The sequence below is a fragment of the Pedobacter heparinus DSM 2366 genome (assembly GCF_000023825.1).
Taxonomy (GTDB): Bacteria; Bacteroidota; Bacteroidia; order Sphingobacteriales; family Sphingobacteriaceae; genus Pedobacter; species Pedobacter heparinus.
Map to the genome: position 1 here is coordinate 1095761 of NC_013061.1, position 57671 is coordinate 1153431.

The following is a 57671-nucleotide window of genomic DNA, read 5'->3' on the forward strand; positions in this document are numbered from 1 at the left end:
TCAAAAAAATTATGAAAAAAGTAATTTATGCGCTGATGTTACCACTGGTTGTGCTGAGCGGACTAGTATTGGCTAATCGTGAAATCAAGAATGAAAGTACTGCTGAAAGGAAAACCGAAATGAAAAAATGGGAGGTTACCCCTGATGGTATAAAGTTCAAAAAATGGAAAGCGTCTGCCCGGGGTAAAAAAGTGCTTAACGGTGCTGCTAAAATAAGGAACCATATAAGTGCTTTTACCAATATGGAGGCTGTTGTAACTTCTCTTACTCTCCCGGTGGGATCAAGATTAGGTTTCGGTGTTATGGCCAGGATTAATGGTGATGATTATATTGTAAAATTTGAGCCGGAAAAGTCTCAACTTGAGCAATTGCATAGCCTGAAAGTTAACGACAAAATAATTATAAGAAGCCATGTCGTATCGTATGCGCCTAAGTATTCCTATCCAATAGTGTCCTGCGACTATGTAGAACGAGATCGTAAAGTAATTTTTAAACGTGTCCCCCACAAAGGCGGTTGCTGAGTTTGGTGGCGACTTTCTCCAGGCAGACTGTTGAAAGGTAGATGGTTAAGATTTCCCTTTTTTTCGCCATGCTATTTCTCACTAGATTCCATCAAAACAACCGGCCCCAACAATCCTGAAGGTAAAATTTTCCATGCAGGAGTAACTTTAATATTCGTTTTCGTCAACCTTTGATCGGCTGGTAAACTGTCATCCCCGATCAGGCGGTTCCGCCAGCTATTCACAACTTCAACCTCAAGTTTATTATCACCGGTTTTCAACGCAGCTGTAATCTCCACCCGGAACGGCGGGCTCCACAAAATACCCAGATCTTTCCCATTTAATTTTACTTTAGCAATACCTACATCCTTAACTTCTCCAAGGTCCAGAAAAAGCCTTTTTGATTTTGTTTTCGTTGCCTTAAAATTTTTGGCATATACTGCTGTCCCCGAATAAAAACGGATCCCATCCTCCGGCCGTTCTGTCCAGCTTTGCAAAGTATCAAACTTTACTAAAGCAGGACCACCCCATCTGGGATCAAAACGCACATCCCAGGCACCAGAAAGCTGCTCCAGCTCCTTGTATCCGGGATAATTGTCCGTTTTCTTTCCTTCTTTACTGCCAAGAGGCTTTCTGAAAACCACAAACACTGAACCATTCGGGTCAAAAACCAAGGGTACCGTAATCAGGCCGTCCTTTTGTTGATAAGCCTTTGCATCCCTGATTTCGCCCTTTAAGGGATCCCATAATTCGGGCATTCTGTCAGCAATCCGGAAAGTACAGGAAACGGCTACCTGCTTATTGTTTTGATTGGAAATAAAATAAATGTCTGTTCCATCAGGCAAATAACGGTGGATATAATCAAACTTATCTGTTTTGTTTTCAGCCACAATCTTAACATCATAAGGAAGGCCACTTTCCAGCAATACATTGGCCGCAGTTTTACCCCAGATTACTTTCCCTTTTCCCAGTACTTTTTCGCCAGCTGAGGTATTGCCCTTTCCCCATAGTTCATCTGCCAGCAGATTGAGTTCCGTTTCAGCAGCCGGATAACCCACCAGGCTACTGGTAGATTGGGGCTTTAAACCAATCACCGTTGCCCCGGCATTTACCAGTGCTTTTACTTTTCTGATCACTGCCAATGACAAGATCTTATGGTCTGGTAAAACAAGCACCCGGTAATTTACACCATGGGGCAACTCGATTTTGCCGTCCCTAACCGTCAGATCGAGCAGGCGGTCTTCATTGATCAGGTCGTAATCATATCCCGGCAATGCCCCCGCAGGGTCATCTTCTTTCAGCCTGCCCAGATTGGGCACATGGTCTCCATAATAATACAGTACATCCGAAAGTGCTGTTCCCTTTTGCAGCAGGTAATGGCAGCGGGTCAGGTAACTCAGAAATGCTGTCGAATAATTCCACCAGGTCACATTAGGGTTAAAGTGCGTACCGGCAAAATACTCCTGGCCGGGCATTCCCATTTCTTTAGGAGAAGAAGTGAAGGTATGAAAATATACCAGGTTCAGGCCGGCACAAAACTCATGGTCTACACTCGGCTTCATGTCTGCCCAGATCACATCGTTCCAATGCTTCCCGATCGTGGTAAAGGATTCGGCACCAACCAGCTGCTTATTGAAAATCTTAGCTGCACTGGCAGCTTGTTTAACAAAAAAACGGTCTATCGGCCGCGGACGGTGAGGGCTGGGCGACCAGAATTCACTCATCATCACCTCACTGTGGCTGTAGTTCTTAAGCCCGTCAAAAGGACCTGCGTGTGGTCCTGCAGACTCTGGTAAAATACCTATTCCATGGGCTCTGGATCTTTTTGCGAAAGTACCGTAATGTTTTTCTGAAACCAGGTCTCCTATTGTTTTACGGAAATCGTTCAGAAAACGCACACTTACAGAACGGCTTTCAATTATTTTACCAGTCAGTACCGGTAAAAAGAGGGTCAGGTCATAGCCTCTCCTTTTCTTGAATTCATCGGCAAAGCCATCCGTCCAGTTCATCCCCCCACCTTCAAAACTGTCCGTTTGCAGATAACGCAAGGTTGTACCTGCCATAGGGCCAATCAGGCGCAGCAGCGGCTCCACATGCGTGTCCCAGTACCGGTTAAATGACTTTTCACTCAAAAAATCAAGTACCCTGCCATCCCATTTCCCGCTGGTAGTTGAAGTCCGGGCATCTGTAGTGGTATACCCTATGCGGATCACCTTCCAGTTGCCAGCAGGCGCGTCCCAATTCAATACCCCATCCTTAAAATACTTACTGATATTGAGTACTTGTTTGCTCAGGGCATCTTCCTCACCAGGCACCCCGGCAATGTCTGTTAAAAATGGCCGGGTATCGGGAACAGAGCCTCCGGCTTCTTTGGAAGCAGTTTTGTTCTCCAAATCATGTATAGGTGCATGTGCTTTGTTTTTATCTGGAAAGGCGAGCACCGCAATTTCTTTATAGTAATCGTCCCTTATTGCTGGCAGCACTAATTTTTGGTTAATCTTTGTTCCCCCTTTAATGCCCAGTTCCGAAAATGTAACCTGTTTAGCTGCCTCTTCCGGGCTAACATCAGGGCCGCCAAGATTCCAGCCACTCTGGATGTTCATAGACATCACCAGGCCCAGGCGCTTGGCTTCGCGAATGGCATACAGATAAAGTGCCCGCCAATCCGGGCTGCCAAACATAGGCCCTTCGGGCACCTGTCTGTTCCCAACCTGGTTGGCTCCGCCAGCATCAAAAATACAGGCACCGCTAAAGCCCTTTGCCTTCATCTCCTCCAGGTCGCGGGTAATAGACTGCTGCGTTACATTGCCGTTTAACCACCACCACCAACAACGCGTACCATACGTACTACCGGGTCGCTGAAATTCTGCATCAACTATAACATTCGTTTCTTTTGGCAATACACTTTTCGGGTTCTGCCCGCAAACCGGAAGTGCAAAAAATAAAAGGATAATAGTTTTTACTATAATTCTCATGCTTATTCAACTAGGGTGTCAATTGTTGTGGTATTTATCTTGGTTAAGGTATTGAATCTTCTTGATATGAGATCTAATGTGTTCATTACTTATCTTTTGGACAATATAGTTACTAATTTCTGCTGCATTGGCGTACACCATAAAATGCCCGCCGTTATTTATGATTTTATCTGGTTTATAATACCTGATTGGTAAAATGAGATCGGCGGTACCATGTATATGGGTAAGATTAAGGGGGAGATCTTTATTTCTCCAGGTTAAAATACAGGTCAATGCCCATTTCATAAAGGCAGTATCGCTGTCAACTACAAGTTGTTTCAGTAATATGCGTTCTTCATCGGTTCTGGCACCTAAAAACTTCAGCCCAATCCCATTGCCTTTTTTTAATAAGCGGATTGGTATAAGCTTTTGTAACCTTAAACTACCCGCCAGGCGGTAATACCAGGGCAATTGGCTGTAAACGGGTGAACTGGAGATCAGAAAAGTATGTAAAGGCTTCAGTTTCTTAGCGATTTCAGTAGCCAGCATTCCGCCAAAGGATAATCCGATCAAGTAAAACGGGGTAGAGGTATCTATGTTAAGCGCCAGTCTGGTTGCATAATCATCTAACGACTCGTTCTTTTGGGGAGAAATCCAATCCAGATAAACCAACTCAAAATCCTGAGGGAAAATCAGCTTCCTGAAAGCACGTCTATCGGCCCCCAAGCCACTGATCAGATAGATTTTTTTTGACATTACACGAATATAAAGATAATCGCTAAAATTATAAGAAGCCATAGCGTATGCGCCTAAGTATTCCTATCCAATAGTATCGTGCGACTATGTAGAACGAGATCGTAAAGTAATTTTTAAACGTGTCCGCCACAAGGGTGGTTGCTGAGTTCGGTGGCGACTTTCTCCAGGCAGGCTGTTGAAAGGTAGATGGTTAAGATTTCCCTTTTTGGCATTTAATTAAAAAGAATGGCTGATGCTCATTGATTTCTGTAATCTCAAATAATCCGGCTTTGTCAAATTCTGATTTTATGGAATCCCTGTCATAAAAGAACATTTTAACGCCATCAAATATTTCGTAGCGATCCTTACTAACAAATTTGCCTTGCCTATAAGTATGCGCTGCTTTTGAAATAACCGTAAAGACCATATAGCCATGTACTGACAATTGATTATAACAGTCCAGAATGAGTTTTTCCCTTTCACTGCTATCCAGCAAATGAATTAAAGCATAGCAAAATATCCCATCATACTGACAGGTATCAAATGGCATGTCGTTTACAGAACCATGATAGATAACCATATCGTTTCCGTAATGTTTTTCGGCCATTTCAATGGCAGTTTTTGAAATCTCAATCCCGGTTACAGCCATTCCGTTCTCTTTGAAAATTTGTGCATTCCTCCCGTAACCGATTCCAGGTATCAGGATACTTTTCACTGAGTTTTGGACAAAAAAATCTTTTGTTAATACAGCAGACTTTGCGGGTTCAAAGCCCCACATTTCCTTTTTTTCGCCAAAGGCTGATTCCCAAAATTCTGGTTTTTCGGTTTCCTCTTTCATGATCGTAGCTTTATACCATTGCTTATGCAATTTACCAAGAATAGAGTGTCAGTAACTGATTTTAATACCCTTCATGATGATGTGAATTAAGATGGATAAAGAATGAGAATTTGTAGGTTCGTTGTATAAATAACGTAGAAATTACTGAGATCGTACGTCGGGAAAAATATACTTTGAAATGCTGTTTTTTATGGTTTTTAAGTACTTATTTTAGCGAAAAAAGAAGACTATGAGTACTGAATTCCATCCGGACAACGCGATTGTTAAGCGCTGCATGCAGGGTATGAAATTAGAGGAAGAGGGTAAATTTGAAGAAGCTGGGCTTGTTTTCCTTCAAGCCTGGGATACTGCGGCTGGTGATTTTGAAAAGTTCCTTGCTGCCTGGTTTTTGGCCCGGACACAGCCTGCTGTTTCCGGGAAAATTTTGTGGTATGAAAGGGCTTTGGAACTGGCATCCAGGGTAGATAACGATGCTGTTAAAAGCGCTTTTCCTTCGCTGCACAGAAATTTGTCCGGGAACTATGAGGAGGCTGGTGATTTTGAGAAAGCTGCGGCGCATCGGGAGCTGGCCCAGGCTTGCGTAAGCCAGCCTACCGATAGCGGGCCGTTTTATCATGGGACACGGGCGCAATTGAATACCGGTGATTTACTGACTGCCGGCCGTGTGTCTAATTATCAGTCGGAGCTGGTGATGAACCACATTTATTTTAGCGCGCTGGCTGGCGGGGCGGGGCTGGCTGCTGCGCTGGCGCCAGGGGAGGGCCCGGAAAGGGTTTACATCGTGGAGCCTACCGGCAGTTTCGAAGACGATCCCAATGTGACCAATATGAAATTTCCGGGCAATCCAACGCGTTCGTACCGGAGCAGGGAACCGTTGAAGATTGTTGGGGAATTGGCAGAGTGGCAAAGATCATCGCCGGAACAGATACAGCGGATTCGGGACAGGTTTGCTGGTAAGAAAGATGAAATCATCAATTGAGTATAGTAAACAAAGGAGGGAAGAAATTCCTTTAACTTATGGACTGATGGTTTCAACCCCATGTTCATCCGTTGTGCTTTCACCTCCCTCATTCTCCGATATTTCTGGTTCATGTTTTTCCTCTTCTGTTATTTCCGGTTGGTCCTTTTTCTCTTCCGTTACTTCAGGCTTACCCCCCTGATCGCTATCGTCAGCATTGTCACCAGTATCTGAAGGCTTTTGATTAGGTTCAGCTGCAAGCGGTTTAGCCCTCTCATCGGAGTTTTCAGTCGAAGCCTCTGTTTTTTCCTCATTTGGAATCACTGTCTCAATTTCAGCCCCTGGATCGGCATTCGGTGCAGGATGTGTATGATCTTGTTTCAGCTCTTTATTCTTATCATTTGAGTTTTCCATTGTCGTAGATTTTATCTTATATCAACAGATCAAAGCGCAACATGTTTGAATAATTAAGAATACTGTTACCCCGTGTGGCGACAGATGTTTAAAGGCTTTTATTAGCTTGGTGATTATGTGATTTTATCCATATGATGAACAGGTATCATTAATTTGAAGCAGACTTGATTATCTTATACTAGATATTCACAGGCTTTTTCTTCGTCAATAGTGCAATTCCACCGCCAATGAGTCCCATTATACTGGCAATTATTAGCATTGAAATAGCCATCAATTTTTCGATAGGTATTAATTTATACGAAGCGTCCGTAAAGCACCATATGGAGCTGTCTATTTATTGATCAGGTCCATAAATTTATTCCAAAGGTCAGTTATCAATTTTTTTGTTTGTTCATCGATCAGGTTTCCCTGCCCGTCAAATTTATCGGCAGCTCCTGCCAGGTAAAATTCCGGTTGCTGTACAGGTTGCATATTGAGATATACCAATACCTGGCGTAAGTGCTGCACTGCTCCGAAAGCGCCGAGGTTATAGGGAGTGCATCCTAAAACAACAGCCGGCTTTTTGTCCCATTTATTTTGTCCCTGTGGTCTTGAGCCCCAGTCTAAAGCATTTTTTAGAACAGGCGAGTAAGATCTGTTGTATTCTGGTGTTGCGAGTATGATGGCATCTGCATTTTCAATACTTTGGTGAAGATCTCTAACAGCGGTGGGTAAATCGGCTTCCAGGTCCTGGTTTAATAGAGGCAGCTGGCTGATATCTATAATTTCTACCGTTACCCCGTCTGGAGACAAATGTTTAAAGGCTTTTATCAGCTTGGTGGTATAAGAGTCTTTTCTCAAACTTCCTGAAAATGCAGCTATTTTAATGCTCATGACTATGTGATTTTTATCCATATGATGAACAGATATCATTAATGATTGTTTCATTTTAAATCATCTTTGCAGGCTTTGGTTAACTTTGTGAATTTTATTTACCTTAGTATCGGGGTTTGCAATAATGATGGATTTACGTGGCGTTTCTGACCAGGAACTGTTTGCCTTGCTGAAGGAAGGTGACCAGTCTGCCTATACCGAAATTTTCAGACGTTATGCGCCATTGATGGTTTCGCACGCCTATCGTTTATTGGGTGACCGAGATGAGGCCAATGATGTGGTTCAGGATGTCTTTATGGCACTTTGGCAGCGGCACAAATCACTAGAGCTGATCACTTCGCTTTCCTCATACCTGTATACTGCCATCCGTAACAGGGTATTCACCAGAATGTCCCACGAGAAGGTGGTGTCGAGATATGCCGATTCCATTATGGAGCACATGGGCAAGGCGTTTACGCTATCCGATGATAGTTTTATGGCCAGGGAATTGCAGAAACTGATTGATGAGGAGATTGCCGCACTGCCTGAAAAAATGAGAGAGGTTTTTTTGATGTACCGTAAAGAGGAGCTTTCCTATGGGGAGATTAGTGAGCGTTTGGGTATTTCCGATAAAACGGCGAAGCAGCAGGTCTATAATGCCACAAAGATCCTTCGTTCCAAGTTGCAGGTTTTCCTTGCAATTTTTTTAGTGTAAATTATTCTACTGATTTACAATACCTTACGAATTTTATGAATTTTATTGCTGTTCTGTCTATGACTGGAGGGTGACTTGGCAGTCTTTACTTTAACATCTCCCTAATATTAGTTTAACATGAACGAACAGAAAGCCAAAGAACTCTTAGAGCGCTATAACAGTGGTTTGCTATCCCCTGCCGAAAAGCAGCAGTTGGATCTGTGGTATTTGGAGCAGGCCCGAAAGAGCAAGCTGGAATTGACAGAGGAAGAACTGTTGGATAGTGTGCAGCATTTAAGCAGTAAGTTACCACTTGTTCAGCCAAGGACAAGAAGGTTATGGCCTCGCATTGCTGCGGCTGCTTCGATTGTATTGGTATTGGGTTCTGCTGTTTATTTTTATAACGGCAGGAATGAGAAGGCTGGTAGTGCTGAAGTGCTTGCCAATGATGTGGCGCCTGGAAAAAATGGTGCAACATTAACTTTGGCCAATGGGCAGAAGATTTTGATCAATGATGCATTGGCAGGAAATATCGCCACACAATCGGGCGTAAAAATTTCTAAGACTGCAGATGGCCAGATTGTATACGAAATTACGGATAATGGTGCTAATAATTCAGAATACAACCTACTGTCTACTACACGGGGGCAACAGACACAGGTGCGTTTGCCTGACGGAACCCTCGTGTTTTTAAATGCTGAATCTTCATTAAAATATCCAACAAGCTTTACAGGTTCAGGGAAGCGTCAGGTTTCCTTAACTGGGGAAGGATATTTTGAAGTTGCCAAGGATAAAAAGCATCCATTTATCGTTGAAAGCTCGAACCAAAAGGTTGAGGTGCTTGGAACGCATTTCAATATCAACAGTTATGCCGATGAACCTGAGGTTAAGACGACCCTGCTCGAAGGTTCGGTAAATGTCTTTAATTTAAAAGGTAAATATTCAAAAGTATTAAGCCCAGGTCAACAGGCAATAGTAAAGGGCGAAGATATAAAAGTTGGTGATGCCGATATCGATCAAGCCATGAGCTGGAAAAATGGCGACTTCGTTTTTGTCGGAGAGGACCTGAAAGCGGTGATGCGTCAGGTTGCCAGGTGGTATGATGTAGAGATCGGGTATCAAGGTAATATAAATTCTTCTGGTGTAGTCAGTACAATTTCCCGTGATAAGAAATTATCACAGGTATTAAAAGCCCTACAGATCAATCAGGGAATCCATTTCAAAATTGAGGGAAGGAGGGTTTTGGTTATGCCTTAGAACTTTTTGAGGTTGGCCAGAATAAGAACGGAGGCGTTGGAACCGCCCCCGATCAAAAGTCTAGCTAATCGGATAAATAATGCTACTAAACAGAATTTCAACAAAAAACTAAACAAACAAATGTATAAATTTTACTATACAAATGGGTATGGTGTAACCAGCTATATCCGAAAGTCCATGGCTAGTCTGTGGCAGATTACATGGAATCCCAATATCAGAAAATGGCTTATGAGGATAAACCTGACATGGTTGATGTTATTGATAGCGTTTATGCAGGTTTCTTTGGCCGCTAAAGCTCAAAAAATCTCTTTGTCCAAAAAGAATGCACCACTTACAGAAATCTTTAAAGAACTAAGGAAACAAAGCGGTTATGATTTCGTGATCAACAAGGATCAGATCAAGATTGCAAAACCGGTATCCCTTTCAGTAAATGATGATGATTTGGTAAATGTGTTAACAAAATGCTTTGAAAATCAGCCATTCACTTATTTGATGGAGGATAAGATGATCATAGTGGTTAATAAAAAACCTGAAAAAGTTAAGGTTGGTGTTCTACCGATAGATGTAAAAGGACGATTGGTAGATGAAAACGGGAGTCCGTTGGTTGGGGCATCTATTTCTGTAAAGGGCAGTGAACGCAAAACAATAACTAACGAAAAAGGAGAATTTTCATTAACGAATATAGATGACCGAGCATTTTTGGTAATTTCATTTGTTGGCTACGAGGTGAAGGAAATTTCTGCAAAATCGGAATTAGGAACGATAAAAATGTTTGCAATTGTGAGTGCCTTAGATGAAATTCAAATTGTAAATACTGGATATCAAAAACTACCTAAGGAGCGGATGACAGGTTCATTTGTCTATGTTGATAGAGAGTTAATAGAAAGGTCTGTTAGTACTAACATCCTTACCCGTTTGCAGGATGTGGTTCCAGGCATGATTTTCAACCGTAATCGTTCGGCTTCAAACCTGTCAGGGGAAGGGAATATTTCAATTAGGGGACAAAGTACAATTTTCGGTAATACCCAGCCGCTGATTATTTTAGATAACTTTCCGTATGATGGGGATTTGGCTAATATCAATCCTAATGACATTGAAAATATCAGTGTGCTCAAGGATGCTGCAGCTTCTTCGATCTGGGGAGCCCGTGCAGGTAATGGGGTTATCGTATTGACAAGCAAACGGGCTAAGGCCGGACAGGCTTTAGTCATAGCTGCCAACACGAATCTAAGCTATATCCCTCAGCCAAACCTGTTGAAAAACCAGAACATGAGTTCCGGAGATTTTATTGACCTGGAAAAAATCTTGTTTTCCAGGGGATTTTACAATGGCGCTGAAAACTCTGTTGTAAGAACTCCATTAACCCCGGTAGTTGAGCTTCTGATTTCTGAACGTGACGGGAAGATCAGCACTGCAGATGCGGATAGGATGATTCAGTCTTTGAAAGGCTACGACATCCGTGAGCAGTATATGCGATATATGGGGAATTCTGTGATCAACCAGCAGTATGCAGTAAACGCTTCTGGGGATGGTAATAACAACAGCTATTATCTTTCTATTGGTTACGATCATAACCGCCTATCGGATAAGCTCAACTATGCAAAAAGGCTTAACATGAACTTTAACGACCGGTTGAGGTTCCTGGACAACAAGTTAGAGGTCAGTGTTGGATTGCTTTTGACCAGATCTATCAATGAAAGGCCAAACAATGGATTCAATGCCCTTAGCTGGAACCTAGGGGATAAAGTTTATCCATATGCAAGGCTTGTTGATCAGATGGGAAATCCAGCAGCTATCGTAAAAGATTACCGTATGGCTTTTTCGCAGACAGCTCTGTCATCTGGCTATCTAGACTGGGAGTATCGTCCGGTAGAGGATATGGAGGCAATTGAAAACCGTGCCCAGGCACTCGATTATAGGATCAACACTAATGCTAAATATAGAATCGCAACATTCCTGGAGGCTGAGGCTGCTTTCCAATATGGACGCAATAGCTGGCAGCAAAGGATGGTACAAGGCGCCGGCTCTTATTATACACGCAACCTAATCAATAGGTTTACGCAGATAGTGGCTGGGGGAACCAATGTTTATCCGGTTCCAATTGGCGCGATACTGGACCAGTCGGTCAACAATAGCGAAAGCTTTAATTTTCGTGGACAGCTGAATTATAGGAAAACAATCTCTGGGTTTGAAATTGCTGCACTTGGAGGTTATGAGTGGCGGGACCTTAGCACTAGTGGATATTCGAATAGGTATTATGGCTATAATGATGACATTGCACAAGTTGGTTCAGTAAATTACGTAGGGGTTTATCCGGTATCCTATTATTTGCCCGGATCAAGCGGAACGGGCAGTATACCGGTGATGGACGGGGTATCTGGAACAACTGACAGGTTTTTATCGTTTTACTCCAATGCCTCAGTATCCTTTAAGTCAAAATACGTGTTATCCGGGAGCGCAAGGTTGGACAGAAGTAATATTTTTGGGGTAAACTCGAACCAAAAAGGAGTTCCTTTATGGTCAGCTGGCCTGCTGTGGAATCTTTCCAAGGAAGACTTCTATGGTTCCTCTGGTTCTTCGCTTTTCCCGATGCTGAGCATCAAGGCAAGTTTTGGTTATAATGGGAATATAGATAGGAATACTTCTGCATTTACAACAGCCTCTTATTTCAGCGGCTCTTCTGTACTTACCCGACAGAATTATGCGGCGATCATCAACCCGCCCAATCCAGATTTGCGATGGGAAAGGGTAAAAGTGGCTAACCTTGGTATCGATTTCATCGCTAAGGATCATCGGATTTCGGGAACCTTGGAGTTTTACCGCAAGTCAGGGCTGGATCTGATCGGAGAAATACCATATGCTCCATCTTCTGGCATTACCTCATTTCGCGGCAATGTTGCCAATACGAGGGTTTCCGGGGTGGATTTATCTTTGAATACTGTAAATACCAATGGCAATTTTAAATGGACTACCAGTTTTTGGGCCAGTTATAACGACGAGATCGTTACCAAATACGTACCTGGTCCAAATGCCAATGTCGGCAGTTATACCCTGCAAGGGGATGCTGGGATCATACCGATCAAAGGTTATCCTTTGTATTCTATGTTCAGCTATAAATGGGCCGGGTTAAATCAGCTTGGTGATCCACAAGGCTTTTTAAAGGGAACGCCCAGCGCAGACTATACTTCAATTTTTGCCGCCTCGACTCTAGATAATATTGTCTTCAGCGGATCGGCAAAGCCAAAGGCTTTTGGCTCGTTGATCAACAATCTAAGTTTCAAGGGTTTTAATTTTTCAGCAAACCTGACCTACAGGCTGGGGTATTATTTTAGAAGGAATTCTATTAATTATTCCCAGGCTCTTTCGGGAAAGGGTGGGCACATGGATTTTTCAGCACGCTGGAAACAACCTGGCGATGAATCTTTGACCCAGATCCCGGCCCTGCCGTCATCATCGAATACCAATCGGGATAATATGTACCTGTATAGCGATGTTCTGGTAGAAAAAGGAGATCATATCAGGTTACAGGACCTTAGGATGGGCTATCAATTTCCAAATAAACTGCAGCAAAGGTTTGGGGTCAATCATATGGAGGTATTTACCTATCTCTCAAACTTAGGCCTTATTTGGAGCGCAAATAAAAAGGATATCGATCCTGACTATGTAAATGGGCTTGCTCCGGAAAAATCATTTGCGATAGGCGTAAAATTCAATTTTTAGAAAAACAAATTAGAAAACAAAATGAAAAATCAATCTCTACATATTTTTTTGATAGCGGTAGCTATTTTATTAACTAATATCCACGTAAATGCACAAAGGAATGAAGCATTCGATCTCACTGCTAGGGGAATTATCGTCGGGCAGGACGTGCCCCATATTGAAATCAGCAATCTGCATAATTATTTTGATAAAGATCGAAAACAGCGCTCAACGGTAAATATTTCCTCGTTCAGGGGGAAGCTGGTGATCCTTGATTTCTGGGCAACTTGGTGTTCTCCATGCATCGGCATGATGCCAGTGATGGACAGCTTGCAAAGACGTTTTGAAGGCAAAGTGCAATTTTTGTCGATAACTGCCCAGCCCGATACTATCGTAGTCCCTTTTTTAAAAAAGCTCTTTAGAGGGAAAAAAATGGACATCCCGTTTGCGACGTCGGATGTGCTTGTTTCAAAGGTATTCCCGCATAGGCTGTTGCCACATTATGTATGGATAGATGAAACTGGAAAAGTACTTGCGATCACTTCTCACGAGGAGGTAAATGCCAAAGAAATAGAATCTGTGATCAATAAACAGCCTACTGTCATGCGTCAGAAAAAAGACATGGCAGTAAAATACGACCGTAACAAACCATTGTTTTTAGCTGAAAATGGTGGCAGTGGCAAGGGGCTTATCTATCATAGTATGCTCACTGAGTGGGGCGAAGGGCTATCGATGGGGTCCTGGATAAATCCAGCAATGGGAAAAGCCACGGTGGCGAACCTTGGTATAAAGGAAATGTATGCTGCTGCCTTCAGTGAAAAGCTGATCATAGGGCAGCATCGGGTGATTAATCAAATGAAAGATCCCGGAACGATCCATTATGATGGCCCAAGGGCAGAAGCCGATAGCTGGATGAAGAAAAATATGTTCTGTTATGAACTGGTTTTGCCCGAAGGAAAAAGAGAGACGCTCCGTTCGCATATGATCGGTGACCTCAAGAAGCTTTTCCCAAAAATTTGGGCAGATACAGCCCATGTGGAGACTATGTGTACGGTACTTGTAAGTACGGGTGACAATTCGGCCATGCGGTCCAAAGGAGATAAGCGTGCTATTGAAGTCAATAGTTTAGGGATTTCTGTAACCAATATGGGAATTGTGGCGCTGACAAGTAGGCTTGATATTGTTTATCTGCAGGAGAATCCATATCCCATTGTCGATAATTCAGGTATAAAATTTCCTGTTGACTTTAAGCTGGACTGCGATCTTGGGAGCGTCACTTCGATCAATAAGGCGTTGTCGCAGTATAATTTAAAACTGGTGAACCAGCGATTTACAACCAACATGTTGATTTTTAAGGATGCCCAGGCCAAGGTAGTTACACATAATCAATAACCTTCATAACCTGACAGAAATATGAAAAATCAAATATTTTACCTGGCCCTCTTATTGTGTACATTCAATAGCTGCAAATCCGACTATCTGGAAGTCAAACCAAGGCAGTCTCTACTGGTGCCCACTACCAAAACTGAGCTGCAGGCCTTGCTTGATAATTTAGACGTGATGAATAATGCACCTGGTATCGTTCAAGTAGCTACAGATGATATTTTGATTCCTGACGCTTCACTGCCCTCACTCGCATCCCCATTTGAAAAAAATGCCTACATATGGGAGAAAGATGTTTTTCCAGACCCCAATGTCCCAGAGTGGACTTTAGCCTGGAGGCAGGTCTTTTATGCAAATGTAGTACTGGAGATGATCAGTGGTAAAAGCGAAACCGAAAAGCCCACTTTTGATGAGTTGAAAGGCGCTGCACTATTTTTCAGGGCAATCGGCTATTATCATCTTACCCAAATGTTTACCAATGGTTTTGATCCCGCAACTGCTGCTTCAGAAAAGGGTTTACCTATCCGCACTGTAGCAGATGTCAACCAGTCGCCGCCAAGAGGAAAATTGTTGGATACCTATAATTTCATGACCGGTGATTTGTTAGAGGCCAGCCGCCTGCTTCCAAAATTATCGGCTTATAAAAGTAGGCCAAACCAAGTGGCCTCATTTTCTCTGCTGGCAAGGATATATCTGGTGATGCAGGACTATGATAAGGCTTTTGAGTATGCTGATAAAGCGATACAGTTGAATGGTACCCTTATCAACTTCAATACCTTGAACTCCGCTAGCGCCAGGCCTTTTCCAGCAGTACTACCAAATGGTAATGGTGAGGTAAGTTTTTATGCGGCACAAATATCTTATTCTTTTATGAGCTTTTTGTCTTCATCGGTCAATGTCAACCCTGCGCTTTACCAGCTGTATGATTCGAACGATCTGCGAAAAACTATTTTTTTTAATGCAAGTGGGAAAAATTTTAAGGGTAATTATAACAATGTCAGCAGGTTGTTTGGCGGCATAGCAAATGATGAAATTTATTTAATCCGGTCTGAAGCGCAGATAAGAAGAAATAAGTTACAGGAAGGACTGGACGACTTGAATACATTGTTAATTAATAGATATAAAACTGGAACATTTTTTTCTTATACAGTTTCTAATACCCCTGATCCGCTTTCACTGGTTTTAAATGAACGCAGAAAAGAGCTTCCCTTTAGAGGTCAGAGATGGACAGATCTAAGGAGATTAAATCAGGATGCAAAATATAAAACGATCCTTACAAGACAGGTGAATGGTATAGACTACAATATTTTGCCATTGGATAAAAGGTACACTTATCCAATTCCCCAGTCTGAAATTTTGAATTCCGGCATGGAACAAAATTAAGGTTATTATAATAGTTAATAATAGTATGAGCCGGATGGATTTCCGGCCATATTTTCTCAATGCTTCTAATGAATTAATTTCTTTAAACCCTTAATTCCCCACTTGGGGTATAAACTGTGTCGAACTTGCTTTAAAAAACAGATATGCATGAAAAATATTGATTTTGAAAAATCTATTTATTGATCAGGTTCATAAATGGCTGATATCTACACGATTTTATCCATATAATGAACAGAGACCTGATTATTTTTTATTAAAAATTAATCATGAACTAACGGGAATACCTGTATGAGGTGTCTTATTCTTATATGATCAGGTGGCTTGCTGATATAAACAGATTAAACCCGAATTAACAAATGTATAAGAACCAATTAGCAGGGACAGAATGAAGTTTACATTATCATTGTTGATAACTATAATAGTCAGTTTAAAGCCTGTTTTTGCGCAAAATGATGATGTCATTCTGGTGGATCAAAATGCCCTGACTTGTTTTAAAGGAACGTATGGTAACAACATTAACGGGCAAAGCTTTCAGCAGGATGCACTAACCAGTTATAAGGGATGGCAATACATTGCCTATTACAATGCCGAGCGCCGGATTTGCCTGGGAAGACGGAAGCTGAGGAGTTCTGAATGGGAAATTCTCAGTTTTAATGATTACCGTTTTTCTTATGCTAAAAACCAGGATAACAATACACACAACGTGATCAGTATTGGACTTTGTGCAAAAGACGGGACCATACATCTTTCTTTTGACCAGCATGCAGGGCCACTGCACTATCGTGTTTCAGTGAAGGGGATTCTGGATAATCCCGAACGCTTTAAATGGACCAGTAAACTTTTTAACCCTGTAGCAGACTGGCTGGAAAACGGAAAGCCCATACCTGTAGTTTCGTATCCAACTTTTATCAGTACCCCGGATGGCAATCTTTTGTTTGCATACAGAAACGGGTATAGCAGTAATGGAGATTGTCTGATTGGGCAGTATGATGCTTCATCTGGTACCTGGACTAACCCGCATGTATTTATTTCACGGAGTGGTGTTTACGGCGATCCCTTTAAGGGGGAGAGTCATAATAGAAATGCGTACCTCAATAACCTGAGTTATGACCGGAAAGGCATGCTGCACATCAGCTGGACCTGGCGGGAAAGCGTTGCAACGTTGGGTAACCGCGATATCTGTTATGCCTATAGCAAGGATAATGGCAAATCATGGTTTAATAAAAAAAATGATCAGATAGCGGTTCGTGGTACCGCTGAGCCCGAAGCTATCAATACATTAAGTGCCGGAATTACCGTGCGGCATCTGGATCGGGGCTGGGGAATTATGAACCAGCAATCGCAGGTGATCGACAACAATCTGAACCCGCATATCGTAATGTACCATAAGAAAAATCATGGAAACCCCGGTTGGGCAGTAATGGAAAACGGGGCCTATTTCCATTATTATCTGAAGGATGGTCAATGGCAACAAACCCAATTACCCTTTATGGGTAACAGACCTAAGCTGATAGTTGACCGGAACAATAATTTATACCTCGTTTTTATGCGTAAAGATCATTTTGATGTGAAAGACCAGGGGGCACCACTGGTTGTGGTAAAAGCAACTTACAAATCGGGATGGCAGGACTGGAAGGAAGTGTATGTATCAAAATCGGGTTATTTCAATGAGCCCCAGCTTGACCTGGCAAGATGGCATAAGGCAGGTATTTTGTCTGTAATGGTCCAATTGCCACCTGCCACCGAAGGCCAGGCCTCAGCGCTTCAGGTGCTCGAAATGAGCGTCAAGCATTTGAAGTAGTGTGTGTGCTATAAAGTTTGTTGACTGAGCTTTCCCCATTAACGGAGCATAATGCAAACATAAATGACCACACCCAGCTCTATGAGTTGTCCGAGGGACATTCTGAGTTTACTGATAGCTTTTCTGATGTGTTGTTCTACCGTATTTTCTGAAATATCAAGTTTTGCTGCGATCTCTTTATTGGATAAAAATCCTTTTCTGCTTAAGATGAATACTTCCCGGCATTTTGGGGGCAGCTTTTCAATTTCCATATTGATCAGCGCAGCCAGCTCGCGGCTTTCGATCTGTTCGATGAGTGAATGATCTTCAGCATTCGCATGCTTTGCTATATGCAGCTCATATTTATTTCGTACCAGCTGACTCCGGTAGTGGTTAAGGATCTGGTTTTTAAGGATTACAAATAAATAGGCCTGGATGGAGGTATTGGTTTCAATAGACCTTTTATGCTCATATAATTTTACAAATGAGTTCTGGACTAGTTCTTCAGCTATTTCCCTGCTGTTGGTTTTCGAAACGGCCAGCCTCATCAGTGGCATGACGTACATTTTGTAAAGATTAGAGAATGCCTGTTCATCGCCTTCTTTCCAGGAAAGGATTAAATCAGCATCGCTTAATGTAGTATAATCTTTGATGGCTTAAAGTATATTTGGTTTTCTCTAATATAGGAAAAAATAGCTTTAATTGTGAATTGTTCAATGTTTTTAATAATTTTTTTTCAAAAAAAAATTAAAACAGACTAACGGCAAGACCGGCTTTAGGTGTCTTACTATTTACAATGCCAAATATAACATCGTGTATTTATGGAAAAAGATAGACTGAAATATCTATTAGAAAATTATGTGGATGGGGGGTTATCCGGGCCGGAGCTGACTGAACTGGAAGCGTGGTATCATCAGCTTAATTATGGTGAGCAGAAACTGGACCAGTACATCATGGAAGCTGGCGGGCAGGAAGTGATTATAAACCGGATGGAAGAAAGCTTTAAACAAAGAATCCGTAAACCGGTAAACATTAAATCTATTTCAGTAAGAAAAATGATTGCTGTGGCGGCCGCTATACTTTTGATGCTGTCTGCAGGCTTATATTTTTATCAATCCCGTTCTGCTAATCCGGCAAACAGGATTTTAGTGGATATGGAAGCTGCGGTAATTAAACCAGGAGGTAACAAAGCGGTACTTACACTGGCAAATGGAAAACAAATTAACCTGGAGACTGCTTCGGATGGACAACTGGCAGAAACAGGTGGTGTAGAAATTGAAAAGTCGGCTGACGGACAAGTGTTTTATAAAGCCATTTCCGGCACAAATCACAACGGGGAAAGCAATACCATCAGTACACCTAACGGTGGGCAATACCAGATCATTTTAGCAGATGGCACGAGGGTTTGGTTAAACGCCGCATCAAGTTTAAAATATCCAACTGTATTTTCGGGAAATGAACGCAAAGTTGAGCTTATTGGAGAGGCATATTTTGAAGTTAAAAGTAACCAGGAATCTCCGTTTCTTGTGGTGAGTAATAAGCAAACGGTTAAAGTGCTTGGCACCCATTTTAATATCAAAGCTTATCCTGATGAAAGTTTTGTTAAAACCACCTTACTTGAGGGCCGTATCATGGTGAGTGCTGAGCGCTTCCCTGATGCTAAAATACTTTCGCCAGGACAGCAGGCTGTATTTGACGGGCATCAGATAGATATAAATAAAGGCGATTTAAAGGAAGCTATGGCATGGAAGAATGGATATTTTATGTTTAAAGATGAAGATATTTATTCCATAATGAACCAGGTTTCGCGCTGGTATAATGTTGAAGTGGTTTACATGGGCAGGTTTGAGAACAAACGGTTTGGGGGCTATGTGTCCAGATCGAAAAAGATAACAGATTTACTGGATATTATGGAAAGTACAAAAGGAATCCATTTTAAAATAGAGGGGAGGAGGGTAACCGTGATGAGATAATTTTTCCTCTGCTACACACCAGACAAAAAACAGGAGTGCTGGAACACCCCTGTCCGTTGCCAAAAGGCATTTGTCAGATCTTAAATCTTTGAACCAGTTAAAACCTAACTAACCAAATGTACAAAAAATATTTTGCATATAAGCGTGGTATGCCCTATGGGAACCTACCCAAATTTTTTCTTGCGATGAAATTATTATCAGTTTTAATATTCTTAGGCGCTTTCCAGTTAAATGCAGCTGTGCATGCACAGTATATTAATATAGATGTTAAAAATACCTCCTTAAAGGAAGTATTTTCTATGCTCACAAGGCAAAGTAACTATGAGTTTATGTACGATTCTCAAACGCTGCAGAATGCCAGACCGGTAACCTTGAAGGTGGTGAATGCTACGCTTAAAGAAGTGCTGAACAAGTGTTTTGCGAACCAGGCAATTACTTATCAGATAAAAGAAAATACCATTATTGTTGCAAAGGCCGATGACCAGCCGCAGGTCTGGATGCAGGTTAACGGAATAGTATTGTCGGGAGAGGATGGGCTGCCATTACCCGGTGTAATTGTGAGGGTGAAGGGAACGAATAAATCGATTGTGACCAATAACAGCGGGCAATTTACCATCAATGCGGAGATTGGAGATGTTTTGGTTTTGAGCTTTATTGGCTATAAAACCCAGGAAATTGTAATAAAGGATGACGTTGCGCTAAAGGTAAGATTGATCAGTTCGCCTACCGATCTGGATAACGTGATTGTGACAGGTTATGGGACTACGCAAAAATCAGATGTCATCAGTTCATTGGGGGTTATTAAAGGTGAAGATTTACAAAAGGCCCCTGTTAAATCTTTTGAGGAGGCGCTGGCCGGCCGTGTGTCCGGTGTTCAGGTTACTTCTTCTGAGGGCGGGCCGGGAGCTACCACCAATATTGTAATAAGGGGTAACAATTCCTTGTCTCAGGACAATTCACCACTATGGGTCATTGATGGGTTTCCAATTGAGAATCCAAACAACAATACGATCAATCCTGCTGATGTAGAGACTATTACTGTTTTAAAAGATGCCGCGTCTACTGCCATTTATGGTTCAAGGGGGGCTAACGGGGTTATACTCGTTACTACTAAGACCGGAAAGTCGGGAAACCCGGTGGTATCCTTTGATGGTTCATATGGCTTTCAGCGAAGTTTAAAATTGATGGAACTGTTAAAGCCCTATGAATATGTACAACTTGTAATTGAAAGGAACGGGGTGGTTGCAAAAGAGCGTTACACGCCGGGTGATCCTGAGCTGGATGGAAGGCCCGCTTATGTTCCTGGCGGGAGAACAATTGATTACTATAAAACCCAGCCTTATACCAATTGGCAGGATAAATTGTTCCAGACTGCACCTTTTCAAAATTATTCGTTGTCACTTTCTGGCGGGACAGACAAAAGTAAATATTTAATCTCAGGGTCGACCACAGACCAGGACGGGACCATTTTACAAACTAATTTCAAGCGTTATCAGGGTAGATTTGTTTTCAGCCAGGAGGTGAACAAGAAAACAGACTTTAACCTTAATGTAAATTACGCCCGTACCAGGACAACCGGCACATCGCCTTCAAATATACCAACCAATGGCTCTGCATCATTGAGTTTATTATATGGAATATGGGGTTACCGACCGGCCGTTTCACCTTCATCTTCTGTAGAAGATCAGCTTAACCTGCCCATCGATCCTGATGGACAGAATGCTTATTCGTTTAACCCTATTGTTCAGAACAACAATACTACGATCAATGCGCACCTGAATAATCTGGTGGCTAATGCTGGCATAGACTATAAAATCCTCCCCGAGCTGACGTTCCGGGTAACGGGTGGTATCAATTATACACAAAGACTTAGCAACGCTTTTTATTCTGCACTCACCTATCAGGGTGGGCCTGGCAGTGTACTGGGGCCTAATGGTTTTATTGACAATTATGCCCTCACTAATCTGGTAAATGAAAATACACTGAATTATAAAAAGGTTTTTAATACTGAACATACGCTTAATTTGCTTGGTGGTTTTTCTATACAAGGCACTAAACTGACCACCAGCAGGGCGCTGGCGAGTAAAGTGCCAAATGATGTATTGGGTGTAAGCGGACTAGACGAAGGCACTCCTTATGCCATTTCATCTGGTTCGACACAGAATTTTTTGAGTTCGTACTTTTCCAGGATAAACTACAATTATAAATCTAAGTACTATTTTTCAGGGGTGATCAGGGCTGATGGATCTTCAAAATTTGCCCCGGGTAACCAGTGGGGTTATTTCCCTTCTGCTGCTGTATCCTGGAATATTGGGCGTGAGGATTTTATGAAAAATATCAGTTCAGTTTCGGCACTAAAGTTCAGGGCCAGTTATGGTACTTCAGGTAACAACAGAATTGCTGACTATGCCTATCTGTCGCCCATCAACCAAAGTGATATTTCCAGTACCTATACCTTTGGTAATACTTATATAAAAGGTTCCTATCAATCTGGTCTGGCCAATGAGGCCCTGAAATGGGAAACAACTGCCATCACAGATCTGGGCTTAGATTTTGGATTTTTAAAGAACCGCATTGAACTTACAGTTGATTATTATCGTAAAATAACTTCTGACCTGTTGCTGCAGGCAACGATACCAGGTCATATCGGCTATACTTCAGCGATTCAGAATATAGGCTCGGTAAGAAATTCCGGCTGGGAGTTTTCATTGAATACGGTAAATTCAGATAAGGCTTTGAAATGGTCCTCTAATTTTAACATATCCTTTAACAGGAATGAAGTACTGGCGTTAAGCAGTGGCCAAAGGGGGCTTATTTCCCAGGTTTCCTACAATATTAACCCGGCTTTTCCTTACGTTGCTATTGTAGGAGGCCCGATTTCGCAGATTATAGGTTTTAAATGGTTGGGCAATTACCAATATGAAGATTTTGATCTGCTTCCTAATGGGGCGTATGTGCTAAAGGGCAATCTGCCAGCAAATGGTTCTGCAAGGACAGCGATGCAGCCTGGTGACATTAAATATGAGGATATTAACCAGGATGGTACGATTACAGATGCGGATAAAGTAGTCATAGGGAATCCAAATCCATTATTTACCGGGGGCTTTTCCAATAATTTTAATTTCAAAAATTTTGACTTGAGCATACTACTGACCTTTTCTTATGGAAATGATATCCTGAATGCAAACCGGTTGATCTTCGAAGGTATGCCAGACTCCTATACCAATCAGTTTGCCTCATACGCCAACAGATGGACACCAGAAAATCAGACTAATTTATATCCCAGGGCTGGCGGCGCAACTACTATTCCGGCTGTTTCTTCCAGGGTAATTGAAGATGGCTCTTTCTTGCGTCTGCAAACGGTTTCCCTTGGATACAATCTGCCGCAAAAAATTTCTGAATCCCTTAAAGTAAAAAATGCCAGGATTTATGCTTCGGCACAAAACCTGGCGGTATGGAGTAAATATCAAGGTTCAGATCCCGAAGTTTCTACACGTCCCGGCGCTTTGACACAAGGATTTGATTATGCCGCATATCCGCGCTCTTTTACGATGACTTTTGGTCTTAATTTTTCTTTTTAAATATTGACATATGAAACACAGCGCATATTTGTTGTTGATAATTATCATATTATCTGCTTTTACTTCATGTAAAAAGCAATTGAATAGTTTACCCACAGATTTTATCACTTCGGTAAACTACTACACCAATGAAGAACAGCTTAATGGTGGGTTGGCCGGTGTATACAGTATTTTAGGTTCTTCCTATTTATATCAGGATGCGTTGTTACATAACATGTCCCACAATAATGATGAAGCTGTTTTTGTATTCAACCAGGCACCGCTGGTTGTTCCATCAAATTTTAGTTATTCTTCCAGCGACCCTAACATTACTGGTATGTGGAATGTATTGTACCAGGGCATCAACAATGCCAACATTATCATTGCAGCTGCAGACAATCCAAAGGCTCAGGTAAGCCAGGCAGTAAGGGACAATATCCGCGCACAGGCATTGTTTTTAAGGGCTTATTATCATTTCCTCCTTGTAGATAAATGGGGTAAAGTCCCGATGATGCTGGCTCCGGCGAAAAGTTCATTTGATGTGAATCTGGCAGCTTCTCCAATAGCTGAAATTTACGAACAGATCCTTAAAGATATGACCGCTGCAGAAGCAGTTTTACCTCAGGCCTCGGTACTTGGGGCCAATTCAAGTGGCCGTTTGTCAAAAAACACTGCCCAGGGTATTTTGGCAAGGGTTTGCCTGAGCATGACAGGCTTTCCTTTAAATGATGAGTCTAAATATGCAGCAGCCCTGGCCTGGAGCTCAAAGGTGATCAGCACAGGAGATAATGCATTAAATCCAAGTTATGCTGATCTTTTTGTAAAACAGGCCCGTGATGAATATGATGTGAAAGAAAACATGTGGGAGGTTGAGTTTTATGGCAATGTTTCTGACAACTACCGCGAACAGGGTTATGTTGGTATCCGAAATGGCATTCAGGCCGCAAACGGGAGGACATTTCCAGGTTTTGGGTACAACTTTTTACAGGCATCAGTAATATTGTATAATAAGTATCAGGTGGACCCGCTCACCAGTCTTTCTAAAGATTTGCGGCGCGAAAGGAACATTGCACCTTACCAATGGGTTGGTGGAAGCGCCGCAGTACAGGTTATGACCAAAAGCTACTGGCCTAAAAACGGGAATCTTTATCAGCGCTGGCCTGGTAAATGGAGAAGGGATGAGGAGTTGCGTTTACCCAGGTTTCAAAATGGTAACGGGACCAACTTTCCCTTGTTAAGGTATGCTGATGTTTTGCTGATGTTTGCTGAGGCTGAAAATTATATAAACGGGCCAACTGTTGCCGCTTATAACGCAATGAATAAAGTACGTGAGCGCGCATATGGTACAGGTTACAGGGTAAGCGACATTGTCATCACCAACGGGGGAACAGGTTATACTGCTGCACCGGTTGTGACGATCGGGAGTAGTGGAGATCCAAATGGCGCGAGTACCGCAGAAGCTTATGCTACAGTAACAAATGGTGCAGTAACCCAGCTTACCCTGGTAAATATGGGTGGGTTTTATACGGCTACACCACCAACGGTTACCATCACCAGCGCAAATGGCCTGGGCTCCGGAGCGACTGCCACGGCAACTGTAAGCCCTATAGTAGTTGCTGAGGCGGATTTGCCAACCGGTTTAACCAAAGCCCAGTTTTTTGAGCATATTGTTGATGAAAGGTCAAGGGAATTGGCCTATGAAGCTTTGAGATCGCACGATTTACGAAGATGGGGGAGGTTGATATCTACGATGCAGACTTTGGCAACTATAGGTCCATCGGTACCGGGTGGTGTTATCCGGAATGGATATACTTCGCCTGCTGTTAACATTACAGCCAAACATTTATACCTGCCTATACCTCCGGCAGAAATTGCAACAAACGCTTTGATTGTTCAGAATCCGGGATGGTAGCCATAGCGCGCGGGAAAGGGAAAATTATTTAAATATCAGAAAATGAAAATACAGCAAAGTATAAGGTTAAGGATGCTTTTACTAATAATATTCTTAACGGCATGTGAGAAAAAAGAGATCGAAACGCCCCATTTTGATGTGCAGACTGATGCGCTCAGCTATAAAGTTGGTCAGGAAGTTACATTTAAATTTAGCGGAAATGCAGAAAATGTAGTCTTTTGGAGTGGGGAAAAAGGCCGTAATTACGCTTATAAGGACCGGATAACAGAAAAGGGTGTTTTGCAGACCCTGCAATTTACAAGTGCCGCCGGACAGGGTACGCAGAATGACAATTTATCCATAAAAATTTCCAGGGATTTTAACGGAATATATGACGCTGCCAACATCGCAAAAGCATCCTGGACAGATATCACCTCCAGAGCGGTACTGTCCCCTAATCCTGTTACCGGTGCGGCAGGGGCAGCAACATCTTCAGGGGCAGTGAACATCAGTGACCAGGCAACAGACGGAGATGTACCGGTATATTTTGCATTCAGATATGCTTCGGCGAGTAATACTTTGAAGCCAAGACAATGGACAATCAGCAGTTTTGTGGTAAGCAATACACTTGCTGATGGTACAGTGAATAACGTAGTCGCAAATTTGGGACTGGCAGGGTTTAAAGGTATTGATGTCTCAAACCCGTCTTTTCAATGGGCATTTACACCAAATGCGCAGAGCCCAACATCAGTGACGATGACTGCCGGGAACGTAGGTGAGGCGGCCAACGAGGACTGGCTGGTTTCAGTACCTGTAAAATTGAACCAGGTATCGCTTTCTGATTATGGCATACCAATCATCTCTATCACTACTTTATCACCGCCGAAAGACTATAAGTATGTTTTTACAGCTCCGGGAGTTTATAAAGTAGTTTTTCATGCCTTTAACCAGGATGTGGCGGAAAAGACAGGGATAATTAAGGAAATGACGATTACCATTGTTCCATAGATTTTTGAATATATAAAATGAAAAGATACCTTGTTTTTCTTTCTTTGTTAACCTGGGCGTTTACCACTGTGACGAATGCTCAGTTGCCGCCAGTTTTTAAACAGCCAATTGCCACCGGTTTAAAAAAAGATCCTAGAGTTCGCTATTATTTACCTCCGGAACGGATGATATGGCGGTCTGACGCGACTGGAAAATACATCCAGCATGCAGATAGGTTGCTGAAAGTTGGCAATGGCCAGGCCGAGCTGGTCAATAAAGACCTAACGGTGCTAAAAAATGATAAAAGCTCAAAAACAGGTTTCTTAATTGATTTTGGCAAAGAAATTTTTGGCGGTCTGCAAATTACTACGGGTTTAATGAGAACGAAAACACCGGTGAAAGTAAGGGTTCGTTTTGGAGAATCCGTAACTGAGGCCATGTCTGATGTAGGTGGTACAGACGGTGCAACTAATGATCATGCCATGCGCGACTTTATTATAGAGTTGCCATGGCTGGGTGGTCTGGAAGTAGGTAACACAGGCTTTAGATTTGTTAGAATTGACCTGCTGGAGGCTGATACTGAACTTTTGTTAAAAGAAGTGAGTGCGATATTCATGTACAGGGATATTCCTTACCTGGGGTCTTTTCATTCTGATGATGAACGTTTAAACCAAATTTGGGCAACCGGGGCATATACTGTTCATTTAAATATGCAGCAATATTTATGGGATGGCATTAAACGTGACAAACTGGTATGGATTGGGGATATGCACCCTGAGATGATGGTGATCAACAGTGTATTCGGTTATAATGAAGTTGTTCCAATGAGTCTGGATCTGGCTAAAGCCGCTACACCACTGCCGGCATGGATGAATGGAATCAGTTCTTATTCTATGTGGTGGGTCCTTATTCAGCGCGACTGGTATCTTCATCAGGGGGATATGAAATACCTGCAGTTGCAAAGGCAGTACCTGATTGGGCTTTTGAAGCAGTTGATGACTAAAATAAAAGACGGGAAGGAAGCCCTGGACGGCAATCGTTTCCTGGATTGGCCTTCCTCTGAGAATAAGCCGGCTATACATGCCGGGCTGCAGGCCATGCTGGTAATGACCTTAACAGCGGGATCGGAGCTGTGCCATATTTTAAAGGAAGCGGAAACTGCCCGAGCCTGTGATGAAGCTGTTGCAATTTTAAAGAAAAATGTCCCTGATATAGCTGAAAGCAAACAAGCAGCTGCATTGCTTGCCTTAGCCGGGCTTTTGCCGGCTGAACAGGCTAACACTATCCTGTCAAAAGACAGCACCAGGGGATTCTCTACTTTTTATGGCTACTATATGCTCCAGGCTAAAGCAATGGCTGGTGACTATCAGGGTGCTATCAATAATATCAGGGACTATTGGGGCGGGATGCTGGATTTAGGTGCCACTACTTTCTGGGAGGATTTTGATCTTTCCTGGAAAGAAAATGCCGGAAGGATCGATGAAATTGTTCCTAAAGATAAAGTTGATGTCCATGCAACATACGGGGCTTATTGCTACAAGAACCTCAGGCACAGCTTGGCGCATGGCTGGGCTGCAGGACCCACATCCTGGCTTACTACACATGTACTGGGCATAAAAGTTATGGCCCCGGGTTGTAAAGTTGTTAAGATTGAGCCCCATCTTGGCGATCTGAAATCAGTAAGCGGCAGCTTTCCTACGCCCTTTGGATTAATAAAAGTAAATCATTTAAAAATGCCTGACGGGAAAATCAAAACGACAGTAGACGCTCCAAAGCAGGTTAAAATTATTAAATAAGTATCATCAGATTTTTATGGTAAATAAATTAAATATTGCCTGCTGTTTAGCCTCCTTTTTATGTTTTTTTTTTGCCGCAGACTTACAGGCGCAAAAACGCAAAACACTTAAAGCTGATCCTGAAATTTTAAAGATCACAGATTCGGCCTTATCGCGTTCAGCGGGCCAATACCTGCAGTTGATGGAAACTGTTCCTGATACCTTGTTTCCCAGGACCTTTCAAAACAACAGGCTGTTAACAGCCACTTCTCCCAGTTGGATCAGCGGTTTTTATCCGGGTACGCTATTGCTGTTATACGAATTCAACAATAGCAATAAGTTTAAGGAGGAAGCTTTGAAAAAGCTTAAAGTATTGAAAAAGGAACAGTTCAATACCGGAACACATGACTTGGGGTTCATGATGTATTGTAGTTTTGGAACTGCAAAAAGATTGTTTAAAACCAAAGCATATGATCCTGTTCTGTTGAACAGCGCTGCATCATTATCTCAGCGATTCCATGATGAAGTAGGGTTGATCCGGTCCTGGGACCATAAGCCTGAAAAATGGAAATACCCGGTGATTATTGACAATATGATGAATCTTGAGTTGCTTACCTGGGCCAGTCGTTTGTCAGGTAATCAAAGGTTTTATAACATTGCAAAACAACATGCCGACCTGACCATTAAAAATCATTTCAGGCCAGATTATAGTTCCTATCATGTTATAGATTATGATCCTAAAACTGGTAAAGTATTAAACAAGCTTACAGAGCAGGGCTATAGTGATGAATCGGCATGGGCCAGGGGGCAGGCATGGGCCCTGTATGGTTATACGATGATGTACAGGGAAACCGGAGATGCAAAATATTTGGAAATGGCCATGCACATTGCGGATTATATTTTGAAGCATCCGAACCTGCCTGCAGATAAAATTCCTTACTGGGATTTTAATGCGCCTGACCAATCCGCTGCGCCCAGAGATGCTTCTGCTGCTGCTGTAATGAGTTCTGCATTGATAGAATTGAGCGGATTTAGCAAAGGAGATAAGGGCAAGGTTTACTTAAAAACGGCCGAAGCTATGCTCAGGCAGCTGTCGTCACCAGAATATCTTGCTCAGCCAGGTACAAATGGAGGTTTCATTTTAAAGCATAGTGTCGGTTTTTTACCGGCAGGCAGTGAAGTGGATGTGCCATTAAGCTATGCTGATTATTATTATGTAGAGGCTATGCTAAGGTATCGTACACTTAAAAAATGATAAAGTTGTGAAAATCTATTTGTTCGTTTATTTATTCTTATGGGGTATTTTTACCAGCACTGCCATAGATGCACAAATTGTGCAGCGAAATTTTTTAGAAAAGGAGTATCGCCTGAAGGCTGGGGCTGAAAGCCTGGATGTAAGTTCATGGAAAGCGCTTAAAAAAATAAACGTGGGTAAAGGCTTGGCATCAATTCCGGATGCTGTAAAAGCCCATATCCTATCTGCTGCAAATAAAGTGCTGGGAACACCATGGGAAGTAGCTAAAGCAACTGATTATCTGCTGTTCAATACCGCAGGTAACCGTTCGGTATATGAGGCCCTTTATTTTGCGAGGCGAAAAAAGCTGAACGCATTGGTTATAGCGGAGCTGATAGATGGAAAAGGCAAGTATCTTCCTGAAATTGCGAATGGTTTATGGTTAATCCTGGAAGAGAGTTCCTGGGCCCTGCCTGCGCACATGTATTTACAAAAAGAGGGAGCCGGCTTACCCGACCCTAACGAAAATGTAGTTGACCTGTTTGCCGGAGAAACATCCATGTTATTGTCCTGGATAAAGTTTTTGCTGAAGCCAAAACTGGATGAAATTTCTCCAATCCTGATCAAACGGATAGACTATGAGCTAAACCGACGCATCCTTACTCCTTATTTGCAGCGTAACGATTTATGGTGGATGGGCTTTCAGGATCCTAAACGTAAAATGAACAACTGGAACATATGGATAAATACCAATATTCTGCTAACCGCCTTATTGGCCGTTGAAGATCCGGTAAAACGTCAGGAAGTCATCGATAAGAACATAAGCAGTGCGGATAAGTTTATCAACAGCTATCCTGCTGATGGCGGTTGTGATGAAGGACCGGGGTACTGGGGCGCTGCCGGAGGCAGGTTGGTGGAGTATGTCAACTTATTAACTGAAGTTTCCAAAAACAAGCTCAACTGGGGCAATAATGAGCTGATGCACCATATTGCTGCCTATATTTATAAAGCGCACATTGCTGACCGATGGTTTGTTAATTTTGCTGATGCACCTGCAAAACTTATACCTGATCCCGCAATAGTTTATATGGGTGGTCTTATTTTTAAGGATGAAAAACTGCAACAGTTTGCAAGTTATTTATATGATCTTTCCGGTTCGGAAAAATACGGGTACGCCCAGGACGACCTTAATAAATTTTTAAATAATCTTCAATTGCATAAACAATTGAAAGGAATTCCCGCCAGGGCACCAATGGAGCAGACCAACTGGCTGCCCAATCTGGAAGTGTTATTTACCAGACAAAAAGCCGGCAGTAAAGATGGTTTATTTATGGCTGCAAAGGGTGGCAATAATGGTGAAAGCCACAATCACAATGATCTGGGCAGTTTTATCATATACCTGAACGGATTACCGGCATTGGTTGATCTGGGCGCTGCAAGATATACTAGGGAAACCTTTACCCAAGACCGGTATAAATTATGGGTCTACAATTCAGACTGGCACAATTGCCCGAGTATCAATGGAAGCGTACAAAGTCCGGGAACATCATTTAAAGCCAGAAATGTATCGTTTAAAGCCAACAGACATGGCAATACCTTGGTAATGGACCTGGCACCTGCTTATCCAGAAGCTGCTGCGGTTAACAAATGGGTCAGAAAATTGGATTTTAATTCATCTGCCGGAAGCATTGATTTGACCGAAGAATATGAACTAAAGGAATATAGGCTGCCCTTTGAGCTCAACTTTGTTACAGCAGTTCCTGCGCGCCTGATAAGCCCGGGCGTATTGACACTGGTTCTTTCCGATTCAGCTGCATTGCATATCAGGTTTGATCCTGAAACTTTTGAAGCAGTTATCAAAAAACAGCCGAACACAGACCCCGGTTTGGCGGTTTGGGGCAAAGAAATTTATCATCTGTCTTTGCGCTCAAAAAGAAACGTGTTAAAAGCAAAGCATAATATCCGATTTTATAGATAAGCATATGGAATCTATCGTAACCAATTATAAACCTAAAATATGAAAAAGAAAAAAATCAATTGGTCAGTAGCCGTAATGCTCCTGGCTGCAGCTACAGTAATCTGCTCCTGTAAGCGTGAAATCACAAACCTTAGTGCCGATAGCCCCTTAGCCGAGGGCGGAAGATTGGCTAAACTGCTAACCGGAAGCACTTCAAGCCTGGCTACTGTTGGATCAAGCTATACCATACCTGCGGATACCATCACCGATCATGGAAACGCTGCCACTACAGGGAGTATCGCCTGGTATCTGGCCACCTATTCTGGCGGTTCAGTTGCTCAGCCAAATACTTTTTATTTGCAAAAAGGCGCCACATATATGTGTAAGCAACGTTTGTTTATTCCGGCCAATGCGCGGATATCCCAAACGGGTACGGGTACACAAGCGCTGGTTAAAATTGATGCGGCTAGCTATAACGATGCCGGAAGTAACCATGAGTTTATCCGCATGTCGTCAAATTCCATTTTACTGCATTTTAATATTGATTTGAAATGGATGCCAACCAACGGCATTTTTTTTCCCGCCGGAGCAGATGATGCACAATTGATAAACATCACTGTTCAGAATGGCAAGCGGATAACTGGAGGAACTTCAACGCTGATTTACATTGCAGCCAACAATGTGACGGTAACCAGATGTCAGCTGAGACGTGCCGGCTGTGATGCAACTGAAGAAAACACCGTTCAGGGCGGGCAGATGATATCTGTTTACGGTCAGGATATTGAGATTTCACACAATAATATGGCCGTGTCCGCACAGGCAGGAATAGGTATACAAGCTTCTGCCAAAAACATTACCATAAATAAAGACACGATTTATGATACCGGGCGGGCGGCTGCAACCCAGGATGCCATTACTTCTTATCACGTAGGTACAGGTACAACCAATCGGAATATATCTATTACCAATTGTCTGATCTATAACAACCGTAACCATGGCATACATGTTTCTGGTTATGGTTATACGATAATGTGGAATAAAGTATATAATGCAGGTTATTCCGGCCCGACTGGAGGATACACTGGCAGCCATATGGGAGCAAATATCTGGCTGGGTGATTATAAGACCCCGCTTGATTGTAGCGGTAACAGTACGATTACCAACAATGAAATTGGTTGTACACTGGGGGGCGGTTATGTATTTAAGGTAACAAATTACCATAGTGCTTCAACAACTATCCAAACGACCAATATTTGTAACAACAATAAATTAATAAGCGGGACTTGTAATTAATGAAATATTTAAAGCTCATCCCGGTTTGTTTTTTGATGGTATCAGGATGGATATTTACCGGCCATGCGCAAAATGTTAAGCGCAGGATTTCAGAAATGATCGGTGCAGGAGATGTAATCCGGACAAGTTTTACCGATACGGCCCAGATCAATCTTTACCAGGGAAATGGACGATCCGGGAGTTCATACGGTGCTTTAGGGCTGCACAATAATCCGGCCTGCCAGAAAAACACAAACCGGTTTGGAAAGACCCAATATATGCATATCAGTCATTGGGTGCGGGCCAAATTTAATGCCGATTATCTGATACCTGTACTGAAAATTTACTGGAATGAGGAGCCTCCTGCTGTTGTCAGTTATAAGCAGCATCAATCATTTTACAACGGCTTTATCAAGACAAGTTTTGGAACCGACAGGGGTAAAGTTGCTGTTGAAACCTGGTTCGATCAGGTAGATCGGGAGCTTTCGGGGATTACGATTGATGTTGAAGGACAGGTTTCGGATGTGATTATTGACCCCATGGAGACACTTAACGTGCATTATGGACAGAAAATAATCCAGACAGCCAAGATCATCAAGCATGAGAAGTATTTCGAAATCCAGCTGAATTGTATGGACAGGAAGGCTTCGGTTTTTTTATTGACAAATGTTAGTGTTGAAGAAAGCCGCAATAAACTGGTGTTGAAATTGCATCCCGGACAAAACCAGATACAGCTTTCCTACAACCGACCTGTTTCAGCTGCCGTAGCAGTTTCAAGAAGGAGGACCGTAAACTGGTGGAATGCCAGATGGAAGCAGACAAGTACACTCATGCTGCCGGATACAAATGCACAGCAATTATGGGTGAGGTCAATGGGATTGATACTTTCTACAGTTAATGAAGATAAAAAAGGATTTCCTGCCCCAATGGGTTTTACAGGGAACTTATGGCCTTTTCCTTTTCCGCAGGACCTGTCTTATATCCATTCCCTTTTACTCAGTACCGGTAATATCGGAGTTGCCAAAGCCTGGGTAGAGCAGTTTGCTGCTGAGATTGAGGGCATGAAGGATTATACCAAACGGCTTTATGGTATAGCCGGTGTATTTTGTCCCTGGGTTTTTCCTTATGGTGATTTTAAGGGCTACCACACCCCCGGACCGCCAAATATTTTTAATTACGAGATCCATAACTCTGGATATTTATGCAGGATGGCTTATGAAACCTCAAAATTTGTGAATGACGAAGTCTGGAGCAGGAGGTATGCCTACGACCTGATTGAACAGACTGCATTATTCTACAGGAATATGGCTAAAAAAGGAAAAGAGGGGTACTGGCACTTGTATATAAAACCTGCAATGGGACAGGATGAAATGGGGGGCGCCAATCAGCAAGACTATTTATGTGCCCTTTTTAGTGCAAAATACTGTTTTCAAAAAGCGGTGGAACTTAATTTAGATCCTGAAGGGGTTTACAGGACAATATTGTTGGATGGTCTGGCATTCCCGACGTTAAAATCGGCTAAAGGTGTATATTTTACCAATAAAGCGGGCAGAGATGGAGACCTGGGCAAGCAAAAACATCCTGTTCAGTTGAATGACCTTGCCTATTTGCCTGTTAACAAGCAAGCCAACCCGGCCTCAATAATGGCATATCAAAAAAGATATGAAATTACTCAGGATGCTTGTAAACCTCATTTTTATGGATGGACCCTTGGAGAATTTCTGCTTGCGGGTTCAAGGGCAGGTGATGTGGATGGTTGGAAAAGAGATTGGGCCAATATAAGAAAGGCAGATTATACGGACGACGGATGGATTCAGTTATATGAAACCAGTAGTGCTTATGATGCCACGTTTTATACCACAACCAATGCGCTTATTGTGCAGTCTTTATACTCCAACCTTGTAGACGACTGGTTCAATAAACTAGAGATCGCGAAATGTAACCCCTGGGAAGGGAAAGTCTATTTGGACCGGGTATATTCCATACTTGGGGTTAAACTTACAGGTGAAATTAATGGCAGGGACGCACAGTTAAACCTGTATGCCTGGAAAGACTGCCAGTTTGAGCTATGCGGCAGAAAGTTAAGTTTAAGAAAAGGAAGGACGGTAAAGGTGAAAATCATCAATAGCAAACTCATCCTTAATAAATAATTTATGATAAATCAGATTTTTAAATTCAGCTTTTTTGCATTAAACCTGCTTGCCTGGTACAGTTTTACCGCCAAATCCCAGGATTTAAAGGTGTTTGATAAAGCGACAAGCTGGATTACTTGTGATAAGGCCCAGGACCAAAGTAATTCCTGGATTGCATTCAGGAAGGTGGTGCAATTAGATGAAAAGCCTGTTAAAGCCTTGCTGGACATTAGCGTAGATTCTAAATACTGGTTATATATCAATGAAAAATTAGTTGTATTTGAAGGTGGCTTAAAGCGTGGACCAAATCCGGACGATACCTATTACGATGAGGCAGACCTTACTGAGTACTTGAAAGCGGGCACCAATACCATTGCTGTATTGCTTTGGTATTTTGGCAAGAACGGCTTTTCTCATCATTCGAGCGGGCGGGCCGGGATGTTTTTTCAGCTTGATATGGATAAACAAGGTAAGATTTGTTCTGACCGGTCATGGAAATGTTCTGTCGTACCTGCGTATCTCAATGTGTATAGCGGCGATCAGCCGAACTACCGTCTGGCTGAATCTAATGTAATTTACGATGCAAGGTTGGCACTGGGGGATTGGACCAGTGCATCCTACAACGATAAGACATGGCGAAATCCGTTTGTTGTTGGGCCAGCGGGCTGTATGCCCTGGAATAAGCTGGTCAAACGGCCAATCCCGCAATGGAAAGACTATGGCATCGTAAATTTTAACCTGAATTTTCCATTTAATGCAACCGGGGATACGATAAAAGTTAAGTTACCTTATAATGCGCAATTTACACCTTATTTAAAAGTTGAAGCTACAGCCGGAAAAACAATTGAAATGTTTACCGATAATTATTCTGGAGGTTCTGAAAACAATGTTAGGGCAGAATATATCACAAAAACAGGTATACAGGAGTATGAGTCTTTCGGTTGGATGAACGGGCATGTTATGATGTTTGTGATACCAAAAGGCGCTAAAGTGTTATCGCTGGGGTATCGGGAAACAGGTTATCATACCACATTTGCGGGGAGCTTTAATTGTAATGATGCATTTTACAATAAGCTTTGGGAAAAGTCATCCCGGACGCTTTACGTTAATATGAGGGACAGTTATATGGATTGTCCGGACAGGGAGCGGGCCCAATGGTGGGGTGATGAGGTAACTGAAATGACGCAGTCCTTTTATGCTTTGGATCCTGATGCTAATCTTCTTGCAAAAAAGGGAATTGATGAACTGACAGGTTGGCAAAGATCAGACGGAGTATTGTTTTCTCCTATACCTGCAGGAAATTTTGACCTGGAGCTGCCTGTACAAATGCTGACCAGTGTGGGATATTATGGCTTTTGGACTTATTATTATTATACAGGAGATCTGGAAACCATAAGAGCGGCCTATCCCAGTATAAGAAAGTATTTAAGTTTATGGGAAATGGATAAAAACGGATTGGTTATCTCACGAACGGGCGGCTGGAATTGGGGCGATTGGGGAAAAAACGTTGATATAGATCTGATGTCAAATGCGTGGTATTACCTTGCCTGTAAAGGTTATTTGGAGATGTCAAAAACCTTAAACCATGCAGAAGAAATTAAATGGGCTGAAAATCAAATGAGTGTGATGAAGAAAAGCTTTGACACTCGTTTCTGGACGGGAAAGGCCTATCGCTCTCCCGATTATAAAGGACAAACTGATGATAGGTCAAATGCCCTGGCGGTACTTGCAGGATTGACAGCGCCTGCCAAATATCCGCTGCTGAAGGACGTATTTTTAACCGAAGAGCACTCCAGCCCTTATATGGAAAAATATGTGTTGGAAGCCCTGTTCAAAATGGGCTATGCGGACATCGCGTTGGAGCGGTTAAAGAAACGTTACACAGCAATGGTCGACAGCGAACTAACTACATTATGGGAAGGATGGAAAATAGGGGTGAACGGCTATGGAGGGGGTTCTTACAATCATGCCTGGAGCGGTGGTGGGTTAATATTGTTATCCCGATTTGTGGCTGGAATAGAACCAGCTTCGCCTGGTTATGAAACTGTTAAAATTGCCCCACAGATGGGCAGTTTAATTAATTGCAGTGCAACCGTAAGCAGTGTTGCAGGCTTAATAGCTGTTAAAAATACTTTTACAAATGAAAAGGAGTTTAATCAGCTTATCGAATCCCCCTCGCCATTAAAAATTTACTTTCCGTTTGAGGTTTACCGGATCAAAAAAATCAGGGTCAATAACAAAAAGCTCAGCGAGGCCTTAATGCTGAAGTTTAAAAATGAAGGGAAGCTTGAATTGAGCAAGGGCAAGTATAAGTTAACTGTAAACATAAACTAAACATAAATGAATGGAAAAGATTGCATTTAAGATGAAACTTTTACCTGGTGTTAAAGCAGAATACAGAAAACGGCATGATGAGATCTGGCCGGAGTTGATTGAACTGCTAAAAAGTAAGGGCGTCAGTGATTATTCTATCTTTTTTGACGAAGAATCAGATACGCTTTTTGGGGTTCAAAAGACCGCTGGTACGGGCTCTTCACAGGATTTAGGAACTGCATCGATAATGCAGCAATGGTGGAAATACATGTCTGACATTATGTATACCAATCCCGACTATTCCCCCGTCACCACCCCCCTTGAGAAATTATTTGAAATGGAATAATCAGACGTTAAAATAACTTGTGTCCGGCATGATTTAGTGCAAAGTAAAACTTATCTAACTTAAATAATGAACAATAGTTTAATCATTTTTATCCTTTTCTTCCTTACTTCGTGGAAGCCTGTACATGAATATGATGTAGTGGTATATGGTGCCACGCCTGCAGGTATTACTGCGGCTGTAGCTGCTGCACGGGAAGGGAAATCAGTTGTTTTAATCGAACCATTACACATCGCCGGGGGCATGATGAGTGGCGGGCTTGGATTTAGTGACTCCAATCAAATGTTCAGGGAGACCTTAGGCGGTCTTTTTGAGGAATTTCACAAACGTGTAGAAAAAAAATACAAAGACAAAGGCGTGAAACTTACCTACCAGGTGGAGGAAAAGGATACCAGACACTGGACTTATGAGCCCCATATTGCTGAACTTGTTTTCAATGAGATGTTAAAAGAAACAGGGGTAGTGGTATTACTTGGCGAAACATTAAAATCTGCACGATTAAAAGACAAAGCTATACAAATTCTAAAAATGAGATCTGGAAAGCAGCTTTCAGGCAAAATGTTCATCGATGCCAGCTATGAAGGCGACCTGATGGCCGCAGCAGGTGTAAGTTATAAAGTGGGCCGTGAGGGAAGAGATGAGTTCGGAGAATCTTTTGCCGGTGCTGTTTATCAGAAAAAGCCAGTAGCTGTAATTTCATCAGATGCGGATAAAAGACCCCTTCCTTTAATCACCGGTACAGTCCTTACACCTGAAGGAACCGGTGATCATAGAATTATGACCTACAGTTTTCGGCTGTGCCTGTCTGAAGATCCCGCAAACAGGATCCCGTTTAAAAAGCCTTCGGATTATAATCCCCATCAATTCGAACTGTTCAGACGTTTTTATAAAGCAGCGCCTAAAGCTGGTATTCCTATTGATCTTTACCCGATTCCGGGAAATAAACTGGATGCAAACAATGGCATTGTGGGGCAATTGTCTACAGGACTGGTTGGCGGGAATTGGGATTATCCAGATGCCAATCAAAAACGCAGAAAGGAAATATGGACTAACCACCGTAATTACACAGAAGGGCTTTTATATTTTCTGATGACCGATCCGGATGTACCAGATGAGGTACGAAATCGCATGAAAAAACTGGGTTATGCAAAAGATGAATTTACCAAGTTTGGTCATTTTCCTCCGGTCCTATATGTCAGAGAAGCAAGACGAATGGTGGGTGAATATTTTTTGACACAGAAAGATATCCTGGAGACCAAAGAAAAACCTGATCCCATTGGCATTGGCTCGTTCCCTATCGATTCTCATGATTGCCAGCGAATTTTAACTGCTGACGGAGGCTTTATTAATGAAGGAACGATATTTCCAGCAAAAACACGCATAGAAGGCCGGGGCATCGCTTATCAAATTCCATACAGGAGCATAACACCAAAGGCCGCTGAATGTACAAACTTACTGGTTCCCGTTTGCATATCTTCGTCACATGTCGCTTTTTCATCACTAAGAGTAGAACCTGCCTGGATGGTCATTGGTGAAAGTGCGGGTATTGCTGCAGCCCTGTGTATTGAAACAAGATCAACAGTGCAAAATCTGAACGTGAATAAACTTGCCGGACGTCTGAAAGCCAGACGACAGTTATTGAGCCTTCCTGATCAAATAAACTGATAAACAGGAGCAGCGACATATTTACATGCGTGGCCTGGACCTCCTGTGTGCAGCAGTTATAAAGCCTGGTTTTTTATCATCATGTTTTACTAAAGCTACAAAATTACCTGATCGATTTCCCAAAAGGCGTAAAAGCCAGGTTCATCAATTTAAAATGTTGTCTTCCAAATGGAATTCCAACAATTGTAATACAGAGAAGCAAACCGAAAAACAGATGGGTTAGCACAATCCAGAATCCACCAAATAAAAACCAGATGATGTTCATTAGCGTAGATAAACATCCCGTATTGGATGAAGTATCGGTAATTTTGACGCCAAAAGGAGCAAGCCCGACGATAGCGAATTTAAAACATTGTATGCCAAATGGAATTCCTACAATAGTTAGGCATAGGATTAAACCGCCAAATATATATTCAAAGAAGATAAATATGCCGCCAAAAATAATCCAGATGATATTGCCAATTAAATTCATGCAGTATAGACTTTAATAATGCAATATAGTTACAGTATCGGAAATGTTGAGTTGCACTGGATGGCATTTTTCTTTTTTATCCATAATATTTCGTGAATATAATTTATCTTACAAATTATATGGTTAACCGACCACGTGCCTGTAAAATTTATTAAAAGCGACATGAATACATGAAATTGAAATATTACATTTTGACGCTAATCATTATGGTGTTAACAATAGGCAGTTTGAAAGCTCAAAAACAAGAATTTGAATTGACTATTCCTTATAATAGCAATTGGCAGATTTGCCATAGTCAAATTGCTCAATACTTTAGGAACGGAAAACTGGTAATTGATAAATTTACTTATTTTACAGGTGAAGTTATTGATACTTACAAAAATGGCGCTGTGCAAATGAGGGGTGTATATGATGAAAGTGGCATGAAGCAAGGGCTGTTTACTTATTATTATCCTGATGGCAAAATAGAAAGAGAAGGCCACTTCGAAAATGATGATATGAAAGGACTATGGTCATTTTACAATTCTTCCGGAGAACTCATTTTAAAAGCTAAATGTGAAACAAGCAGGGATTTTACGCCACTTTTTTATAGGAATAAAAAGGGTGCCACACTAATTAGTGAGGGCAATGGCAAATTTGAATTAGATCCGCAAGAATACCCAAAAGTAATTGCCAATACTTCTTTTTTTAAAATAAGAAGTTTAGAAGGTGAGCTTATAAACGGCAAAAGAGAGGGGCAGTGGAAATATTATACGCTGGATGCTCCGCTTAGCAAAAATAGTAAGGTAAAAAAACTATTTTACGATGATACTTTTAAGGACGATAAATTCCTTTATGGGAAAAGCTACGGCATGTATGATAACGGAAGAAAATATGTAAAACCTGAAAATCCATTGAGTTTATATCCACTAAAGGATTTACCAATCAGCAAGTTTTTAGCAGATTATGCATTTGGGGATTATATAGCCTCACAAAAGACATTATCCGATTTCCTGTTTAAGAATGCTGAGCCCTTTAGAACTGCCGAATCATTTTTTTATGGCAATAATATGAAGGAATATGAATCTGCGGTACGAGCTGCTATGAATTTATCCGGTGATTTTCAAATTGAATCGATTCCTGAAAAATACTATAATAAAGATTATTGGGTCTTTTTTAATAATGTAACTTTAATGAACAGTAATGATACCATACCCGTTAGCAGTGAAACAGAGATAGATTTTTTGCTGCTTAAAGATGGAGCTATTAAAGATGTAAGCGTGAAAAGTGAATTGCCTGAAGAAGTAACGAAAGCAATGAAATACTATTTTTCACATTTAAAGAAACTTTCTCCTATGCCTTATGCCGATAGTGTTTCAATCCAACTCAGGCTTTCGGTTGAACATAAAATGGGATTTTTAAATGGGGAGAAAGCGTACACTTCGTATGTAATTCTTAGAGATAGAAAGAATGATCAGTCTTACAGAAATTATCTGGTAAAGGACTCTGTTGTACTTACAAGGAAAGCACCTACCTTTGCAGGTAAGGTAACATGGGATACTTTTCTGCAAACCAGTATAAAAAAGTACGCAAATACCATTTCCAAAGGTTCAGGACAAGGTGGTTCCAAATTTATTTTTATCAACTACGTGATAGATGAGCAGGGGAATGTAGTTGATGTAAAGAATGATATTGAACATATGAAAGGGGCATCTGAGTTTTCTGAAGTGTGTGAAAATATAATTAAGAATAGTCCTAAATGGATTCCAGCTGAATTGAACGGGAAAAAAATCAGATATGAAATGAGGCAGGCTTTTCATTTGGATTAGCAGGCAATATGTGTAAATTATTTAACATGAAAATATCCATCTTAACAGTTCTCCTTGCGTTGGTTACAACGTTTTCTTTTGGTCAGGAAAATAATACTTACAAGTCGACATTAACTAAAATGATGCAGGTATCGGGGTCGGAGGTGACCTTTAAAACTGCGATTGACCAAATGATCTCCATGATTAAGCAACAGCAATCAAATATTCCCAACGAATTCTGGGATGAGTTTGTTACCGAGATAAATAAGGATGCAATCGGTAAGCTTGTTGACCTGATATTACCGGTTTATCAGAAGCATTTAACTGAAGCAGATCTGCGCCAACTCATAGCTTTTTATGAAACGCCTATTGGTAAGAAATTTGCAGAAAAAACTCCGTTGATTACCCGTGAATCTATGGCTGCCGGCCAGGAATGGGGACGACAAATAGGGGAAAAAGTAGAGAATAAGCTTAAGGAAAAAGGTTATCTGAAACAATAGAGTGGTGTTTTTTTCCAGGGGGTAAAAAATGCAAGAAACTTCGTTATAATCCTATTTTTTTGCCTTACTTAATATCACGTAAATTAGTACATGCTGAAGATATTGTCCTATTTAAATATTGCGCTTGCATTGGCCTATTTTTTCGGTTACCTGCTCAACAGCTATTCCTGGCCAATTGTCGCTATTTTAATAGTGATTGTATTTAATGGGATGGTACTGCGCCATCTTGAAAATGAGAAAGCATTTAACCCCGTTCATTATGTGCTTGCATTTTTAAACATGGTGTTTGCTATATTTCTAAGCATTTGGGCATTCCATATCTTGCAATCATCTATTGAACACAATTATTTTGTGGACAGTGGCATCTATCTTGGCTTAACGACACTGTTTGTACTCAGTATCATGCTTCATTTGCTGCTGCTGTTTAGAAAACAATATTGAATTTCATACAAAGACAGGTTTTAAATTTTGAAACTTTTCTGTTTGAACTGTGTCTATTGGGTATGAAAAAGCTGGTTGTTCTGTTTGTTTTACTTATTGGTTGTAAGTTTGTTACAGCGCAGGTTGGGGGTGCTAACCCCATGCGGACAGGGTTGGACTCTGTTGTTGATAAAACAGCACAGGCTTACATGTTAAAAAAAGGCAGGGTAGGACTTTCTATCGGTATTGTAACGGCCCGGGGCATACATAAGTACCATTATGGTGAGGTTGCCCCAGGTACTAAAAAACTACCTGATGACTATTCCATCTATGAGATAGGTTCTATTACCAAAACATTTACAGGTTTGCTGGTAGCACAGGCTATTGTTGAAGGTAAAATGGAAATGAATGCGGATATCCGCAAGTATCTTCCCGGACGCTTTTCAAACCTGCAGTATGCGGGGGGCGAAGCGATAAAGCTAGGCAGTGTACTTACACATACTGCCCAGCTACCCTTTAGCTTTGAGGCCGGTGATGAAGCTTCTTTTTTGAAACAATTGGCGGAACTTAAGGTAGATTCGCTGAAACCCAGATATGCCTATTCGAATGTTGGTTATAAATTGCTGGGCTATGCCCTGGAACAGATGTACCAGCTTCCTTATGATGAACTGCTGGCCCGGAACATAACCAGTGTATTAAAAATGAAGGATACCCGGGTAAGCTATGCCAATAAGGACAGGCTGTTGCAAGGCTTTGATAAGGATGGAAAACCGACCAGCCCTATATCGGCTGTAATGCCTGGTGCCGGGGCTATACATTCGAACCTGGAGGATATGCTGAAATATACGGTTTATCAGCTTGCTGAAAATGATGCAGCTGTGAAGCTAACCCACCGGGTGATGTATGGGAATGTAGACCAGAATGCAAAAGGTTTGCAATGGGATATAGGAAAAACCAGGAACTGGGATTATTATATCCGCGCAGATGGGGGAACTGAAGGTTTCAGGACTTTTTGTGCATTGTATCCCGACGAAAGCATAGGCATTGTGCTGCTGAGCAACCAAACAGATGATATGACCGGAGGTGATTTGTATGGTATAATTGTGGCCGTTTTAGGGGAACTGAAAAGCAAGAAAAATTAAAACTAATCCCATTGAGCAACAGGATAAAATAACTACACTTTAGCAGAAGCTAGGACTTTTGCTAAAATAATTTGTCTAGTTTTGAGCAATTAAACATGTTCATGAAGAAAAAACTCTTATTAGTAGCGCTACTCGGATTATCTAAGTTAACCAACGCACAAGAAGCCAAAGTCGAAAAATCTGTATTCGGTGTTCAAACCGGGTATCTTGGACTTTGGGTAAACAATGAAAGCAGACTTGCCGACAAATTTGTAATAAGAACAGAGGTAGGTTTTGACGCTGGATTCTGGGCAAACAGTTTTTACGATCAGACTGGATTTTTAATGGCTCCGGTACTTATAGTTGAGCCAAAGTATTATTACAACATGGCCAAACGCCTGGAAAAAGGAAGGAATATTTCTGACAATGCCGCCAACTACTTGTCGATAAAAACAAGTTATCATCCGGATTGGTTTGTGGTGTCAAACTACGACAATATCAATGTGATCAGCGACATTTCTATAATACCAAGCTGGGGCATCAGAAGAAACCTGGGTAAAAATTTCAACTATGAATTGGGACTGGGACTTGGAGTTCGCTATATTTTTGCGAAACAAGCTGGCTATGCTGAAAATGAGATTAATTTAGCAGATAACATAAGTTTTAAAATAGGGTATAAGTTTTAGGAAAGAAGATCCAGGTATCTGGCTACTGGTGCTGCTGGTTGATGAAACGTTTTTACCAAACAAATAAGGCTCCGGGGAGGAGCCTTTATTGTTGGTCGTCCGACCAAACAATTATAGGGATAATTAGGAGGGCAACTTAATCCTGTTCAATTGATTCCACACCGGAATTAACTTAACATTTGTAATATATAATAAATTACTAATCTAATGTAAAGATATATTCTCAAATTTTATAATAAAAATCGAAAATTTTTCTATTTGGTAATCTTTTCTACATTGAGTTTACTGTTTTTAAATCCATATAGAAAATAAACTACCAGGCCAACGATGAGCCAGATGCCAAATCCGATCCAGTTAGAGATGCCCAGCTCGCACATCATATACAGGCAGCTGATCAGGCCCAGTACCGGTATAAGTGAAAGGTTTTTGGTGATGCAGAACCAGATAATATACAGGCTGATAAAGAAAAATATCCACATGGGTATTTTGTGCCTGAACAGTGCCCATCCCTGTTCATATTTCTTTTCGGGGCTTATGGCAGATTTATCTATGAAACGCTGGTATTGCTGTGCAGTTAATTTATTCAGATAGGCCTCAGCATCAATATTATGTCCAATCAGGTTTACTTTGGCCTGTTCGGCTTTAATTTCATCCTTAATTGTTAACCTTTCAGCATCATTTAATAAAGTAATGATCTTTACAGGGTCGTTGATAACAGGTTTGTTGAAAATGAAGGCACTGCTTTCATTTTTATATATGGTAAAGCCCAAAACAAGTATCCCAATGAACAATGGTGGAACAATATATTTTGAATTGATGTAAGGGATTTTAAATTTTCCCCTTTTTACATCCGGTTTGTTTTGTAAAACCAATACCCCTGCGCAAACCAGAACAAAGGCAAACAAAGTGCCTATGGAGCACAGATCTGTTACTATGGTGAGGTTCATGAACAATGAAGGTACGGCCACCACAAAGCCCACCACAATGGTAGCAAAAGAGGGTGTTTTGTATTTGGGGTGGATTTTAGAGAATGATTTGGGCAATAGACCGTCCCTGCTCATGCTCATCCAGATTCTTGGCTGCCCCATTTGGAATACCAGTAATACACTGGCCATGGCAAAAACAGCACTTACAGCAATGATGCCGCTCATGAGTTTCAGATCGATCTGATCAAATACAAAAGCTAAAGGGTCTCCAACAGATAAGAGACTGTAGTTTACAATTCCGGTTAGCACCAATGCAATGGCGACGTATAAGATGGTACAGATAATAATTGCCCACATCATCCCCCGGGGCAAATCGCGTTGCGGGTTTTTACATTCTTCGGCAGTGGTAGAGATGGCGTCAAAACCTATGTAAGCAAAAAATACAGCCGATACACCTTTCAGCACGCCCGATACCCCATTGGGTGCAAAAGGGCTCCAGTTTCTGGTGTCTACATAAAATACGCCTACAGCTAGTACCAGCAAAATGACAGCGAGCTTTACGACAACCATGGCGTTGCTGGCATTTCTGGATTCTTTCATTCCTCTGTACACCAGCCAGGTAATGAATATAATGATGCCCAGCGCCGGCAAATCTGCAACAAGATGGAAATTGCCGATTCTTGGTGCCGTGTTCCAGGCACTGCTGGCTATTCTGGTGGCATCGTCAAGGTTGGCAAAGTTTTTCCCCGCATGGATAAGGGCCTCAGCATGTTTATGGCCGTTATAGGCCGTAAGGTAATCCATCGTCATCCAGTCGGGCAAATGGATCCCGTTTATATTCAGGGCCGGGATTCGTATAGAGGAGAGGAGCCCGGTAAAGTAATCGGACCAGGAAATGGCCACGGTAATGTTGCCTATGGCATATTCCATAATGAGCGACCAACCAATGATCCAGGCAACAAGTTCACCAAAAGCTACATAAGAATAGGTATAGGCACTTCCGGATACCGGTACCATTGAGGCAAATTCTGCATAAGCAAAGGCGGCAAAACTGCAGGCAACGGCGGTAAAAATGAATAAAAAGATAACAGCAGGCCCCCCTTCGGCGCTGGCCTTGCCAATGGTGCTAAAAATACCTGCTCCTATAATTGCAGCAATCCCAAAAGCAGTAAGATCTCTTACACCTAAAGTTTTATGCAGGGAAGTTCCATGCTCATTGTACCCTTTCTCAGCATCCGCCAATATTTTGTCAATAGATTTTTTCCTGAACAGTTTCTCCAGCATAAATTTGGTCTTTAGTTTAATTTCTGCAATTCATCTTTTACAAAACTGGCAAGCTGTTCTATATAACTTAAACTAAAATCGAATTTTATCCCTGCAGTTTCATAAATTTCATTAATTGGTTTTGTATAACCTAATGAAAGTGCATTAAGATATTGTTCCAGCGCTTTGGAAGGATTTTCTTTATAATTTTTCCAGATGGCAATGGCCCCTAACTGGGCAATGGCATATTCAATGTAGTAAAAAGGGACCTCAAAAAGATGCAGCTGTTTTTGCCAGATGTTTCCAAATTCCTTTTCCTGGCCATCCCAGTTGGCAAAGCCTGCCCCAAAACGGGTGTAAATTTGTTTAAAGGCCTCCTCACGGTCGGCCGCATTATGACTGGGATTGGTATAGATCCAGTGCTGGAACTGGTCGATAACAGCCACCCAGGGCAAGGTTTTGAGTACATCTACCAGCTGTTCTTTTTTTGCACGGATCAGGTCTTCTTCATTGTCGAAGTAAATGTTCCAGTTGTCCATAGAGATCAGCTCCATACTCATTGAAGCTAACTCTGCAACTTCGGAAGGACAATGTTTAAAGTCGTTCAGCTCCAGGTTTGCAGTGAGGAAGGTATGTACTGCGTGCCCGCCTTCATGTACCATTGTTGTTAAATCGCGCAAAGAATTGGCCGAGTTCATAAAAATAAAGGGGGCTCCGGTTTCTGCCAGTGGGTAGTTATATCCACCTGGTGCTTTGCCTTTCCTGCTTTCCACATCAAAAAGGTTGTTTGCTTTCATGATGGACAACATTTGTCCGAGCTTAGGATCAATAACATTGAAGCAGGCTATGCTTTTATCTATCAGTTCCCCGCCATTTTTGAAGGGCTTAAGCGCAGGTTTTCCGGTGGTGCTCACCTCCATATCCCATGGCTTAAGTGGGGCTATATCCAACAGTTCTGCCCTTTTTTCTGCCTGTTCTTTAAGGATTGGTACAATCTGCTTTTCAATGGCCTCATGAAAATGATAGCAGTCCTGAGGGCTATAGTCAAAGCGACCCAAAGCCTGGAACATATAATCGCGGTAGTTTTCGAAACCGGCATTTAAAGCTACTTCATGACGCATCACGATGAGCTCATCAAACAGCATGTTCAATTCGTCCTTGTCCACCATACGACGTTGTTGTATAGTTTCCCAGGCCTGTTGTCTGACTTGTCTGTCTGTATCTTTAATAAAATTCGCGGCCTGTTCCAGGGTATATTCCTGGCCATTGAGGGTTACACTCATGGCACCTGTAATGCCCTGGTATTTTTGCTGGGTAACCTGCAGCCTGGTCAGCAGCTCCACGTTTTCTTCCCTGTAAATTTCGAGTGCTTTTCTGATTGCCCGGATATAGACAAAAAACTTGTCCTGGTCCAGTTCATCAATAAATGGGCTATCGTTAAATTTCTGGTTCAGCTTGTTGGCAACCGGAGAAATTTTAGGTTCAATTTCGGTAGCAAAATACTGGAAATCCTTAACCAGGCTTTCATTTGCTGTATCACAGCTCATCCTGATGTATCGCCAGGCAAAATCTTCTTCCAGGGCTGCTTCCAGTTCACTTTTGTCTTTAAGCCATTGTTCCAGTTCCTGAACATTCCCGATCGGACGTTCCAATAGCTCATTTAAAATAACTTCCAGGTTTTCCCATTTGATTTGAAGGTCCTGCGGGATATAAACTCTTTTTTTCTTGGGTATGGTAAGGTTGATCATAGGATCTAAAAATTATAATTGGTTCTTAAAAAAGCATCCAGTAAAAAACAAATTGCAAAAATAACAGAGGCCATGCCGTTTGTGGTAGCAAAAGCTTTGTTTACTTTACTAATGTCGTTAGGTTTTACCAGCAGGTGCTGGTAGATGAGCATGAAGCAAAAAAATGCAACACCAACATAATACACCCAGCTAAAAGTAGTAAAACATACCGGCAGTATCACACAAAGCGCCGATAAAACGTGAAGGCCTATAGAAAGGTTTAAGGCATTTTTAATGCCCAGAGCTGCAGGAATGGAGTGTAATTTTTCGTCCCTGTCAAAATCTTCATCCTGCAGGGCATAAATGATGTCGAAACCACTAACCCAAAACAATACGGCAAACGAATACAGTACCGGTACCAGGTTAAACACTCCGGTTACCGCAATGTAAGCACCAATAGGGGCCAATGAAAGCCCCAGGCCTAAAACCAGGTGGCACAGGGCGGTAAATCTTTTGGTATAACTATAAAAAAGTACCACAAACAGGGCTACCGGCGAAAGGTAAAGACACAAATTATTGATAAATGCAGTGGTAAGGATAAAAAGGATACAGTTGATGATGACGAATAGCAGTGCTTCTTTTGCAGATACCTTACCGGCAGGGATGTCGCGCATTTTTGTCCTGGGGTTTTTGGCGTCAATATTCCTGTCCAGATACCGGTTAAAAGCCATGGCTGAATTGCGTGCAAATACCATGCACAACAAAACCAGGACGAGTTTAAGCCAGTTAAATGGATTTTCGGTGGTGGTTACGCCAAGAAAGAAGCCGATCAATGCGAAAGGCAGGGCAAAGACAGAATGGGCAAACAGGACTAGTGAAAAATACTTCTTCATGGCATTACAAAGTCTAGGTTTACCTGTTCAATAAATTCCAGCACTTTTTCCTTTCCGGTTCCTTTTTCGGCTGAGGTGACAAAATAAGGAGGGATCTCTTCAAACCATCCACCCAGGGCTTTTTTAAATAAAGCAACATTCTTATCCGTTTTTACGGTAGATTGTTTGTCGGCCTTTGTAAAGATCAGTGCAAAGGGGATCTGGATTTCTCCCATCCAGCAGCAGAATTCAAGATCTATCTTTTGTGGTTCCAGCCTGCTGTCTATCAAAACGAATACGCATTGCAGGCTTTCCCTTTTTGTGATGTAGTTGCGGATAAATTTTTCCCAGTTTTCCCTGCTGGTTTTGGATACTTTGGCATAGCCATAACCGGGTAAATCGACAATATACCATTTCTCGTTGATCAGAAAATGATTGATGAGCTGGGTTTTACCGGGCCTTTGTGAGGTTTTGGCCAGTCCGTGCTGGTTAACCAGCATGTTGATCAGTGATGATTTTCCTACATTTGACCGTCCGATGAATGCATATTCGGGCATGTTGGCTACAGGTAAAGCGGAAACCTTTGTATTGCTGCAAATAAAAGTTGCTGATTTTATAATCATTTGACAAAGGTAGAAAAATAGAATTCAACAATACTTATCTTTGCACCATACTATGAACGAAAACATTACACCTTATCAATCTCAAACTGCAACAAAGAAGGAGCAGGTAGCCAGTATGTTCAATAATATTTCGGGAACTTATGATTTTTTAAATCATTTTATGTCGCTCGGAATAGACATCCTTTGGCGTAAGAAAGCGATCAGAGAACTTAGATCCATTCGGCCGCGTGTAATGCTGGACGTAGCAACCGGTACCGGGGATTTTGCTTTTGAAGCGATAAAGATCCTGCAACCGGAGAAAATTATAGGTGTCGATATTTCGGAAGGCATGCTGGATGTGGCGCGAAAAAAAATACAGGAAAGGAATTTGCAACACGTTTTTTCTGTGCAACCCGGAGATTCTGAAGGCTTGCAGTTTAACGATGACCATTTTGATGCCATTACTGTGGCCTTTGGGGTAAGGAATTACGAAAACCTGGAGAAAGGGCTTGCTGATATGTACAGGGTTTTAAAACCGGGCGGTAAAATGGTGATCCTGGAATTTTCAAAACCAAGGGCTTTTCCTGTTAAACAGGGATACAATTTTTATTTTAAATACATTACCCCCTTATTTGGAAAGCTGTTTTCGAAAGATCAGCGTGCTTATGAGTACCTGCCGGAATCTGTAGCGGCATTTCCTGATGGTGATGATTTTCTTCGCCTGATGGATAAGATTGGTTTTAAAGAAACCAGGGACATCAGGCTTACTTTTGGAATAAGTGCAATATATACTGGTATTAAATAAGTTCCTAGCTGAACAGAAATGCTGATAAAAAAAATATACCTGCTGCTTTGTTGCTTTTTAGCCTTTTATAGTGCTAAGGCCCAGAACTGGGGTGGGGGCGTAGATGACGCTGGTTTGCATTTCGGTTTTACTTTTCAATACATTGCTTCTGAGTATAAAATATTAAAGAAAGAAAACTGGCGTGACCCTTTTATTGATCCCGATACCGGATTGCCCGTATCAGGATCTTTAAAGTCGATCTCATCCAAATCTTCACCGGGCTTTGGAATTGGCTTTGTGGTAAACCAGCGCATCAATGAAAATGCCGACTTCAGGTTTACGCCGAGCCTGGTTTTTAACGACCGCCTGGCTTATTATGATTTTGAGGGAGAAGAGACGCCGATAGAAAAGAAGGTACAGGCTACAATGGTAGAACTGCCGCTTAGCCTTAAAATAAAATCTGACAGGAGAAATAATTTCCGGGCCTATGTAATTGGGGGAGCGAAATATGCTATAGACATTGCATCAAAGAAAAGGAGCAATGATGCACCGAATGCACCGATGGATAAATTTTTAAAGAACAGAAAAAACTTTTTGTCCTACGAGGCCGGCTTTGGTTTTGACCTGTACTTTGAATATTTCAAAATGTCGCCCGAAATTAAACTGTCCTATTCCTTTAACGATGTGCTGAAAAACGATCCAAGTCCTTATTCGGCACCAATTGATAAGCTCCAGTTGCGTCATGTGACTTTCAGTTTATTTTTTGAGTAAGCTGCCAAATAAAATTTTAATAGCTTTGCTTGTTCAAAAAATATTGGGAAGACACATTGTCATTTTGTTCGGTATTAAAAAAAATACATTGATAATTACAGCATGTTACAATACACTCGTACCTTTTCAGATATTTTTTGATTAAAAACTTATTCAGATGGACCATCATGAGTTTAGTTCGTCAACACATTAAAAAATGATACAGATGAAAACCGCATTAATTACCGGGGCAACTTCGGGTATCGGAGCCGCATGTGCCCATTTATTTGCCGCTCAGGGTTACAATTTAATTTTGGTAGCCCGGCGGGCGCAGCTGCTTGCAGATCATGCAAAGCATCTTGAAGATAAATATGCCATTGAAGTAAAAAAGATTGTGGCCGATGTAAGGGATTTTGAGAATCTGTCGTATCACCTTGAAACTTTACCCGCACAATGGAAAAAGGTAAACGTACTGATCAATAATGCCGGTTTGAGCCAGGGCCTGGAGCCCATCAATAAAGGAAGTGTGGAGGATTGGGATACCATGATTGATACCAATATTAAGGGCTTGCTTTATTCCACAAAGATCGTATCTAACTGGATGGTAGCTGAAAAAAGCGGGCACATTATAAATATTGGTTCTATTGCCGGTAAAGATGTGTATCCTAACGGGAACGTTTATTGTGCAACCAAACATGCCGTAGATGCATTGAATAAGGGGATGCGGATAGATTTATTGCCGCATGGTATCAAAGTTACTGCAATTCATCCGGGTCTGGTAGAAACAGAATTTTCTATTGTACGTTTTAAAGGAGATGAGGGAAGGGCCAAAAAAGTTTATGATGGTTTGGAGCCCTTAATTGCAGATGATATTGCGGAAGCGATATGGTTTGCGGTAAGCAGGCCGGCCCATGTAAACATAAATGATATGCTGATTATGCCAACTGCACAGGCAAATGGTACAATAATAGACAGGAAATAATTTAAAATGATATGATATCGAATACAATAGATCAGGAAATAAAACAAGCCATGCTGGCTAAAGACCAGGCCAAACTGCGGGGCTTAAGAGCGATAAAAGCAGCTTTGTTACTGGCCAGAACAGAAAAAGGGACGGCAGAGGAAATTACTGAGGAAACGGAACTGAAACTTTTACAAAAACTGATCAAACAAAGAAAAGAATCGGCCGATATTTATAAACAACAGGGCCGGGAAGACCTGAGCAGGGTAGAGGAAGAGGAAATAGAAGTGATCAGTGTATTTATGCCAAAGCAGCTTGGAGCGTCGGAAATTGAAGCGATTATTGCAGGGCTTATAAAAGATTCGGGTGCAGTTTCTGTTAAAGATATGGGTAAAGTAATGGGACTTGCCAACAAGGAGCTTGCCGGCAAAGCAGATGGGAAATTAATAGCTGAAATTGTAAAAAAGCAATTGGCATAAATTGTGCTGCTGCTTAGTTGATATAGCTGTTTTCAATAAATTAATATATTATATTACATTAAATTAATTTTACTCTACTAACTTAGTAGCAATAATCATACACAAAATACTTATATGACATACGAAGTAATAGACGAAGGTGGGTTTAAATATATAGAAGCCGGAAAAGGTGAAACCCTGGTATTACTTCATGGTTTAATGGGAGAATTGAGCAACTGGGAGCCGGTAATTGACCGTTTTAAAGAAAATTACCATGTTCTGGTGCCTATTTTGCCTATTTATGAGCTTCCTATCCTGACACTGGGGGTGAGAAGTTTGTCTAAATACATCAACAGATTTTTAAAATATAAGAAAGTTAACCAGGTGGTTCTGATTGGTAATTCCCTTGGTGGCCATGTGGGGCTGGTATTTACCATCGCGCATCAGGAAAATGTAAAGGCCCTGGTACTTACGGGCAGCTCTGGTTTATACGAAAATGCTTTTGGCGGTTCTTTTCCAAGAAGGGAAAGCTACGATTACATCCGTGAAAAGGTAGAGTTTACCTTTTATGATCCGGCAACGGCAACCAAGGAACTGGTAGACGAGGTATATAAAACGGTAAATGAACGTTCCAGGGTAATCCGGATTCTGGCCCTGGCCAAATCGGCCATAAGACACAATATGTCTAAAGATCTTTCGAGGATAACCATACCTGTTTCCTTAATATGGGGAATGCAGGATAAGGTAACCCCACCGGATGTGGCAGAAGAATTTCATGAGCTTTTACCCAATTCGGAACTGAACTGGGTAGATAAATGCGGACATGCCCCTATGATGGAGCGTCCGGAGATCTTTAATGAATACCTTCAAACTTTTTTAAACAGAATTTTACTTAAATAATGCTGGCAACCGAACTCATATCTAATTCAATACCACCGCTTAGGACTTCTGATTCAGCGCAGAAAGCTATGGAACGGATGACTGAGTTCAAACTTTCCCATCTGCCCATTGTAAACGAAAGCCAGTTTTTAGGATTGCTTGCAGAAGATGAACTGATAGAGGTTAGAGATTTGGGGGTGCCCATAGGGAGCCTTTCTTTGTCGCTCTTAAACCCTTTTGTTTATGAGGATGCACATATTTACGACATCATCAGGTTGCTGACCCAGTTGAACCTGTCAGCTGTTCCGGTATTGGACTACAAAAAGAATTACCTGGGCCTGATCACCATCAATACCCTGATTGCCTCTGCAGCCAGTATCTTTGCCGTTGCCGCACCAGGAGGGATTATTGTGTTGGAAATCAGTAACAGGAACAATTCTTTGGCCCATATGGCGCAAATTGTTGAGGCCGATAATGCACAGATCCTTTCTTCTTATGTGCAATCATTCCCCGATTCTACAAAACTTGAAGTTACCCTGAAAATTAATAAAACAGAATTGTCGGGCATTATTGCCTCTTTTGAACGGTATAATTATCAGGTGAAAGCCGTATTTAACAGTACAAAAGCAGATGACGGAACCGAAGACCGCTTCAATTCATTTATGAATTATTTAAACGTATAATGAAAATTGCTATCTACGGTAGAGAGTTCAATAATAGTGTATTGCCTTATGTACAGGAGGTTTTTAATGTTCTGGAACAGTATAAAAGCCCAATTCTTGTCTACAAAAAATACCTCGATTTTATAAAGGATAAGATTAAGCTCCCCGACCATATTAAGGTTTTTTCATCGCATACGGAATTGCCCGGACAGACTGACGTATTGGTCAGTTTAGGCGGGGACGGGACTTTGCTGGATACACTGGCGCTGATCCGTGATTCGGGTATACCTGTTATAGGTATCAATTTTGGCAGGCTTGGTTTCCTGGCCAGCATCAATAAAGATGAAATAAAAAAGGCAATTGATGCCTTAAAGAATAAAGAGTATTCACTTGATAAAAGAACCTTGCTAAGTTTAGCATCTACTTATGACCTTTTCGGAGAAGCGAATTTTGCGCTGAATGACATCACCATACACCGGAGAGATAATTCTGCGATGATGATCATCCATGCCTACATGAACAATGAGTTTGTGAACTCTTACTGGGCTGATGGATTAATTATTGCAACGCCGACAGGGTCGACAGCTTATTCTTTAAGCTGCGGCGGTCCTATTATTTATCCCAGCTCGCAGAACTTTGTGATTACCCCCATAGCCCCGCACAATTTAAATGTACGGCCGGTAATTGTTCCTGATGATGTGTCTTTAACCTTTGAGGTGGAAGCAAGAAGTGCAAAGTTCCTGGTGTCTTGTGATTCGCGCACAGAAACGGTAGACCGGTCTGTGAAAATAACTTTAAATAAGGCTAAATTTCATGTAAACCTGATCAGGCTCAATAATGAGAGCTACCTGACCACATTGCGGAATAAATTACTTTGGGGTATTGATACCCGGAATTATTAATATGCGTTACAGCCCACAACTGACTTGCTTTCTTGTCCTTTTTGGGACGGTGACGGCATTTGCCCAGACTTTCGAGCTTGGGGTAATGGCGGGTGGAGCAGGTTATATGGGCGATCTGAACCCGGATAAGCCATTAAAGATAAGCTGGATTTCGGCAGGGGCCTATGCCAAACTGAACCTTGACCCGTATTGGGCCGTAGGTTTGCATTATACTTATGGTAAGATCAGGGCCAATGATGCTTTTTCCGAAAATGCAGATTTTAAAAACCGGAACATTAATTTTAAGACCCCATTAAATGAGGTAAGTGTACAGGTTGATTTTAACTTTCTCAATTATTTTGCGGGTGGAGGAACAAAGAAGTTTACACCTTATATATTTACCGGGATAGGGGGTGTGTTTTATAGCCCAAAGGGTACTTATGACGATACTGAATACAATTTAAGGTATTATCAGACCGAGGGCCAGGCGGCAACTTACAGGAATTATGCATTAACCATTCCTTATGGTGTAGGGATAAAAGTACAGATGAAGGAGAACTGGGGATTGTTTTCGCAGATTGGATACCGGACAGCGCATACCGACTACCTGGATGATGTTAGTGGGGTGTATCCTGATGCTGCGGTATGGCCGGATGACGGATCAAGGGCCTTGCGGCAACACTTATCAAACCCCTCAGTTATACCAAATTATGGTGCTCCTGGTACCCAGCGGGGCGATTTTAGAAAAAGAGATACATATATGTTTGTAGGTATTGGCATATCTTATACCTTTGTGTCCCAAAAATGTTATACATTTTAAGCATATTTGCGGTAAATAAATGGGATTTAAAGAACAAATAGACATTACACGCTTACCAGAGCACATTGCCATTATCATGGATGGGAATGGAAGATGGGCAAAAAATCAAGGTAAATTCAGGGCTTTTGGTCATGAAAGCGGTGTGCTGTCTGTAAAGGATATCGTTGAAGGTTGTGTAGACATCGGGATCAAATACCTTACCGTTTACGCTTTTTCAACAGAGAACTGGAACAGGCCTGTTGAGGAAGTGAATGCATTGATGGAACTGCTGATCACAACGATCAATCAGGAAACGGAAACACTGACCAAAAACAACATCAGGCTGAATGCCATCGGAGATATTGCCTCGCTTCCTCAAAAATGTATTGAAGATTTGAAGAGCGCAATGGATAAGACGGCCAATAATACCCATTGTACCTTAACACTGGCTTTAAGTTACAGTGCCAAATGGGAAATTATTGAAGCTGCAAAGAAACTTGCGGTACAGGTAAAAGCCGGAAAAATAGATATTGATGAGATTAATGAAGCCCATTTTTCGGCCCAGTTGACCACCATAAATATGCCCGATCCTGAATTGATGATCAGGACCAGCGGTGAACATAGGATCAGTAATTTTTTATTGTGGCAAATGGCCTACACTGAATTGTATTTTACGGATACCCTGTGGCCAGACTTTAGAAGGGAAGACCTTTTTGAAGCGATTGTAGACTACCAGAAACGCGAACGCCGCTTTGGTAAAATTAGTGAACAATTGAACTAATTTTACTTTTAACACTTTTTAACATGTGTTTAAATTAACTTAGCATCGATTTTTAGATTGTAAATGAAAAGAATATACCAACTTATATTATTGTTGTTGATTGGTTTACCAACAATGGCACAGATCACCCGCCCCCAGTCCAATCCTGCAGCTCCTACTTTAAAAGTAAAAGGACTTGAACTGGATTATTTTAACCCGAAAGAGTATATCATTGGTGGTACTACCCTAACAGGTACCCAATATCTGGATAAAGACGTGATCATTACCTTGTCAAAACTGATCAAAGGCGAAAGAGTTATACTTCCGGGTGAAGCTACGGCCAATGCAATCAAAAATCTTTGGGCCCAGGGGCTGTTTGATGATATTCAACTGGATATTACTAAAATAGTAGAAGATACCGTGTATTTTGATATTGAGGTAGTTGAGCGTCCGCGTCTCAGCTCTTTTGAATTTACAGGGGTAAGTAAATCCCAAAAAACGGATATCATTGAAAAACTAGGTGAAAAAGCAGGAAAAGCCATTATCAACGATAACCTGTATAACAGCACCACTGCTACAATTAAAAAGTTTTTGCTGGAAAAGGGGTATTTCTTTACCAGTGTTGAATACAAGACCAAGCCAGACCCCAGTCAGGACAACAGTGTAATATTACAGGTTGCCGTAAATAAGGGCAGGAAAGTTAAAGTCCACGAGATCAATTTTACAGGCAATAAGGATTTTTCTTCGGCCAAACTGCGTAAGTATCTGAAAAAAACAAAACAACAGGCTTTTTATAAGGTATTTGGTTCAGGAAAATTCAATAAAGAAAAATACGACGAAGATAAGACCAAGCTCATTGCTAAAATGCACGATAAGGGTTATCGGGATGCGGTAATTCTGAAAGACAGCATTTATCAGTACAGCGATAAAGCGGTGGGCATTAAGATCGATCTGTTTGAAGGACCTAAATATTATTTCGGGAACATTACCTGGGTAGGAAATGCAAAATACAATACCGACTTTTTACAAAGGGCTTTAGGCATTGAAAAGGGTGAGGTATTCAGCGAAGAGAAGTTAGAAAAAAAATTAAGGGGAAGTGCCAACGGGGATGACGTGTCCAGCATTTATTTGAATGATGGTTATTTAACATTTAACGTTGATCCGGTACAGACCAAAATTTATGGTGATACTGTTGAAATGGAGATGCGGATTTATGAAGGCCCACAGTACACCAATAACCGCATTACGGTTAAGGGGAACACGATTACAAATGACCGTGTTGTTTTACGTGAGGTGCGTACAAAACCGGGCGAGAAATTCTCTAAAGACCTGTTGATCCGGACAGTTCGTGAGATCGGTCAGCTGGGTAATTTTGATGAATCAAAAACCAATCCTGTACCGAAGCCAAACCCTGCAGATGGGACAGTGGATATTGAATATACGGTAGAAGAAAAACCTTCAGATCAGATTGAACTTTCGGGTGGTTTTGGTGGTGGTAACATCATCGGTACATTGGGTTTAACCTTCAACAACTTCTCCTTAAGAAACCTGTTTAATTTAAGTGCCTACAAACCTTTACCTAAAGGGGACGGACAAAAGCTAAGCTTGCGTGGGCAAACCAATGGTAAATACTACCAGTCGTATAGTTTCTCTTTCTCTGAACCATGGTTAGGTGGTAAAAAACCGATCAGCTTTGGGGTAAGTGCTTTTACTTCCTTACAGTCTAACGGAGGAAGAAGTTATTATGGTACAATTGATCCATCCAGCAGTCAGTACCAAAAGATTCGCCTGAATGGGGTTACAGTAAGTTTG

46 protein-coding genes (1 of these 46 cut by a window edge) are annotated in these 57671 nt (G+C 41.7%); 35 read left to right on the forward strand and 11 right to left on the reverse strand.

Going from position 1 to position 57671, the window contains the following annotated elements; translation table 11 throughout:
• The first annotated feature begins 11 nt into the window (after positions 1-11).
• Entirely contained in the window at positions 12-521 is a 510-nt protein-coding gene (locus tag PHEP_RS04715; protein ID WP_012781107.1) for a hypothetical protein, read from the forward strand.
• A 71-nt stretch (positions 522-592) separates the two neighbouring features.
• Here the strand turns inward: PHEP_RS04715 and PHEP_RS04720 are convergent, their stop codons facing one another.
• The 3 genes from PHEP_RS04720 to PHEP_RS04730 all read right to left on the reverse strand — a co-directional run bounded on the left by PHEP_RS04720 (position 593) and on the right by PHEP_RS04730 (position 5027).
• On the reverse strand, positions 593-3475 hold the full coding sequence (locus tag PHEP_RS04720; protein WP_012781108.1) for a glycosyl hydrolase: 2883 nt from the start codon (positions 3473-3475) through the stop codon (positions 593-595).
• A gap of 18 nt (positions 3476-3493) precedes the next feature.
• Positions 3494-4210 carry an alpha/beta hydrolase gene (locus PHEP_RS04725; protein ID WP_012781109.1) on the reverse strand — a complete coding sequence of 239 codons (717 nt, stop codon included), beginning with the start codon at positions 4208-4210 and terminating at the stop codon, positions 3494-3496.
• A 190-nt stretch (positions 4211-4400) separates the two neighbouring features.
• Entirely contained in the window at positions 4401-5027 is a 627-nt protein-coding gene (locus tag PHEP_RS04730; RefSeq protein WP_012781110.1) for a class I SAM-dependent methyltransferase, read from the reverse strand.
• Between the two features lie 565 nt (positions 5028-5592).
• On the opposite strand from PHEP_RS04730, the gene arr reads away from it, so the two are divergent.
• On the forward strand, positions 5593-6006 hold the full coding sequence (arr, locus tag PHEP_RS22435; protein ID WP_276525063.1) for an NAD(+)--rifampin ADP-ribosyltransferase: 414 nt from the start codon (positions 5593-5595) through the stop codon (positions 6004-6006).
• Between the two features lie 36 nt (positions 6007-6042).
• Here the strand turns inward: arr and PHEP_RS04740 are convergent, their stop codons facing one another.
• Both PHEP_RS04740 and PHEP_RS04745 read right to left on the reverse strand, forming a co-directional pair.
• Positions 6043-6399 carry a hypothetical protein gene (locus PHEP_RS04740; protein ID WP_012781112.1) on the reverse strand — a complete coding sequence of 119 codons (357 nt, stop codon included), beginning with the start codon at positions 6397-6399 and terminating at the stop codon, positions 6043-6045.
• A gap of 330 nt (positions 6400-6729) precedes the next feature.
• Positions 6730-7272 carry an NADPH-dependent FMN reductase gene (locus PHEP_RS04745; protein ID WP_012781113.1) on the reverse strand — a complete coding sequence of 181 codons (543 nt, stop codon included), beginning with the start codon at positions 7270-7272 and terminating at the stop codon, positions 6730-6732.
• Between the two features lie 124 nt (positions 7273-7396).
• On the opposite strand from PHEP_RS04745, the gene PHEP_RS04750 reads away from it, so the two are divergent.
• The 6 genes from PHEP_RS04750 (at position 7397) to PHEP_RS04775 (ending at position 17468) form a co-directional block, all read left to right on the forward strand.
• Positions 7397-7966 (forward strand): RNA polymerase sigma-70 factor, encoded by a 570-nt coding sequence (locus PHEP_RS04750; RefSeq protein ID WP_012781114.1) that lies wholly within the window; start codon positions 7397-7399, stop codon positions 7964-7966.
• A 117-nt stretch (positions 7967-8083) separates the two neighbouring features.
• The gene (locus PHEP_RS04755; protein ID WP_012781115.1) at positions 8084-9202 is read left to right on the forward strand and encodes a FecR family protein; all 1119 of its coding nucleotides are present in this window, start codon (positions 8084-8086) and stop codon (positions 9200-9202) included.
• Positions 9203-9454: 252 nt separating this feature from the next.
• The gene (locus PHEP_RS04760; protein ID WP_187290733.1) at positions 9455-12922 is read left to right on the forward strand and encodes a SusC/RagA family TonB-linked outer membrane protein; all 3468 of its coding nucleotides are present in this window, start codon (positions 9455-9457) and stop codon (positions 12920-12922) included.
• A 21-nt stretch (positions 12923-12943) separates the two neighbouring features.
• Complete coding sequence (locus PHEP_RS04765; RefSeq protein ID WP_012781117.1) at positions 12944-14293, forward strand: TlpA family protein disulfide reductase; 1350 nt, start codon at positions 12944-12946, stop codon at positions 14291-14293.
• Between the two features lie 21 nt (positions 14294-14314).
• Positions 14315-15667, forward strand: coding sequence for a RagB/SusD family nutrient uptake outer membrane protein (locus tag PHEP_RS04770; protein WP_012781118.1), 1353 nt, complete (start codon positions 14315-14317; stop codon positions 15665-15667).
• A 385-nt stretch (positions 15668-16052) separates the two neighbouring features.
• Complete coding sequence (locus tag PHEP_RS04775) at positions 16053-17468, forward strand: BNR repeat-containing protein (RefSeq protein WP_012781119.1); 1416 nt, start codon at positions 16053-16055, stop codon at positions 17466-17468.
• A gap of 38 nt (positions 17469-17506) precedes the next feature.
• Here PHEP_RS04775 and PHEP_RS04780 read toward each other — a convergent pair whose 3' ends face one another.
• A complete protein-coding gene (locus PHEP_RS04780) occupies positions 17507-18100 on the reverse strand; it encodes an RNA polymerase sigma factor (protein ID WP_012781120.1) in 594 nt (197 codons plus the stop codon).
• A gap of 168 nt (positions 18101-18268) precedes the next feature.
• Here PHEP_RS04780 and PHEP_RS04785 point away from each other — a divergent pair, with 168 nt between their 5' ends.
• From PHEP_RS04785 to PHEP_RS04840, 12 genes are all read left to right on the forward strand, one after another.
• Positions 18269-19420, forward strand: a complete 1152-nt coding sequence (locus PHEP_RS04785; protein ID WP_012781121.1) for a FecR family protein — start codon at positions 18269-18271, stop codon at positions 19418-19420.
• A gap of 185 nt (positions 19421-19605) precedes the next feature.
• A complete protein-coding gene (locus tag PHEP_RS04790) occupies positions 19606-23001 on the forward strand; it encodes a TonB-dependent receptor (RefSeq protein ID WP_036675531.1) in 3396 nt (1131 codons plus the stop codon).
• Between the two features lie 10 nt (positions 23002-23011).
• Positions 23012-24892, forward strand: a complete 1881-nt coding sequence (locus PHEP_RS04795; RefSeq protein ID WP_012781123.1) for a RagB/SusD family nutrient uptake outer membrane protein — start codon at positions 23012-23014, stop codon at positions 24890-24892.
• 42 nt (positions 24893-24934) lie between these two features.
• On the forward strand, positions 24935-25879 hold the full coding sequence (locus PHEP_RS04800; protein ID WP_012781124.1) for a DUF5017 domain-containing protein: 945 nt from the start codon (positions 24935-24937) through the stop codon (positions 25877-25879).
• A 17-nt stretch (positions 25880-25896) separates the two neighbouring features.
• A complete protein-coding gene (locus PHEP_RS04805; protein WP_012781125.1) occupies positions 25897-27654 on the forward strand; it encodes an alpha-L-rhamnosidase-related protein in 1758 nt (585 codons plus the stop codon).
• Between the two features lie 16 nt (positions 27655-27670).
• Positions 27671-28888 carry a glycoside hydrolase family 88 protein gene (locus tag PHEP_RS04810; protein ID WP_012781126.1) on the forward strand — a complete coding sequence of 406 codons (1218 nt, stop codon included), beginning with the start codon at positions 27671-27673 and terminating at the stop codon, positions 28886-28888.
• A gap of 7 nt (positions 28889-28895) precedes the next feature.
• On the forward strand, positions 28896-30845 hold the full coding sequence (locus tag PHEP_RS04815) for a heparinase II/III domain-containing protein (protein WP_143715691.1): 1950 nt from the start codon (positions 28896-28898) through the stop codon (positions 30843-30845).
• Between the two features lie 39 nt (positions 30846-30884).
• The gene (locus PHEP_RS04820) at positions 30885-32117 is read left to right on the forward strand and encodes a hypothetical protein (protein ID WP_012781128.1); all 1233 of its coding nucleotides are present in this window, start codon (positions 30885-30887) and stop codon (positions 32115-32117) included.
• A complete protein-coding gene (locus tag PHEP_RS04825) occupies positions 32117-34246 on the forward strand; it encodes a hypothetical protein (RefSeq protein WP_012781129.1) in 2130 nt (709 codons plus the stop codon). The genes PHEP_RS04820 and PHEP_RS04825 overlap by 1 nt, the downstream gene beginning before the upstream one ends.
• Before the next feature lie 3 nt (positions 34247-34249).
• Positions 34250-36562, forward strand: a complete 2313-nt coding sequence (locus PHEP_RS04830; RefSeq protein WP_012781130.1) for an alpha-L-rhamnosidase-related protein — start codon at positions 34250-34252, stop codon at positions 36560-36562.
• 10 nt (positions 36563-36572) lie between these two features.
• Entirely contained in the window at positions 36573-36887 is a 315-nt protein-coding gene (gene rhaM / locus PHEP_RS04835) for an L-rhamnose mutarotase (protein ID WP_012781131.1), read from the forward strand.
• A gap of 66 nt (positions 36888-36953) precedes the next feature.
• Positions 36954-38549: an FAD-dependent oxidoreductase gene (locus PHEP_RS04840; protein WP_012781132.1), complete on the forward strand. Its 1596-nt coding sequence runs from the start codon at positions 36954-36956 to the stop codon at positions 38547-38549.
• A 103-nt stretch (positions 38550-38652) separates the two neighbouring features.
• Here the strand turns inward: PHEP_RS04840 and PHEP_RS04845 are convergent, their stop codons facing one another.
• Positions 38653-39021 (reverse strand): YccF domain-containing protein, encoded by a 369-nt coding sequence (locus tag PHEP_RS04845; RefSeq protein WP_012781133.1) that lies wholly within the window; start codon positions 39019-39021, stop codon positions 38653-38655.
• Between the two features lie 170 nt (positions 39022-39191).
• On the opposite strand from PHEP_RS04845, the gene PHEP_RS04850 reads away from it, so the two are divergent.
• The 5 genes from PHEP_RS04850 (at position 39192) to PHEP_RS04870 (ending at position 43535) form a co-directional block, all read left to right on the forward strand.
• The gene (locus PHEP_RS04850; RefSeq protein WP_012781134.1) at positions 39192-40829 is read left to right on the forward strand and encodes a toxin-antitoxin system YwqK family antitoxin; all 1638 of its coding nucleotides are present in this window, start codon (positions 39192-39194) and stop codon (positions 40827-40829) included.
• A 26-nt stretch (positions 40830-40855) separates the two neighbouring features.
• Complete coding sequence (locus PHEP_RS04855) at positions 40856-41308, forward strand: DUF2059 domain-containing protein (protein WP_036675535.1); 453 nt, start codon at positions 40856-40858, stop codon at positions 41306-41308.
• 90 nt (positions 41309-41398) lie between these two features.
• Positions 41399-41749 carry a hypothetical protein gene (locus PHEP_RS04860; protein WP_012781136.1) on the forward strand — a complete coding sequence of 117 codons (351 nt, stop codon included), beginning with the start codon at positions 41399-41401 and terminating at the stop codon, positions 41747-41749.
• A gap of 62 nt (positions 41750-41811) precedes the next feature.
• Entirely contained in the window at positions 41812-42870 is a 1059-nt protein-coding gene (locus tag PHEP_RS04865; RefSeq protein ID WP_012781137.1) for a serine hydrolase domain-containing protein, read from the forward strand.
• Positions 42871-42971: 101 nt separating this feature from the next.
• Positions 42972-43535 (forward strand): hypothetical protein, encoded by a 564-nt coding sequence (locus PHEP_RS04870; protein ID WP_012781138.1) that lies wholly within the window; start codon positions 42972-42974, stop codon positions 43533-43535.
• Between the two features lie 254 nt (positions 43536-43789).
• Here PHEP_RS04870 and PHEP_RS04875 read toward each other — a convergent pair whose 3' ends face one another.
• The 4 genes from PHEP_RS04875 to yihA are packed head-to-tail and all read right to left on the reverse strand — an operon-like array spanning position 43790 to position 48946.
• Positions 43790-45745 carry an amino acid permease gene (locus PHEP_RS04875; protein WP_012781139.1) on the reverse strand — a complete coding sequence of 652 codons (1956 nt, stop codon included), beginning with the start codon at positions 45743-45745 and terminating at the stop codon, positions 43790-43792.
• A gap of 11 nt (positions 45746-45756) precedes the next feature.
• Positions 45757-47472, reverse strand: a complete 1716-nt coding sequence (locus PHEP_RS04880; RefSeq protein ID WP_012781140.1) for a M3 family oligoendopeptidase — start codon at positions 47470-47472, stop codon at positions 45757-45759.
• 5 nt (positions 47473-47477) lie between these two features.
• Positions 47478-48344: a UbiA-like polyprenyltransferase gene (locus PHEP_RS04885; protein WP_012781141.1), complete on the reverse strand. Its 867-nt coding sequence runs from the start codon at positions 48342-48344 to the stop codon at positions 47478-47480.
• Positions 48341-48946 (reverse strand): ribosome biogenesis GTP-binding protein YihA/YsxC, encoded by a 606-nt coding sequence (gene yihA / locus PHEP_RS04890; RefSeq protein WP_012781142.1) that lies wholly within the window; start codon positions 48944-48946, stop codon positions 48341-48343. The genes PHEP_RS04885 and yihA overlap by 4 nt, the downstream gene beginning before the upstream one ends.
• Positions 48947-48998: 52 nt before the next feature.
• Here yihA and ubiE point away from each other — a divergent pair, with 52 nt between their 5' ends.
• From ubiE to bamA, 10 genes are all read left to right on the forward strand, one after another.
• Positions 48999-49730 (forward strand): bifunctional demethylmenaquinone methyltransferase/2-methoxy-6-polyprenyl-1,4-benzoquinol methylase UbiE, encoded by a 732-nt coding sequence (gene ubiE / locus PHEP_RS04895; RefSeq protein ID WP_012781143.1) that lies wholly within the window; start codon positions 48999-49001, stop codon positions 49728-49730.
• Positions 49731-49748: 18 nt separating this feature from the next.
• A complete protein-coding gene (porT, locus tag PHEP_RS04900) occupies positions 49749-50480 on the forward strand; it encodes a type IX secretion/gliding motility protein PorT/SprT (protein ID WP_012781144.1) in 732 nt (243 codons plus the stop codon).
• A 196-nt stretch (positions 50481-50676) separates the two neighbouring features.
• On the forward strand, positions 50677-51441 hold the full coding sequence (locus PHEP_RS04905; RefSeq protein WP_012781145.1) for an SDR family NAD(P)-dependent oxidoreductase: 765 nt from the start codon (positions 50677-50679) through the stop codon (positions 51439-51441).
• Positions 51442-51452: 11 nt separating this feature from the next.
• Entirely contained in the window at positions 51453-51899 is a 447-nt protein-coding gene (locus PHEP_RS04910; protein ID WP_012781146.1) for a GatB/YqeY domain-containing protein, read from the forward strand.
• Positions 51900-52013: 114 nt separating this feature from the next.
• The gene (locus PHEP_RS04915) at positions 52014-52778 is read left to right on the forward strand and encodes an alpha/beta fold hydrolase (protein WP_012781147.1); all 765 of its coding nucleotides are present in this window, start codon (positions 52014-52016) and stop codon (positions 52776-52778) included.
• Positions 52778-53440, forward strand: a complete 663-nt coding sequence (locus tag PHEP_RS04920) for a CBS domain-containing protein (RefSeq protein WP_012781148.1) — start codon at positions 52778-52780, stop codon at positions 53438-53440. The genes PHEP_RS04915 and PHEP_RS04920 overlap by 1 nt, the downstream gene beginning before the upstream one ends.
• Positions 53440-54321 carry an NAD kinase gene (locus tag PHEP_RS04925; protein ID WP_012781149.1) on the forward strand — a complete coding sequence of 294 codons (882 nt, stop codon included), beginning with the start codon at positions 53440-53442 and terminating at the stop codon, positions 54319-54321. Before PHEP_RS04920 ends, PHEP_RS04925 begins: the two co-directional genes overlap by 1 nt.
• A 1-nt stretch (position 54322) precedes the next feature.
• Positions 54323-55120, forward strand: a complete 798-nt coding sequence (porG, locus tag PHEP_RS04930; RefSeq protein ID WP_012781150.1) for a type IX secretion system protein PorG — start codon at positions 54323-54325, stop codon at positions 55118-55120.
• 19 nt (positions 55121-55139) lie between these two features.
• Positions 55140-55880: an isoprenyl transferase gene (locus PHEP_RS04935; protein WP_012781151.1), complete on the forward strand. Its 741-nt coding sequence runs from the start codon at positions 55140-55142 to the stop codon at positions 55878-55880.
• 63 nt (positions 55881-55943) lie between these two features.
• Positions 55944-57671, forward strand: partial view of an outer membrane protein assembly factor BamA gene (bamA, locus tag PHEP_RS04940; RefSeq protein WP_036675184.1) — the 5' portion only. It continues 840 nt past the right edge of the window; the window shows 1728 of its 2568 coding nt (coding positions 1-1728); its start codon is at positions 55944-55946; its stop codon lies beyond the right edge, outside the window.

What these genes read in the sequence shown, in the direction of transcription:
- PHEP_RS04915 (WP_012781147.1), top strand. Translation starts at nt 52,014, where the DNA reads ATGACATACGAAGTAATAGACGAAGGTGGGTTTAAATATATAGAAGCC.
- PHEP_RS04745 (WP_012781113.1), bottom strand. Translation starts at nt 7,272, where the DNA reads ATGAGCATTAAAATAGCTGCATTTTCAGGAAGTTTGAGAAAAGACTCT.
- PHEP_RS04775 (WP_012781119.1), top strand. Translation starts at nt 16,053, where the DNA reads ATGAAGTTTACATTATCATTGTTGATAACTATAATAGTCAGTTTAAAG.
- PHEP_RS04845 (WP_012781133.1), bottom strand. Translation starts at nt 39,021, where the DNA reads ATGAATTTAATTGGCAATATCATCTGGATTATTTTTGGCGGCATATTT.
- yihA (WP_012781142.1), bottom strand. Translation starts at nt 48,946, where the DNA reads ATGATTATAAAATCAGCAACTTTTATTTGCAGCAATACAAAGGTTTCC.
- PHEP_RS04920 (WP_012781148.1), top strand. Translation starts at nt 52,778, where the DNA reads ATGCTGGCAACCGAACTCATATCTAATTCAATACCACCGCTTAGGACT.
- porG (WP_012781150.1), top strand. Translation starts at nt 54,323, where the DNA reads ATGCGTTACAGCCCACAACTGACTTGCTTTCTTGTCCTTTTTGGGACG.
- rhaM (WP_012781131.1), top strand. Translation starts at nt 36,573, where the DNA reads ATGGAAAAGATTGCATTTAAGATGAAACTTTTACCTGGTGTTAAAGCA.
- PHEP_RS04800 (WP_012781124.1), top strand. Translation starts at nt 24,935, where the DNA reads ATGAAAATACAGCAAAGTATAAGGTTAAGGATGCTTTTACTAATAATA.
- PHEP_RS04935 (WP_012781151.1), top strand. Translation starts at nt 55,140, where the DNA reads ATGGGATTTAAAGAACAAATAGACATTACACGCTTACCAGAGCACATT.
- PHEP_RS04790 (WP_036675531.1), top strand. Translation starts at nt 19,606, where the DNA reads ATGAAATTATTATCAGTTTTAATATTCTTAGGCGCTTTCCAGTTAAAT.
- PHEP_RS04785 (WP_012781121.1), top strand. Translation starts at nt 18,269, where the DNA reads ATGGAAAAAGATAGACTGAAATATCTATTAGAAAATTATGTGGATGGG.
- PHEP_RS04765 (WP_012781117.1), top strand. Translation starts at nt 12,944, where the DNA reads ATGAAAAATCAATCTCTACATATTTTTTTGATAGCGGTAGCTATTTTA.
- PHEP_RS04875 (WP_012781139.1), bottom strand. Translation starts at nt 45,745, where the DNA reads ATGCTGGAGAAACTGTTCAGGAAAAAATCTATTGACAAAATATTGGCG.
- ubiE (WP_012781143.1), top strand. Translation starts at nt 48,999, where the DNA reads ATGAACGAAAACATTACACCTTATCAATCTCAAACTGCAACAAAGAAG.
- PHEP_RS04840 (WP_012781132.1), top strand. Translation starts at nt 36,954, where the DNA reads ATGAACAATAGTTTAATCATTTTTATCCTTTTCTTCCTTACTTCGTGG.
- PHEP_RS04825 (WP_012781129.1), top strand. Translation starts at nt 32,117, where the DNA reads ATGAAATATTTAAAGCTCATCCCGGTTTGTTTTTTGATGGTATCAGGA.
- PHEP_RS04810 (WP_012781126.1), top strand. Translation starts at nt 27,671, where the DNA reads ATGGTAAATAAATTAAATATTGCCTGCTGTTTAGCCTCCTTTTTATGT.
- PHEP_RS04750 (WP_012781114.1), top strand. Translation starts at nt 7,397, where the DNA reads ATGATGGATTTACGTGGCGTTTCTGACCAGGAACTGTTTGCCTTGCTG.
- PHEP_RS04830 (WP_012781130.1), top strand. Translation starts at nt 34,250, where the DNA reads ATGATAAATCAGATTTTTAAATTCAGCTTTTTTGCATTAAACCTGCTT.
- PHEP_RS04805 (WP_012781125.1), top strand. Translation starts at nt 25,897, where the DNA reads ATGAAAAGATACCTTGTTTTTCTTTCTTTGTTAACCTGGGCGTTTACC.
- PHEP_RS04720 (WP_012781108.1), bottom strand. Translation starts at nt 3,475, where the DNA reads ATGAGAATTATAGTAAAAACTATTATCCTTTTATTTTTTGCACTTCCG.
- PHEP_RS04715 (WP_012781107.1), top strand. Translation starts at nt 12, where the DNA reads ATGAAAAAAGTAATTTATGCGCTGATGTTACCACTGGTTGTGCTGAGC.
- PHEP_RS04870 (WP_012781138.1), top strand. Translation starts at nt 42,972, where the DNA reads ATGAAGAAAAAACTCTTATTAGTAGCGCTACTCGGATTATCTAAGTTA.
- PHEP_RS04795 (WP_012781123.1), top strand. Translation starts at nt 23,012, where the DNA reads ATGAAACACAGCGCATATTTGTTGTTGATAATTATCATATTATCTGCT.
- PHEP_RS04880 (WP_012781140.1), bottom strand. Translation starts at nt 47,472, where the DNA reads ATGATCAACCTTACCATACCCAAGAAAAAAAGAGTTTATATCCCGCAG.
- PHEP_RS04910 (WP_012781146.1), top strand. Translation starts at nt 51,453, where the DNA reads ATGATATCGAATACAATAGATCAGGAAATAAAACAAGCCATGCTGGCT.
- PHEP_RS04860 (WP_012781136.1), top strand. Translation starts at nt 41,399, where the DNA reads ATGCTGAAGATATTGTCCTATTTAAATATTGCGCTTGCATTGGCCTAT.
- PHEP_RS04770 (WP_012781118.1), top strand. Translation starts at nt 14,315, where the DNA reads ATGAAAAATCAAATATTTTACCTGGCCCTCTTATTGTGTACATTCAAT.
- PHEP_RS04905 (WP_012781145.1), top strand. Translation starts at nt 50,677, where the DNA reads ATGATACAGATGAAAACCGCATTAATTACCGGGGCAACTTCGGGTATC.
- PHEP_RS04855 (WP_036675535.1), top strand. Translation starts at nt 40,856, where the DNA reads ATGAAAATATCCATCTTAACAGTTCTCCTTGCGTTGGTTACAACGTTT.
- porT (WP_012781144.1), top strand. Translation starts at nt 49,749, where the DNA reads ATGCTGATAAAAAAAATATACCTGCTGCTTTGTTGCTTTTTAGCCTTT.
- PHEP_RS04820 (WP_012781128.1), top strand. Translation starts at nt 30,885, where the DNA reads ATGAAAAAGAAAAAAATCAATTGGTCAGTAGCCGTAATGCTCCTGGCT.
- PHEP_RS04730 (WP_012781110.1), bottom strand. Translation starts at nt 5,027, where the DNA reads ATGAAAGAGGAAACCGAAAAACCAGAATTTTGGGAATCAGCCTTTGGC.
- PHEP_RS04850 (WP_012781134.1), top strand. Translation starts at nt 39,192, where the DNA reads ATGAAATTGAAATATTACATTTTGACGCTAATCATTATGGTGTTAACA.
- PHEP_RS04725 (WP_012781109.1), bottom strand. Translation starts at nt 4,210, where the DNA reads ATGTCAAAAAAAATCTATCTGATCAGTGGCTTGGGGGCCGATAGACGT.
- PHEP_RS04925 (WP_012781149.1), top strand. Translation starts at nt 53,440, where the DNA reads ATGAAAATTGCTATCTACGGTAGAGAGTTCAATAATAGTGTATTGCCT.
- PHEP_RS04885 (WP_012781141.1), bottom strand. Translation starts at nt 48,344, where the DNA reads ATGAAGAAGTATTTTTCACTAGTCCTGTTTGCCCATTCTGTCTTTGCC.
- PHEP_RS04755 (WP_012781115.1), top strand. Translation starts at nt 8,084, where the DNA reads ATGAACGAACAGAAAGCCAAAGAACTCTTAGAGCGCTATAACAGTGGT.
- PHEP_RS04760 (WP_187290733.1), top strand. Translation starts at nt 9,455, where the DNA reads ATGTTATTGATAGCGTTTATGCAGGTTTCTTTGGCCGCTAAAGCTCAA.
- PHEP_RS04740 (WP_012781112.1), bottom strand. Translation starts at nt 6,399, where the DNA reads ATGGAAAACTCAAATGATAAGAATAAAGAGCTGAAACAAGATCATACA.
- PHEP_RS04865 (WP_012781137.1), top strand. Translation starts at nt 41,812, where the DNA reads ATGAAAAAGCTGGTTGTTCTGTTTGTTTTACTTATTGGTTGTAAGTTT.